A 57,440-nucleotide genomic window follows, 5' to 3' on the forward strand; every position below is an offset into this window, starting at 1 on the left:
GCGGTACCGGCCATGCCATTGATGCAGCCAACCCACGTCAGTACTCGGACGATGATGATACGACTAATCGCTTGCGCGGTAACATCAACGGCCATATCATCCGCTTCCGTGAAGATCAGGATGATGTCAGCTCGACTGGCTTCACTTGGGATATTTTCCTGTTTGGTGCAGAAGCAGATTCGATTCCTGGGGTTAACCTGTCAGGCTTGACCGATGACAATGACTTCTCTAGTCCAGATGGCATGTGGTTCGATCCACGTGGCGTACTGTGGATTCAAACCGATGATGGTGCTTATACAGATACCACGAACTGTATGATGCTGGCTGCTTTACCAGGTCAAATTGGTGATGGTAGTGTAGCTACAGCTACTGCAGGTGCCGGTACTCAGAAAACACCACTTGGCACTCAACTAGATGACTCCAAGTTACGTCGTTTCTTGGTCGGTCCAGCAGATTGTGAAATTACGGGTGTGACCATGACACCAGACTACAAAGCAATTTTTGTGAATGTTCAGCATCCGGGTGGTACTTGGCCATCAAACCAGCCTGCAAATTTAATCAGTACAGGCAAAGGCTCTCGCCCTCGTTCGGCTACAGTGGTTATTACCCGTAAAGATGGGGGAATCATTGCAGGTGAAGCCTTAGAAACGACTCAAGCTTAATTCTCAAGCAACTTCAAAACAAGGCTGACCTATGTCAGCCTTGTTTTTTGTCCAATGGAATAATTTTTTCAATCACCTGTCCTACATTTTCACCCTGCTGTGATTTTTCTAGCCAGCACCATTTATCATTGGTCATTCTCAAAAAATTAGAACAGCGGGTGCCATAGGCTGGGCTTTGAATAAATGTCGAAGACAGCAGATGTTCCATTTCCACCGAAATCCCTGTTTCAGGTAACAGTTCAGGAATCACTTTACGTTCATCTTCCAGAATATCCCACACGGCATAAGACAGATCAGCTTCCGAAACTGCCTGTTGTTGCAGCATCGGTAAAAATTCCTGAGTAAAGCGCTTGCGCAAATGCCTGGTCTTTTGCCAGTCTTCGCTCATTAGGCCATTTGAGACTACATATACCCCATGTGCCAGTACTTGTGGCGCCTCACCACGATTACTCATATAGACGGCTTGATCACGATCACCGACAAACAGGTTAAAGCCCGCATAATCACATTGACGTTTTTCCAACTCTTGAGCAAACCGGATAGGTTTCAATTCAGATTCCAGAAAATGCTGAATGATATGTCCACGTGAAGTTGGGTAGTTATTCTTGTCATTACCATCCCTGAAATTGGTAATCACTGCCCATCGTCCTGAAGCAGTTATACCCATCCAGGTACCACCAGACTGCAGATCCTGCCCGGCAATAATCGGACTGTTCTCCCATTCATATAATGCCTGTGTTGGACGTTGATAGAACTCATCACGATTTGAAATCAGACATAAAGGCGTTTCATCCAGAACTCGCCAAGCCAGTGCCACAATACACATAATTGATGCTCTCGATCTTTACACATTGAATGTACAACAATTTTCTTCGCTTTCAGCTAAAATCTGTGCAAAACAGAATCACAAGGAACAGGAATGCTCACCTATCCAAACATAGATCCCGTTGCAATTTCGCTCGGGCCTTTGCAAGTCCACTGGTATGGACTGATGTATCTCTTGGCTTTTTTATTTGCCTGGGGACTGGCGACTTATCGCGCTAAACAACGCGGCTGGACACCAGATATGGTCTCGGATCTGATTTTCTTTGGGGCTTTGGGTGTGATCATCGGCGGCCGGGTCGGTTACGTTTTATTCTACGGTTTTTCTCAGTTTTTGGAAAATCCACTCTGGCTGTTCCAGATCTGGACCGGTGGGATGAGTTTCCACGGCGGCTTCCTCGGCGTAATCCTGGCCATGTTGTGGTGGTGCAAGAAATATAAGATGGCCTGGTTCCAGACACTGGACTTTATTGCGCCCTGCGTTCCGACAGGCCTGATGTTTGGCCGAATTGGTAACTTTATTGGTGGTGAACTCTATGGTCGTCAAGTCACTGATCCAAATTTTGCCTTGGGCATGATTTTCCCAACCGATCCGCTGCAGCTGGTACGTCATCCCTCACAACTGTATCAGGCGCTCTGTGAAGGCTTGATTCTGTTTATCGTACTGTGGTGGTTTAGTAGCAAGCCACGTCCACGTATGGCAGTTTCTGCGGTATTCCTGACCGGCTATGGTCTAGCCCGTTTTATCGTCGAGTTCTTCCGTGAACCGGATAATGGTCAGCTATTTATTGGTTGGATGAGTAAAGGACAATTCCTGAGCCTGCCAATGATCCTGATTGGTCTGTGGATGTTGTGGTACGCTTATCAGAAGAAAATTTATGACTGGGGTCCACAGAAAAATAACGGATAATTTTCCTAAATATTGCGAGGCCTCTGCCTCGCTTTTTTATATTTAAAATATGCTAAAGTGCTTTTTATCTTTTCTGTTCATACATCATCATGCTTGAGTTCTGGTTCAATCCGCAGGTGTCGCTCCTGAAAAAACTGCTGTTCTTTGTTGTGATTGCTGCAATTGCCGTAGGTCTGTACTGGATGGAACCTTTGCCTTTAGATGCCATCCTGATGTTTGCTGGTACTGGAATTATTTTCCTGATTTGTCGTTACTGCAAAATTCATTTCGCAGCAAAAAATCCGACTGGTCTGTTCTATCGTGTCCTGACCTGGATTCCGATTGCCTTATTAATCAGCCTGATTTTTATGAACATGAAACAGGGTGAAATCTTGCTGCCAGGCGCTCAGGGAATTGCCTTTATGGCTTTGGCGATCTGCCTGTTTTCGCCCCTGTCTTTGCTTAATCAGAACAAGTCGGATTCAGGTTCCCCACATGCTTGAGTTCTGGTACTCCGAACGCTGCAACCGTCAGCTCAAGCTCATCATTATTATTGCGGTATGTATCGTAATTTACATAGCATCGACTGTAACGAAACTGGGTTCGATATTTGTTGGAATCAGTCTGGCGATTGGAATGCTGATGCACGTCTTGCGTGAATTCAGATTAAAGCTTGCTCCTAAAAATCCTTATGCCGAAGGTTTTCGTGCTTTAACAACAGCGATTCCGATTGTGGTAGTAATTAGCCTGATCGGTTATTTACCTAAAACGGGTGAGATCTGGGAAACTATAGCGCTAGGTCTACAATGCTTGGGTTTTGTGGCGATTGGACTGTTTATCTTGTCGATTTATAATAAACGTGCGAAACGCTTCGAAGATTGAACCATTTCGCGACTTTCATTTTTAAGTTCTGAAATTTTCAGCGTCTGATTTAAAGATATGAATCTAGACGGTAATACGTATATTTCACATCGGAATTACGATAGACCGCATAGCCATTCTGTTTAAAATCAGAAACCCAGGCCGAACCAGAATATGCTGCAATATGACCATACTGATGCTGTGAAGTCCGGTCGATAATGTAGATATCACCTTTTTTCGGACGGTCAAAAGACAGGTTGATTTTTCGATAGCCTAATTGCTGGAGGGTATTGCCCCAGTCAGCTGCGGCAACAGGATGATTCACAATTTTTGCGCCTGAAGACTGCAAACCGACGCGAATACTGCGTGCACATTTCTGTGTACTAGTACTGCGGGTAATGCCTTGCAGGTAGCTGGTGAATTTTTCAATATCGAAACGCTGGCCGTTCATTGCACCGAAAGTCTTGCGAGATTCAGAGCTTTTGTTACGAGCTGACACAGAGGTATAGCGCTGAGGCTGACGTTTGGAATTTTGTCCCGATTGGGAACGAATTATGACGTTCGCTTGAACAGGAGCATGCACTTCGCTCATATTCACTTGATGATCATAAATCATATTGGACCAAGTACTCCTCGCCTGTAAGTTTGGCTTTCAAATCTTCAACACGCGGTGAATACTAGACGGTTAAATGTTACTTTTCACGTTAAAAATGTAAATATATTTTTCCGCATTTGTTTAATTTTACTTAACTTGTTATTTCTTTTAGATTTATAAAATTTACAATTTTCACAAAAAAGTTATAAATTCACTACTTTTCAAATTAATTGGCAGTTCTGCTCAGACTATTTCTAAATCAATATTTGAGCGCCTTTCTGACTAAATCTGTAATTTTACTCACGATAATAAAGTCAACATTTCACTACAGGATTACATCATTCCGGCTAACAACTCTCGTATTAGACTGATTTAGTAAATTTAAATTGAGATGATGAGGAAGAAAAATATGAGTCATGATGTAAAGACTATTTCAAATTTCAATTTAGAACAATATTTAGGGATCTGGTACGAAATTGCCCGTCTGCCTATGAAACACCAACCTGAAGACAGTACTGATATTTCCGCAGCCTACAGCCTGAATGAAAATGGCACAGTCCGCGTCCAGAACCGTTGTCTGGATGGTGCGGGCAAACTGGATGAATCTATTGGGGAAGCCACCATTGTGGATGCTGAGCATGGGAAACTGGAGGTCAGTTTCTTGCCTGAAGGTTTGCGCTGGGTACCTTTTACCAAAGGGGATTACTGGATTCTCAAACTGGATGACAATTATGAAACTGCATTGGTTGGTGAGCCAAACATGAAATATCTATGGCTCCTGCATCGTAAGCCGACACTGGATGAAGCAACCAAACAGGAATATCTGGCCTATGCTAAATCTCTGGGTTATGACCTGTCTGATCTGATCCATACGGTACATACCGGTAAGCCAACAGCTTAAAAAAGATGATAAAAAAGCATCCATCATGGATGCTTTTTTATGCCCTTTTCTCTTATGTTTAATCATTTTCACTGCTATGCGGAAGTGCTCAAAAAAATGTTATGATGAGCGCAATTTTAAATTGCCCAATTCAAAGAAAAGCAATTTGCAACAGATTTTAAGAGAGACCTATGCGCCAATATCTTGACCTTTTACAACATATCCTCGACAACGGCGGCGATAAAGGCGACCGTACCGGCACAGGTACACGCTCGGTATTTGGTCATCAGATGCGCTTTGATCTTTCCAAGGGCTTCCCTTTACTCACCACTAAAAAAGTTCATTTCCGTTCGATCGTGATTGAACTGCTGTGGTTCCTGAAAGGCGATACCCATGTAAAGTATCTTCAGGATAATAAAGTGACCATCTGGGATGAATGGGCAACTGCGGAACAGACCGCGCGTTTTGGTCGTCCAGAAGGTGAACTCGGTCCAGTCTACGGCCATCAGTGGCGTAATTTTGGTGCTACTCAAAATACGGATGGCAGCTACAATCAGGATGGTTTTGACCAGATCAAATGGCTGATCAATGAGATCAAGACCAATCCTAATTCACGCCGTCTGATTGTGTCTGGCTGGAATCCAAATGAAGCGAGTCAGGTGGCTTTACCGCCTTGCCATACCCTGTTCCAGTTCTTTGTACATAATGGCAAATTGTCTTGCCAGCTTTATCAACGCAGTGCTGACGTTTTCCTTGGCGTTCCATTTAATATAGCCAGCTATGCCCTATTGACTCATATGATTGCACAGGTGTGTGATCTGGATGTCGGTGATTTTGTCTGGACGGGCGGTGATACGCATTTATATGCCAATCATTTTGAACAGGCCAAACTTCAACTCAGTCGTGAGCCTTTAGGCCTGTGCCAGTTGAAACTGAATCCTGAAGTTAAAGACCTGTTTGATTTCAAATTCGAAGATATTGAAATTGTCGGTTATGAATCACATCCAGGAATTAAAGCACCAGTTGCAGTTTAATTCTGGTTAAGCCCCGGAAAATATTCAAATCCCACTTTGCTTAAAGTGGGATTTTGCATTTTAATAGCAATAATTTTTATCTGTTTTTGAGTATGGGTATGGCATTTCAGGATTTAGAAGTCGTTCATGTCGTGGCAATGGATCAGCAGCGCTGTATTGGTAAAGACAATGATCTGCCTTGGCATATCTCAGCAGATCTCAAGCACTTTAAGGAAATTACCCAGGGTGGCGTGATTGTCATGGGCCGTAAAACGCTTGAGTCGATGGGCCGTGCGCTGCCTAAACGTGTGAACTGGGTGATTACCCGCGATCCTGACTGGTCTTTTGAAGGCGTCAAAGTCGCGCATACGATTGAAGATGCCCTGACTCAAGCCGTGGCCGATGTGCAGACTTCAGAAAAACCGAATGCTATTTTTATTATTGGCGGTGGTGAAATCTTTAAACAGACTCTGGAGATCGCTGATCGTCTGGAACTGACCCATGTTGAACTGGATGTGCAAGGTCACGCCTACTATCCGGAAATTCCGGCCCAGTTCAAAAAAGTTGCATCAGAACAACATATCGATGACAAAACCGGTATTGCATTTGAGTTCGCAACATACAGAAAATAAAGCCTATTTTCTATAAAAGATTGAACATGCAAGGACAAGACCATTCAGAAAAGCATTGGAGCCTGTGGTTATTAGGGAGTCTGTTTAGTGTATTTGTCCTGTGTTCAAGTCTTTGGCTGAGCCTGATGCTCTGGGTGCAACAACCCTTGGGTAAAATTGGCAGCATCATTCTGATCGGTCTCTGGCTTCTATTTGCCTGTGTGGTCTTGGGCATTTATTTCACCAAGCATCTGATTTCCCGCCAGGTGGATACAGTGCTTTATTTGCTGGCCTTTCTGGTCAGCTTACTGGCTTATTTAAGCATAGAACCTCGTCAGGATCGTGACTGGAATCCTGAAGTTTCCCGACTGCTCTCCTATGAGCAGCAAGGCAATCAAGTCACCTTGCACAATATCCGTAATTTTGACTGGCAAGCAGAGGGGCAATATACCGAACGGTGGGAAAGCCGGAGTTTTGATCTGAATGAAATTACCGGAGTAAACATTATTACCTCTTACTGGATGGGACCTAAAATTGCCCATACGCTGGTCAGTTTTGATTTTGCCAATCAGAAACCGCTCGCCTTCTCGATCGAAATTCGCAAAGAAAAGGATGAGAAATTTTCTGCTATTGGTGGCTTCTTCCGAAAATATGAACTGAGTTTGGTCGCCTCAGATGAGAAAGATATTGTATATACGCGTAGCAATATTCGTGGTGAGCAGGTTTACTTTTTTCCGGTCAAAATGCCGCAAGCAGAAGCTCAGGCCCTATTTAAAGAATATCTGCGTAAGGCTGATGAACTGGCCAAAGAACCTAAATGGTATAACACCTTGAGCAGTAACTGCACGACGCTGGTCTTTGATATGGCTCAGGCAGTATCTCAACAACAGCTTCCTTCAGATTACCGCTTGCTGGCTTCTGGGTATTTACCTGATTATTTATATGATTTAAAAGCGCTAGATCAACGCTGGGATATACAAACCTGGTATCAGCGTGCACACGTTAATCCACGAGTTAGAGATACCGGTCAGATTTCCAGTCAGGAGTATTCACAACGCCTGCGTCAGGGCCTACCTGAGCCGAGTTCCAGATAATTTTCTAAGCTATCCAACTTAAAGAAAGATACAAAATCAACTGGCATATATTGCATTTTTTTGTTTATATACAAATAGCTAACTCAGAATTAGAGTCTCTCTCATGCTAAAAAAATTAACAGCAATCATGATTTTAGGTTCAGTCTTTGCTATATCAGGTTGTGAAACCGTACCGAGTACTTCATCAGTCAAAACTGAAAATAATTTACAGCTCCTGCAAAATCGCACCTGGATTGTGAACCAGATTGGTAATACCGAAATTACTACAACACCGACAACACGCAATATTCCAAGTCTGCAATTCGATGCAGCGACTCAACGCGTGTCTGGCGCAGATGGCTGTAACCGTATAATGGGCAGCTACACTGCCGGCAAAGACACCCTTAACTTAAGCCAGATGGCGAGTACCGAAATGGCTTGTCTGGATAATGCAGGTCTGGATCAGAAATTTAAGGAGGCACTGAGCAAAGTGACTCATTATCAGGTCTATGGTAAAACCCTGAAATTAATGGACCGTCATGGCAATTTACTCATTCAGTTAGAAAGTGCAGTACAGCCTCGCTAAGTTTTGACTACAAAAAACCTGTGTCGTGCAGGCTTTATATCTTTCATACTCATATGAACATTCAATAATCAGCACTCTACAATGATGAGGACTTAACCATGCAACAAGCACTATTTGGTGGTGGATGCTTTTGGTGTACCGAAGCAGTATTTTTACAGCTTCAGGGCGTACAGAAGGTCGTCAGCGGCTATGCGGGTGGACAAAATCCTAATCCGACCTATGAGCAAGTCTGCGGCGGTGATACCAATCATGCCGAAGTGATCCTGATCGATTTCGATGAAAATCAGATTACGTATAGTCAGTTGCTCGAAGTCTTTTTCGCAACCCATGATCCAACGACATTAAACCGTCAGGGCAATGATGTCGGCACGCAGTATCGTTCTGTGATTTATTATTTTAATGATGAGCAGAAAGAAACTGCACAGCTCACAATAGACTCATTGAAAGCTGAAGGATTGAATATTGTGACTGAACTTAGCCCTGCACCGACTTTCTACCCTGCTGAAGAATATCACCAGAATTTCTTTGCCAAGAATCCGAATCAGGGCTACTGTAATTTCGCGATTCCGCCCAAGCTGAACAAATTACAACATAAGTTTATGACGCTGCTTAAAACCCATTAAACTGGTTCTGCTGAATTGAATGCCCTCTTAAATTAAGGCAATAAAAAAGCGACTGATCTCAGTCGCTTTTTTATTGAGAGCAAAAAATTAATTATCGGTTGCAAAGGCAATATCGCTGAGTCCGGCTCCACTCGCGCGTGACATCACTTGAGCAACGGTGTCATAACGTGATTCTTTATCTGCTTTCAATACGATGGTCGGTTGACGCTGTGCCTGGCTCGCCTCATTGAAACGGGTTTCAAGTTGTTCCAAGGTCAGCACATCGCCGTTCCATGCTACATCACCTTTCGCATTGATGCTGATGGTGACATTTTCCGGTGGCAGGTCAATAATTTCTGCAGTGGTTTGCGGCAAGGTTAATGGAATTGATGGGTTCGCAACGGTCGCTGTCACCAGAAAGATGATCATCAATACCAACATAATGTCGATCAGGGGAATGAGATTCATCTCATTCATGCCTGTATCGTTGTCTTCACCCAATTGAAAAGCCATTAAGCTTGACCTCCAACTAAACTGTCTTGTGCTACTTTTGCATCAGCCTTCTTTGCAGAAGAATCCTGTTGCAACATGGTGTCAATCAATAAGCTATGCGCATGGTCTTGCAGTTCATTGCTTAAAGTACGGTTAACACGTACACAGATGTTATATGCAAGTACCGCAGGAATCGCCACAGCCAAACCCAGACCGGTCATGATCAGCGCTTCACCCACTGGAGTGGCTACTTGTGCCAGACCTGCCTGACCACTCTTACCCACGGCAACCAGTGCGTGGAAGATCCCCCATACTGTACCGAACAGACCTACAAAGGGTGAAATTGAAGCGATGGTACCCAAGACAGATACACCTTTTTCTGCATTACCTTTTTCTAATGCGATCTGACGCAATAAAGCCTGCTCAGCTACAGCTTTACGTTGTTCAAATGCCAAAGGAGTCATTTTATTTTTCAATTGCCCTAATGCTTTAGATAATTGAGCATAGGCAATCTGTTTAAGTTGGCGAGTGCCCATCAAACGCAGCACAAAAATGGTCCATGTCGCAATCGACATTGCCAATAACACGAAATACAGTGTTTTACTGACTGCATCAGCGTGTTGCCAATAAACTGAAAAGTTCATATTCGAACTCCTAATGGGTTAGCCGTTATTTGGTAATCTGAAAATCGAAAGGCTGTTCCACACGGGTTGGATAAGCCACACCATTTTCAACATATTTGGTCAGTTGTGCACGACGTACTGCTGATTCGACTTTGCGCGTAACGGCCGGACTACAACTTGAATTTCGTGCGGTCGCAGAGACCACTTTCCCCTGCTCATTTGCAGATACATCTACCACTAGCGAACAGGCTGATTTTAACTCTCCTGCCGAGAGCGACACTTTTGGTGCACGCTGCCACGATACGCCGCCGCCAATTGCAACACTTTTCGGTGCTGGCGGTGCTGGTGGCGCAACCGGTGCAGGCGCAGGTGCCACTTTTTTAGTTTCAGTCACGACCGCAGGAACCACTGGACTTGGTGCCGGTTTGGCCTCAACTGGCGGTGCAGTAACAGGTTTAGGCGTTTCTGCTTTTTTCACCTGCTCAATTTTTTCTACTTTTTTGGGTGGCGGTGGCAGCGGTTTTTCTACAATTTTAACTTCTTTCGGCTTTGGTGGCTCTTGTTTAGGCTCTGGCGGCTTTGGCTTGGGTGGTAAAGGTTTTGGGGCTTCCTGAAGTTTGACAAAACGAACCTTTAAAGGTTCTTTATCGACCTGTTTCAGTTCAGGTGCTTCCATCTGGCTGACTGCCCATAAAAGACCCACGTGTCCAACCAGAACCGCCGCCAGAATAGAAACGACTTTCTTTTTCATCTGATTTGACGGTGGTGGTGTCATGGGAGCAGCAACTTGACTCATTAAATCTATTTACCTCGAAGAGATGATGCGAAACAAACTATCAAGCTCATCGGTTAGCACAATTAAAGTACGCCAATAATAAATGAGAAGTGTTTTCATTTGCAACTACTAATCCCACTTTTCTCCATTATTTTTGTTTCAAACAAAAAAGGCATACTTAAAGTATGCCTTTTTTAAACCGAGATGCAAGCGCTTATTGGAACACGACAGTTTTATTGCCGTCGACAATCACACGGTCTTCCAGATGCCATCTCACTGCACGTGCCAGCACATTACGTTCAACATCCTGACCCAATTCACGCAGCTGTTCAACAGTAAAGTCATGGTTCACACGCTCTACATCCTGCTCGATGATTGGACCCTGATCCAGATCAGCTGTCACATAGTGTGCAGTTGCACCGATCAATTTTACACCTTTGTCATAAGCTTGTTTGTATGGATTGGCGCCCACGAATGCTGGCAGGAATGAATGATGAATATTGATCACTTTCATTTCCCATTTACTTACGAATTCTTCATCCAGAATCTGCATATAACGGGCTAATACCAGCAGATCGTTACCCTGCATCAGTTCATCAATCTGTGCATAGGCCTCACGTTTGTTCTCTTTGGTCACCGGAACCACTTCAAACGGAATACCAAAGTTTTCTACTGATTCACGTAGAGTCTCATGGTTAGATACCACTTTAGTAATTTCACATGGCAGACCGCCGCGTGCATGACGCCATAGCAGTTCAAGCAACGCATGGTCGACTTTAGAAACCAGAATACCGACCTTTTTCACATCACTGACCAGTGCCAGACGCCAGTGCATGCCATAGCGCTCTGCAACATTGCCAGCAAAAGTCTGCAACAGGCTTTCTTTACGGCTTTGCAGATTGTCCAGTTCAAACTCAACACGCATGAAGTAACGTCCGCCCTGCGCTGCTGTCGCGTATTGATCAAGCGCCGTAATGTTGGCACCCTGATGATACAAGAAGCTTGAAACAGCCTGCACGATGCCCGGCTTGTCTTCACAAGTAATCAATAAACGTGCGGTATTAGCAGTCGTCATATTCATGTTGGTTAAGGTCACTAATTAGTTAAATTAAAAAAATAAGCCGAGTATTCTAACGCGTTTCTTAGATATTCTGAATAGTTTGTTCAGATTCAGGCGGTTTAGGCGACGACAGACTGGCAAACAGCTCTGAAGAACCGAACGAGTTAAGTAAGCTTTCATACGTCTGACGGCTTTCACCACGCAGATAAGCACCTTCCAGGAACACCATCTGACGCAGTGCCTGCCAAACCCATTTTTCTTCCAGAGTATTGGAATCGGTAATATGACCCGACATATACAGGAAGTTGGTCCAGTTAGTCAGCACGATCCAGAGGTTAATGATCAGCGCTTCAATTTCTGAATCAGTCATTTCCATCAGGCCGGCATTTACGAAGGCTTTATAAATTTTTTGTCCCTGCTGCATGACCTGTCCGGCAAAACGCGGATAAAGCTTGCGGAAATCTTCGTTATTTTCCACCAGATGGTATACATCACGGTGCAGAAAACGATAAGCCCAAAGCTGACTGCTCAGTACCTGAAAATAATGAATCTTGTCATTGGCATCCAGAGCACGGTCTTCCGGAAGTGCCAGCATTTCCAGCGTCTGATGCTGATACTGCTCCATCAGTTCCTTGATAATTTCATTTTTATTACGGAAGTGATAATACAGATTACCCGGACTCATGCCGAGTTCAGCAGCAATATGGTTGGTGGTTACAGATCGTTCGCCACGTTCATTAAACAACTGCAAGCTGAGCTGTAAGATACGCTCTTTGGTTTTTAACGTTTTGGTTTGGGACATCCTAAAATAACCATTCAGTTCATGCATTAGTAAGGCTAACACACAAAGTAACTTGACTAATTAGAGTATTTGCTCTAAAAATTAATTAATCGATTTTGAATAATGGTAGTGCGGCATGAACAGTCACACAAAAACAACTTCAATGACACCACATTTTCTTGATAGCCAGCACCTCAATGAAATTCTGGCTCAACAAAAATACGCCTACTTACGCTACCCACTGCCGACTGCAAAGGAACGTATCGATCGTTTAGCTCGGCTTAAGCGTATCTTAGTTAAGTATCAAGATCAATTTGCCGATGCAATTAATCAGGACTATGGTAACCGCTCTGTCGGGGAAACCAAAATTGGCGAGTTACTGACTTGTCTTGAACATATTAAATATTACAGCAAAAACCTGACCGGCTGGATGAAACCGTCCAAGCGTCATGTCGGTATTATTCACCAGCCAGCCAAAGCCTGGGTACAGTATCAACCTCTAGGCGTGATCGGCATCATCGCACCGTGGAACTACCCTTTATTATTATCCATCGGCCCTCTGATCTGTGCGTTAGCTGCGGGCAACCATGCCATGATCAAAATTTCCAGTTCATCGGCTGCTTTTGGCAAGGTACTGGAAAAAGCCTTAGCTGAAGCCTTTCCTAAAGAACTGGTTGCCGTGGTGAATGGTGGCGGTACGGTATCTGATGCCTTCTGCCGACTGACTTTTGACAAGATGATTTTTACCGGCTCAACGGCTGTGGGTAAAACCGTGATGGCAGCAGCTGCGGAAAATCTGGTACCTGTGATTCTGGAACTGGGTGGCAAATCCCCTGTACTAGTGCATCCATCCATTGACCTGCGTGATGTAGCTCAGCGTATTGCCGTGGGCAAGCTCTGGAATGCGGGCCAAACCTGCGTGGCACCGGATTATATGTTCCTGCCGCGTGGCAAAACTGCCGAGTTTATCGATCATTTTAAAGCCTGTGTCGAAAGCATGTATCCGGACATCAGCCATAATCAGGATTACACCTCGATTATCAATGACAAGCAGTACAATCGTTTGCAAGGTTATCTGGATGATGCCCGTGAGCAAGGCGCGCAGATTATTGAAATCAATCCGCGTAATGAGTCGCTAGCAGACCTGCGTAAAATTGCACCGACCATCGTGACCAATGTCATGCCAAGCATGCAGATCATGCAGCATGAAATCTTTGGGCCGCTCCTGCCGATCATGGAATATGATCAAATTGACGACGTTATCGACTTTATTAATAGCCGTCCGCGTCCACTTGCATTATACTATTTCGACTTTGATCAGGCGCGTGCTGATTATGTCGCACAGCGTACCCATTCAGGGCATTTCGGGCAAAATACTGTATTAACCCATGTCGCACAGGATGACCTGCCATTTGGTGGTGTCGGTGCTTCCGGTATGGGTAAATATCATGGGCCAGAAGGCTTCTTCAGTTTGTCGCATGAACGGTCAGTAATGTCGAATCCTAAGCTGTATAGCTTGAAATACATTCTGCCTCCGTTTAATAAGCCGATCCATAAGCTGATTTCGAAGACACTTCTTCGATAAATGGTCAAGGCATGAGCTATCACACGGGCTCATGCTTCGTTTTAGACAAAATCGCTTGTCTTTTAAGCGCATTTTTGATATAAAACGCCCCTTGAATGAATTCAATCCGTTTATTTTTGACTGGCCATACAGATTTGCTGTTGGCTAAATCAATGGAGTTACACCATGTCTAAGGTTTGCCAAGTTACCGGCAAGCGTCCAGTCGTTGGTAACAACGTCTCACACGCCAACAACAAAACTAAGCGCCGGTTCGAGCCGAACCTGCACCACCACCGTTTCTGGTTAGAAAGCGAAAAACGTTTTGTACGTCTTCGTTTAACCACTAAAGGTATGCGTATTATCGACAAATTGGGCATTGAAAAGGTTGTTGCTGACCTTCGTGCTCAAGGTCAAAAGATCTAAGTAAGGAGTCAGGACAATGCGTGATAAGATTCGCTTAGTTTCTTCAGCTGGTACAGGTTATTTCTATACCACTACTAAGAACAAACGTACTATGCCGGAAAAAATGGAAATCAAAAAATTTGATCCAAAAATCCGTCAACACGTAATCTTCAAAGAAGCTAAAATCAAATAATTTTAGTTTTTTGAAAAAAGCGACCTTCCCGGTCGTTTTTTTTTGCATTTTTTTTATGCGGCTTGATAAACTTTCTGTTTCTTCTGGCATTTTCTGTGCTTATTTCCCATAAAAAACTGAAATTTCATAAAATTTATTTTAAAGGAGTGTTTAGTGCCACATGACGTAGAGCTCATTATCCTGTTAGCTGTCGGTTTTGGCTTGGCCCTGGTTTTTGGCTATATCGCTGCACGTCTACGCCTTCCCCCACTGATTGGTTATCTGGTTGCCGGGATTCTGATTAGCCCGAACACCCCAGGCGTGGTTGGAGATGTGCATCTGGCGAACCAGCTGGCCGAACTTGGCGTCATGTTCCTGATGTTTGGTGTCGGGATGCACTTTTCTCTGAATGACCTGATGCAGGTCAGGCGTATTGCCTTGCCGGGTGCAGTCTTGCAGATTGCAGTCGCGACACTGCTCGGGGTCGGGGTCTCCATGCTCTGGGGCTGGAATTTTGGCTCTGCCCTGATCTTTGGCTTAAGCCTGTCCTGTGCCAGTACTGTTGTACTTCTCAAAGCCCTGGGTGATCGTGGCCTGCTCGAATCCATTAACGGGAAAATTGCAGTCGGCTGGCTTCTAGTTGAAGATCTGGTTATGGTGCTGGCACTGGTATTATTACCCGCAACTGCAGTACTGCTCGGTGGTCAGGCTCTGGAAGGCAGTAGTAGCGATCAGAATGTCTGGATCACCTTAGGCATTACCTTGCTCAAAGTAGCCGGCTTTATTGCTTTCATGCTGATTATTGGTAAACGTTTAGTGCCAATGATCATGCAGGTGGTGGCACGTTTAGGCTCACGTGAGCTATTTACCTTAACCGTCGTAGCTGCAGCCGTATCGATTGCCTTTGGGGCTTATAAGGTCTTTGGCGTATCCATGGCACTCGGTGCGTTCTTTGCCGGGATGGTAGTGAAAGAGTCTGACTTCAGCCACCGTGCCGAAGAAGAAACCTTACCGCTGCGTGAAATCTTCTCGATTCTGTTCTTTGTGTCCGTCGGTATGCTGTTTGATCCGCGTATCCTGATGGATCAGCCACTTCATGTGTTGGCGGTGCTCGGTATTATCATGATTGGTAAAACCATCGCAGCGATGGCACTGGTGCTGTTCTTCCGCTACCCAATCAATACGGCACTCACCGTCGGTGCATCTCTGGCACAAATCGGTGAATTCTCTTTTATTCTGGCCGCACTTGGTGTATCGCTAAATCTATTGTCACTCGATGGACAAAACCTGATTCTAGCGGGTGCCCTGATTTCGATTACCCTAAACTCGTTTATTTTCTCAGCAGTAGAACCGGTACAAAAATGGATCCGCGAACGTTCGTCTCTGGCGCGCTTATTGGAGCGTAGTGGTGATCCGCTTGCCATGCTACCGGATGAGGTCTCGCAGGACTATCTGCGTGATCAGGTGGTGATTGTGGGGCATGGTGAAGTCGGTCGTCGAATTACCTTATCTCTAATGGAGCAAGATATTAAGGTAGTCATTGCCGAAGAAAACCGTGAGATCGTAGAGAACTTGCGTAAAAAAGGCATTGCGGCAGTTTCTGGTGTCGCAACTGAACCCGGTGTGTTGATTCAGGCTCACATTCAGCATGCACGTCTATTGGTGATCTCACCGATGGATATTATTGATATCCATAAAATCGTGGATATTGCCAAGACCCTAAACCCTGCTATTCAGATCCTGCTATGTGCGGAAAGCAAGGAAGAAGCCGAAGTGATTCGCCGTGACAATATTGGCGAGGTGTACTATGCCAAAGAGGAAATGGCGAGAAATATGAGCAATCATATTTTGAACCAGATCGAGATTGCGCATAACCATCCACCTACGCATTATTCAGGCTGATTTCTTAAAGAAGTTGTCAAAATTGGTAACTTCTTTTTTTATTGATTTAGCTGAAATTTATCAGATCTTAAGTTAATAAAATTTAAAATTACTTCTCTAATCTAACCGACTTAATTTTTCTCTTATTCTCTATTTTTCTCATTTTATAAACACAAAAAAAGCACACTTCAAGTGTGCTTTCCTGCTCGCCAGGGTAGGCAATTTAACTCATATATTTGGGCTCTTCATCCACAACTTCAGCTTGCCATTCATTGACCTGCTGTTCCAGCAAACCATATAAAGCGGCCTGAATCATGTGTTGTGCAATCACAGGCGTTTGATCACCCAACAGGGCTTTGACCTCGTCATTAAACTGAATCATGACTAATGGCTGTTTTTTTGAGCCCGCATTTCGTAATGCCAACGCGCCACCTTCAAGTTGAACGAGTTCCAGAATCGCGTCTTGATTACCAAATAAATCTTTCAACTGTTCTATAGACATATATCCTCCATGTTCAACATGGTGGCAAAGAGCGATTGCACTTTGCATCATTAGAGTAATTGATATAGGGTTAATAATCGCAATTTCAAGTACAGCTGATCAGATTAAAATTCAACCATCTCATTACGAAAACCATCAATAAGCTGCGTCAGGTCACGATGCCATTCTCGTAATATAGCAGTATCAGGTAACCAGGCTTGTGGTGTCTGTGTGACTTTAATGATGAGATTTGAAGAAGTTTCGTCTTCGGGTTGTGGCGAACTTGGCTCTGGCGCATATTGGCAGAGACGGTAAGCACGTTTCAGTTCAGCAAGAAAACCATCTTTGGATAAATGCTGTAATACGGTCACTTCAGGTGATACCTGCCCCTTAGCCGCCATAAGCTCTTCAATCGATTTCAGCGTCGGGCTCAGGTCATTCAGACGATAATAGCGTACCAGTTCCTGCAAAAAGGCCAGCAGCGCCCCATGCAGATGGAATACGGCAGCTTCACGATGAGCTTGTGCCTGCTGCACATGATCAGTCTGTTCAGCCTGCTGACAGGCCATACGGGCGAAATAAAGTTTTTGATTGGTACGGTCCGCATGATAGCGAGCAACTCGTGTCATCGAGATTTCCTAAGCATTAAAACAAATTTTGGCTCTTATAAAGTAAAACGTCCGCTCGCATTACGCAATGCAAGATTGTCTACGCTGTCGATCTATTCTGCATGATCTTGATACTTCAGACTGCTGATATTAACCCTTCAGTAAAAATCTAGGCCTTTTTAAAGGCAAAAAAAAGAGCATCATACATGCTCTTTTTTATCAGCTGTTATTTAAGCCTGTGGCTTTTCTTCAGCTTGCTTCACACGAATCCCCTGACCATGCAGGCGCAGTGTATTTAAACCTTTAATCGCTTTAACAGCTTCACGGCCATGTGGCATTTCTACAAAGGCAAAACCTTTAGACTTGGCTGTTTCTGCATCCATGACCAGCGTACAAGACTCAACAGTACCATATTGCTGAAACAGGGTCAGCAATTCAGCTTCTGTTACAGTGCGCGCCAAGTTACGAACTAAAATTTTCATCGGATAACCTTAAGAAGATAGGCAAAAATAATCAAAAAGCACGTGCCTACTCTACTTTTTGCGTCAAACCCAGAAGGGATAGTTTAATCGAGATCAATCCCAAAATCTAAATTAATCGACTGGCGCTCAATTAAAGCACTTTTCACAGTCTGTTGACGGGTTTTGTAATGGGTTTCTGTGACACATAAATTGCGGGTCAAATCATTGAGAAAATAGCTTTCAATTTTACGCCCCTGCTCATCTACCGTTTCACGCGCCCAGTGATTCAGGTTTTGCTTGGTCAGAATCAGTTCATTCTGTGCACGAGTCAGCGCCACATACAATACACGCCGCTCTTCCTCGACATCATCAAAATCCCCTTGCGCCCGTGCATGCGGATATTGTCCCGGCGTAACATTAGCCACATAACAGACTTTCTGTTCCGTACCCTTGGCCGAGTGAATGGTAATGAGGGTCACCACATCCGTATCCGACTGGCGTTCAATTTCGGAAATAGAGACCGGATCAAGCACATACTCTTCCAGAAACTCACTCACTTGAGCATGCTTGGAAGCCAGCTGTTTTACCAATTCAAAATCTCCCTGACGGCGATTCCAGTCTTTTTTATAGTTCTCGGCCAGTTGTGCTTCAATGGCTTGGACTGCCAGACCAACACAGGCCTGTACTTCGGTTTTGAGTACCGCCATTTGCTTCATAATCAGAATGGTTTCCAGTGGAATCTTGCCAAATTTTTCTAGCTTGTCGGCAATGATATCCATCTCTGGCTCAGCTAAAAGCTGCTGAGACAGCTTACTCGCTCCGACATCACCCACACCATTCCACAACGTTAAAAAACGCATCCAGGCGATATCATCCAGAGGATTCGCCACCACACGCAACAGGCTGAGCAGATCTTTCACATGTGCAGTTTCTAACAGTTTCATCCCGCCGATGAATCGATACGGAACATTGGCCGCGATACAAGCTGCTTCAATATGTCGCGCTGCATAACTGGAACGTACCAGCACCATGTGATCGGACCATTTGCTGCCTTGCAAGTAATGCCGCTCTTTTATATCAATCGCGATCCATTTAGCTTCATCAAACTCATTCGGGAAAATATGCATCTTTGGCTTGATGCCTTCACCGCGATGCGCATCCAGCCGCTTGTCATATTTAATTTCGGACTGATCCAGCAGCCAGTTAGACAGATCAAGGATTTCCTGAGTTGAACGATAATTTTTTTCTAGTTTAAAAATCTGGGCATCCGGTACACGTTCTTTGAAATGATGAATATTTTCAAAATCGGCACCACGGAAACCATAAATTGACTGGGCATCATCTCCAACACAGAATAGGCTAATATGTTCTTTAAGAGGTTCGAGTAATGCCCATTGCAATGGATTAGTATCCTGCATTTCATCCACCAGCATATGCCGACAAATTGAGGACACATATTCCACTAGCCCTTCAGACTGTGCCAAAGCAGTCGCCACCACAGCGAGGATATCATCATAATCCAGAAAGCTACGCGCACACTTACGCGCTTCATATTCCTTCATAATGTCGGCAATCTGGTCTTTGAGTGCCAGATATTCTGGCATCTGCTTTTCCAAAGCCAGACTCAGTTTCTGCCGGGTGTTCCGAGCAAAGGAATACAAATCACATAATTCCTGAGGCTTAGGCAAATGATTGGGGTTCTTCTTGTCATCACGACCGCGAATCAGGCGGAACATCATCAGCTGATCATCACGATCAATAATCGAAAACTGTTCCAGACCAAAAGCTTTCGGAATACGGCGCAGCAGATACATACAGAAGGTATGAAACGTTGATGCACGTAAGCCTTTGGCCTGTTCACCGAGTGCCAGTTCCACCCGTGCCACGATTTCACTCGCCGCACGACGTGTAAAGGTCAGAATCTGAATTTGATTCGCTGGTACGCCTTGATCAATCAGATAAGCTGCACGTGCCACGATAGTTTTGGTCTTGCCACAGCCTGCCCCAGCCAAAACCAAACTGTGCTTTGCTTCTGTTGTCGCAGCTTGCTTTTGTTGCGGATTTAATTCATCTATCAGGGAGGCTAAACTCATAGTGTCTCAATGTACTAGGGAGAAAGATAGTTTAACAGAGCAGGCTAGATTCTGGGTGTTCTGCTGTTATTTTCCTTTTGATTTATTGTAGAACTCTTTTTTTGTTTCATGCATTTAAATACAACTAAGTTGATGTTTTACATTTGATTTTATAAGTTAAATATTGGTATAAAAATTGCTCAATAAATCTCGTATTTTTTAATAAAAACAAGGATGCTGCAACTTGCATACAACCTATAAAACACTCAGCGCTTTGATCATGAGCTTTGGCATGTATTCAAATTTACATGCAGAAACAGTTTCTATAGAAATGACACCCGAAGTCTGCTTAAAAGACCTTGAATATACCGCCCACCTCATCCTTGAAAATGATGCAGGGATTATTGCCAAAAGATGGACCACCTACCCTGAACAGATTCAACAGATTTTCAATCAACAAAAAGAAAAACTTCAGGGTGTAAAAACCGTTGTGGAGTGTCAAAAAATTATTCGACCTTTCATGAAATCCATTCGAAATGGTCATTTAGGTATTAGTATTCATCCAGATGCACAAGCAGCACAACAGCAATCTTCAGACACGCAAGTACCAATTGAAGTGATAACAGAAAATAAAGCTGAGAGAGTTACCACAAAAAAACTATCTGATTCCACCACCTTACTAACCATTTTATCTTTTGACTATGCTCTGTATGAAAAAATTCAGCAGGTGGTATCCAGTAATCAAGATAATCTTTTAAAAGCACCGTATTTGATTATTGACTTGCGTAACAATGATGGCGGCAGTGACCAAATAGCTGAAGTATTATATAAGATTTTAGGGGAAGCGAAGTACTGGAATACCTCTCCACAAATTTATGCCTCCTCTACCAATATTGACGGATGGGAAGCATACAAAAGCTTTTTAACAGATGAAGATTCACTGACTCATCTCAATAAAACAATTAAAAAAATGCGTGAACAGCAAAATCAATGGGTCAGTATGAGTTCATACAAAGAATCGCAAGAGGTGGTTACAAGCAAAGATATTTTAGCAACACCGCAAAAGGTGGTAATCTTGATCGATAAAAATTGCGGTAGCTCATGCGAACAATTTGTATTAACTGCGCAGCAAAATCCTCGTGTGGTCACGATGGGGCGGCCAACCTATGGCGCTCTTGATGCCTCAAATGTGATGGAAAAGACCTCGCCTTCCAAGCAACTTCAAATTTACTATGCATCAACCTATATTCACCGCCCTGCAGGTAAAGAAATTGACGGCGTTGGCATCCCGCCAGCCATCAAACTACCAAAACCACAAAACCAAGCTGAATATAGTGCCGAAATTCAACTTGCACAGCGTTATTTAGAACAAGGTCTATAATGACTATGATGTCTAGCTTTTAAACCTATTGTACTAAATCCAAATCAGCACAAACTTTCGAAACTGCTAATTGCAGATTTACTTCTGCATTTTTTAAGGCTTCTTCTAAAGGACAATCTGGTGGATTAATACCAATAATCTGGCTAAATCCTGATTCAAACAGATCCTCAATTCCTTCACCGACTAGACCCGCAAAAGCAATCACAGGTTTATTCAATTGTTTGGCCACTTGTGCCACCCCAAATGGTGTTTTACCGAATTTGGTTTGAAAATCAATTTTACCTTCACCAGTCAGGACATAATCTGCCTGAGCTATTTTCTCGCTCAATTGAACCTGTTCAATCATCAGTTCCACCCCGGAACGAATAGAGGCAGCGGTGAATGCCATTAAACCAAAACCCAGTCCACCGGCTGCACCCGCACCTGCAACATGACGATGATCATGGCCAATCTGCCTAGCGGCTACATCGGCAAAATGACCAAGGTTTTGATCCAGCTGCTTGACCATTTCCGGCATTGCCCCTTTCTGTGGGCCAAAGATTATCGATGCACCATGTGGTCCACACAGCGGATTATTGACATCTGATGCAATGATTATTTCAGTATCTGCTAAACGTGGATCCAGTCCAGATAAATCCATTGATTTGACCAGATCTAAGTTTCCACCACAGACCTGAATTGGCTCACCTACATGATTTAAAAACCGCACGCCCAGTGCCTGAGCCATCCCTGCACCAGCATCATTGGTAATACTGCCACCCAGCCCAATGATGATTTTTTTCACTCCCAGATCCAATGCCTGTTTAATCATCTCTCCTGTGCCATAGGTTGACGTGAACATCGGATTACGCTGTGAAGGTGGTAATAAATGAATGCCATTGGCCTTGGCCATTTCAATCACGGCGGTTTGACCTGCGTCCATTAAACCCCAATAGGTATGAATACGTTGCTCAAACAGTGGCCCGGTCACTTCACATGGAATTTGCTGTCCCCTTAGGCTTGAAATTAGCGCATCGACAGTTCCTTCACCACCATCAGCCATCGGTACCTGTATGATACAGGCATCCGGAATGACTTTCTGGATACCCCGCTGCATTGCTCCACATGCCTGTTGAGCACTCATACTTTCTTTAAAGGCATCTGGTGCAAGAACAAAGATTTTTGACATATAGCGACGATCACTCTTTTTGGTATCTCTACAGTATCAAAAAGAGTGTATATAATGCTCTTAAAACAAAGGATTAAACCTTAGATGAACTTTTCGGAACCTCACGGCGAATATAGGAAGCAAGCATCAGGTAGTTAATACCCTGAAATAAAATATCAACGGCTAGAAACAAGCCCAACACCCAGAACGGAGCATCTGGTGTCCGCAAGATCATGATTCCGGCCAGGAGAGTCAGTATGCCGGAAAACAGGATCCAGCCCCATCCCGCCATTGGCCGGAATACAAAGGCATTTATTAAGCGGATGACTCCTGCAATAATCAGGATAATGGCCAGAACATTGGTTAGAACGATCGCGGTTTGCACGGGTGTGGTAAAAGCAAAATATCCGGCGACTAAATACAGCAGGCCAAATAAGGCCCAGAACCAGCGCATACCGCCCTCAAAAATCTTGAAGGATGCGATAATATGTAAGACCCCACCGACCATCATCAGCACGCCAAATATAAATACTGCAGATAAGGTTGCCACAGGTAAGGTCGCCAATAAGATCAAACCAAAAATAACCAGCAAGATACCAAAGAGCAGATACCATTTCCGGTTTCGATGTAAGGAATCGAATACAAGGTCATTACCTACTGTTTTCATTTTTATTCTTCTTGATGCTGTTCGTTTAATTTATCTTAAGCGATTTAATTGACCATACTGTATAAAAAATGCAACTTTCATGTCATGACTTCAAGCTGGCAACAGCTATGGGGTCAGTGACAAGGAGGTTGTTATTCTTTCCACCCAAGTTCAATGGCTGTGATCGCATTAATTAATGTCTGCTCTAAAGCATCTGGCATTTTGCTGGTCGTTTGAGAAGTGGGAATATGACCTGCCATCAGCTCTGCTTTGGCTTGCGGAAACAAAGGTTGCTGATCTGGAAATGCATAACCCACCGGATAAAGCGGCTGTCCTGTCGCTAAATCATATTTGTCCGAGGCCCCAAAAGCATGCAGCAACTCATGTACCAAGACAATTTTATTCTGTTCAGCCTGTTTTTTGGAGGCAAATAAATTGACTGATCCAATCCGGCCTTTTTGCAAGGCAGTTGAATGCCTTAATTGCTTGGTTTGTGCAGGATCATAATAATTTAAATATAAAGTCACACTAGGTGAACCATCAGTACTTTGATGCTGTTTCCAGGCATAAAAACGGAATTTCAAACTCCATAAAACGGTATCGATGAGTGAGGCCTGCTCAGGGACTTTCGGCGGTAAAGCGTTAAGTTCACGACCTAAATTAAAATAAAAATAAGTTGGCTGACCACGATATTGCTGTGCTGCTTTTTCCAGATATTCCCTGGCTCCATTCAGATCCTGACCCGACAGTTGCTGGATATATTGCTGTGTGGTCGGCAATCCATCAGCATTAATCGGATGTAGCAATACCATAACCGGTTTGGACCAGTTCTGATTTTGGTCCCGATAGGCATTGACTGCAACAATCAACAAGATGATTAATAAAATCAGAATCCGAATCTTTTTCCACATGTCATTTACACGCTCTGTTTTTTTATTTTTCTTAAATACATCTGGCTCATTTCAATCTTGGTTTCAAAAAGATTTAGAGTTTTAATTAAACCTGACAATTTGGCTCTACCATAGTTACGAGAATCAAAATCAGGTTTTACTGCACTGATATACTGTCCCACCATACTTAAATTCGCCCAACCATTTTCATCCGCATTATCTTTTACAGCTTTATAAATCAGATTCAGCGTAGCTCGATCCATCCCTTCAGGAAGATTTGAATTTTCCTTAGTTGGAGTCACCATCTTATGGTCTAAAGATTTGTCAGAGCTTACTCCTTTCTTCGGGGAAGTATTAGCGAGTTCATCCTCTTCCTGCTGCTTGATATCAATGTCTGCAATTAAGTTTTCCACATAAATAAACTTATCACATGCTTTTTTAAAGGCTTCTGGAGTCGTTTTCTTTCCAAAACCATATACACTCAAGCCATTTTCACGGATTCTTGATGCTAAAGGAGTGAAATCACTATCACTGGAGACGATACAGAAACCATCCAAAGCACCTGCATATAACAAGTCCATGGCATCAATAATCAGGATCATATCCGTGGCATCTTTACCCTTGGTATAGGCGAATTGTTGTACCGGAGTAATAGCAAGTGGAAGTAGCACATCTCGCCATTTCTTTAAAGTTTCGCTACTCCAGTCCCCATACACACGTTTGACACTGGCAATGCCATATTTCGCGACTTCTTCTAAGACTGATGAAATGGCATTGATGGAAGAATTATCGGCATCAATTAATACAGCAAACTTTTTGGTCTGAATATCCACATTTACCCCAAAATATTATTTTTAATTTTTTCTATAAATGATTCTGACATAAAAAATGCCGACTTTCGTCAGCATTTTTTCAATCTTGAAGTTTAGGCCTCAACCCATTTGCCATCCTGATAGACCAGCGACCATTTGGTTTGCTTGCCTTCAGGGGTTTCCGAACCAATATATTGAGACTGGTTCTTACGGCTGAATTTCACCAAGGTTGGATTTCCTTCAGGATCCACATCTGGTGCCTGCAAAATAAACTGATATTTTGGATCTAGCTGATCCGCTACAGTACGCAGTTCTGCAACCTTCGGTGCGCGAGTTTCACGGACTTTCGGGAACTTGCTCGCGGCCAGGAACAGACCGGCGGCACCATCACGCAGAACAAAGAAATCATCATGCTTGGTTGAACGTAAGTGTTCCATCTTGATCGGATCAACACGCGGAGGCGCAGGTTGACCATTCTTCAAGACTTTACGGGTATTCTCACAGCTGGTACAGGCAAAATATGGACCAAAACGGCCAGTTTTCAGCTGCATTTCACCATCACATTTATCACATAGAATGGTTGGGCCATCATAACCCTTAATCTTGAATTCGCCTTCTTCCAGCTCATAACCTGTACAGTCCGGGTTATTACCACAGATATGCAGTTTACGGCCGCCATCAATCACATAGCTGTCCATTGCAGTGCCACAGACTGGACAACGTTTTTTCGACATCAGGTCAGCAGTTTCTGCTGCATCATCATCAGACAGTGCAGCCAGAGATTCAACCGGAGTCAGGTTCAATGTACCTTTACAACGTTCTTTCGGTGGCAAGTTATAACCCGAACAGCCCAGGAATACGCCTGTTGTACCGGTACGGATCTGCATCGGACGGTCACATTCTTTACAATGGACTGCTTCAACTTCGACAGGCTGATTGCGGCGCATGCCGTTTTCACCCTGAGCATTGGTCAGACGTTTTTTGAAGTCACCATAGAAGCTGTCTAACAGATCTTTCCAGTTACGCTCACCATCTGCCACTTTATCCAGCTGACCTTCAAGGTCTGCAGTAAAGTCATAGTTCATCAGGTTATTGAAGCTTTCATCCAGACGATCGGTGACGATCTCACCCATCTTCTCGGCAAAGAGACGACGGTTCTCCAGTTTTACGTAACCACGATCCTGAATGGTCGAGATAATGGCAGCATAAGTCGAAGGACGACCAATACCTTTTTTCTCAAGCTCTTTTACCAATGATGCTTCAGTAAAACGTGCCGGTGGTTTGGTAAAATGTTGAGATGGATCTAGTTTTTCCAGCTTCAGCACTTCACCAACTTTCACAGCAGGCAACAGTACATCATCATCAGATTTGTTCTGGCCACGAACTTTGGTGAAACCATCAAATACTAAGGTACGACCTTTGGCTTTCAGTTCAACACCATTCGCATCCACTAAAATAGTCGATGATAAATATTCTGCTGGTGTCATCTGACAAGCTACAAATTGACGCCAGATCAGGTCATACAGACGCTGTGCATCACGTTCCACTCCAGCCAGACTATCGCCTTTCAATGCCACATTGGATGGGCGAATGGCCTCATGGGCTTCCTGCGCACCAGCTTTATTACCATAACGGTTCGGCTTGGCTGGCAGATATTTCTCGCCATATTCAGACTCGATATGACCACGCACCATATTGACTGCATCATCACTCAGGAAGGTGGAGTCAGTACGCATATAGGTAATGAAACCAGCTTCATACAGGCGCTGTGCCAGCATCATGGTTTTCTTTACCGAGAAACCTAGACGGGTACTTGCGGCCTGTTGCAAGGTAGACGTGATATACGGCGCACTTGGATTCACCTTGGTCGGCTTATCTTCACGGCTAATAACTTTATATTCAGCGTCTTTAATCAGATTCAGTAAAGCATCTGTTTCAGCTTTATTATGCAGCTTTAAAGTCTTGCCATTTTGCTTGACCGCTTCCAGACGAATATCATCTTTCTTGGATTTGGTATCTGCAAAAACCTGCCAGTATTCTTCAGGAATGAACTTACGAATTTCACGTTCGCGTTCCACGACCAGCTTTACAGCGACAGACTGTACACGCCCCGCAGACAGACCACGGGCAATTTTTTCCCATAGCAGTGGCGAAATCATGAAGCCGACGACACGATCCAGGAAACGGCGTGCCTGCTGGGCATTGACCTTATTGGTATCTAGACGTGAGGGCTGTTTAAACGCTTCCTGAATGGCATTTTTGGTAATTTCGTTAAAGACCACACGTTGATAGCGTGAATCATCGCCGCCGATCACTTCTTTTAAATGCCAGGCAATCGCTTCCCCTTCACGGTCCAAATCCGTTGCGAGATAGACTTCATCGACTTGCGATGCCAGTTTTTTCAGTTCAGCGACTACGCCTTCCTTGCCCGGAAGGACTTCATATTTGGCTTTCCAGTCATGTTCTGGATCGACACCCATCCGGTTAATCAACGCCTGCTGTGATTTTTCCGCTTTTTCTGCTTCAGTCAGCTTGGTTCGGGTCACCGGTTTTTTCTCTGCAGTTTTCGCAGAGCCGCCCGTTGGCAAGTCACGCACATGACCCACCGAGGATTTCACGATGTAGTTTGAACCGAGATACTTGTTGATTGTTTTCGCTTTTGCAGGCGACTCCACAATCACCAAGGCACGTTTACTTCCAGCGTCGGAAGACTTCGCCGTGCTGCTTTTTGATGTGGACCGAGGAGCGTTCGCCATATTAACCGTTTAATCCTGTTTATTTCTAAAATTAAAGTTCAGCCAAAGAATGTAATAGTGCCTTGATGTCATCAAGTTGTGTGGCTCTAAGATCAGATTCTTCATCCCAATAGAGTCCTACACAGTTTGCCTGCATATCAATAGCATAAATGCCCTTTAATGCAATGGGAAAATCTTTAAATTTGTCATCCCCATACACCAGTTCAAGTTTGTTATCAACCACGCGGGCACGCATCAGCGGTAAACGGGCATCTGGAAGCAGCACACTATAATAGGCCACCATACTGGCACGACTTTCAGTCGCCTTGGGAATGTTGGTCCAGTCCGGTGCAACCACCAGACGTGGATGTAAGCCCATCTTGCGGGCTTTATCACGCATAAGTCCTAATGCCTTTTCTCTAGGACTCACACGCAGACCAAAAATAGACCCCAGTACGAAAACGATGATGACAACTGCCACCCAGATTCCGGTATTTTCCATAGTTCAACCTTTATGTTCTTATATTAGATTTGCATAAGCCCGCTATAAAAGGCAAGCACCGCTGGATAAATTTAATTTCCCAGCAGCTGCGGACTATAAATAATTTCCCGTTTATTTAACTGTATTAGCTGATGTTTGATGAGTAAATCGAGTGATTCTCGTACCTCTTCCTTAGGCACGCATCGCTCTAGTAACGCCTCGAAACTGGCAATAAATTTAGGCCGACGTTCTGCAAAAACATTGAGATAAGGCATCAGGCGCAGACGTAAATGACTTAATTTTCTTTCAGTCACTTCATCTTGAGTTTCGACGGTTTCGACGGTTTCGACGGTTTCGACGGTTTCGACGGTTTCGACGGTTTCGACGGTTTCGACGGTTTCGACGGTTTCGACGGTTTCGACGGTTTCGACGGTTTCGACGGTAGCTAAATGCTGTTTATAAAATTTTTCAATTGCTGCAGTCTGATATTGAAGCTTACCAGACTGATTTTTAATAATTTTTATTCTAATTAATTCATCTACTAAAAGCTGAGCATATTTTTCTTCCACTTTTAAATTGGCTTTAAGCGAGTTGATTAAAGTTTCTACTTTTGCAGGCTTAGAAAAGTTACTTCTCACTAAATTGGAGCAGTATTGAAAAATCAGTTTTTGAATGTCTATTTCTGCTTTTATTTGCTGAGCAATATTTGGATTGACTAATGGTTTAGCTGAAATAACTTTAGCCTGAAATTTCGCAATTTTAAGTAAGTCCGCCACATATTCCATAGAAAAGTCATTCGACATAATCTCGAAGCAAACTTCAGAGCTTTTATATTGGGTAGAAAGCTGTCCAGCAATAAAACATAGGCCAAAATCAGCAGCGTCTTTACCTATTTTAGGCATCTTCAGGACTTTTAGTTTTCCTGCACTGATTGCAGGTGCAAGCCTGACGACACCATCCAGACTAAACCCCATGGGCGTTTTGGCATAGACCAGATAAACATATTGATATTGGGCAAGATATTGAAGGAGCTCTGTTTCAGTTTTAGGTAAGTTTTCAATATCCAATAAAAGTATTTTTTTCATATGCCCTCATGAGATTATTCTAATTTAGAAACATCTCATGACTATATAACACTTCGTGACCATTCCAATAAATATATCCTTTTTCAATCAACTCTTTAAGTAAAAGACGGACATCGGATTTTGGAAATAACTGCTCGAGCAAATCACGTAATTCATAAATATCTTTAGGCTTATTTCCCTGTAATTCGCGCAGCTTGCGTGCAACTTCGAGCTGTACCGGATCAATTTTATTAAAGTTTTTGAACAGGCCTTGCTGGGCAGACTGGATTAGAGATTGAGCAGGTTCAACAACAGGCTCTTCAGGATTAAGCTTCGAGACCACCTGATTCAAAGCTGGTTTTTCAATGGGTACATGTTCATTGAGATCCAGCTGCACCCACTGTTTCAGCACTTTTTTACGGAAACTGATTTGCTCGTCATAACGTTTGACTATTTTCAGATTAATCAGCATGCCAACTACATGCTGGGCTTTGCCTGGTAAAACTTGCAGAATATTGGTGACAGAATTTTTTAAGGTTTCGAGCGTGGTCGGTTTACCACTCATCTTGCCGAGCGCATCACAATATTTTTTCACCAGCTGCAAAGCCGGTTTAGCTTTAATGGCTTCAATACTTGGCAACTGGATTTTGGGTTTATCTTGAGTCTCTGTTGATGCATCCTCTGGCAACACCTGAATCAGGCTGCAATCAATATCTGAAGCCTGTAGCATCTGCATTAGCATTTCACTGCTATCCATCGCAGAGATCAGCTCGACCTGAGTATCTGCTTCCAGCAAAGCCATCAACTGGCCCACAATCACGGCATATTCATATTCCTTATGCTCTGCTTCCGGGACATCCAGAATGATAATTTGTCCACTGCTGATCCAGCTCGCCAACTCAGTCAGTTCTTCTAGAGCAAACTCGAATTTTCCGGCACAGTTAAACAAATACAAGGTCGGATAATGTTCAACAATGTCACGTAACAGTTTGGCTGTAGGAAAGTTATTTTCGAGATCAAGAAGGACAACTTTTTGGCGCATAAGGCAAGATTAAAAACTGAGCTAGAAAAATACTATTAGAGTAGGAAGTGTGTGAAAGGTCAAATAGTTTCCTCCTTCCATGACGATATTTAGATTTTAAAGATCATCTTGGACGAAGTAAAAGTGGCGACTTGGTTTAGGTTTATCGAGCTTCACCTACTTAAAAGAAAACCCTCACGACTGGAGGGCTTTCTTTTTGTTTTCTTTTTAAAAATTATTTGTAAATTAATAATGCGGTGGACGGTTGGTGACCGGATCAAAAGCATCAATCCCTTCGGACAAATCTGCAGACTCAACACGTTGATATAACAACTGCATTTGTTTTTTTAAATCGGCAATTTCCAGATTCTGGCGAGTGACCTGCTGATTCAGCTGTTCAACTAAATCATCTAAAAATGCAATTCGCACTTGCAAATCTTCAATGGGTGCGGAAAATGACGCCTGATCATTTAGATTTTGTTGTTTAGTCATTTTAAGTCCTCATTTGGGATTTCAGGAAACATTAACATTATGGCCTATATTACTTTAAGGGATGTCCAACTGGCATTTGGCGGACCTGCCTTGCTCGACGGCGCCAACTTTAATTTGGAACGCGGTGAACGAGTATGTTTGATTGGCCGTAATGGTGAGGGTAAGTCTACCTTACTTAAACTGATTGAAGGAAGTTTACTCCCGGATAGTGGTGAAGTTTCGTTACAAAATGGCATCACCATTTCCATGCTGGCCCAAGACGTGCCAATGGATTCCGGCAAGGTTGCAGATATTGTTGCCGACGGCGCTGGTGAAGCTTCAGAAGTGTTGCGTGCTTACCATGAAGCCAGTGAAGCTTGCGTGCTCGGTGATATGGAAGCCTGTGACCGCATGGGACATTTGCAGCATCAGATGGATCAGCTGGATGGCTGGGCTTTAGAAACTAAGGTTAATTCAATCCTAAGTAAAATGGGACTGGATCCTGAAGCGGATCTGGCCGATTTATCTGGCGGTCGTAAACGCCGTGTCCTGTTGGCACGTGCCCTGCTCACCCAACCTGATGTGCTGTTACTCGACGAACCGACCAACCATCTGGATGTCGAAAGTATCGAGTGGCTGGAAAAATTCCTGCTCGAGCAGAACAACCTGACCTTACTGTTTATTTCGCATGACCGTGCCTTTGTGGACAGTATTGCGACCCGTATTGTCGAGCTGGACCGTGGTATTTTGCGTAGCTATGAAGGCAACTATTCACGTTACCTCGACCTGAAAGCTCAGCAGCTGGAAGCAGAAGAAAAACAGAATGCCCTGTTCGAGAAAAAACTGGCTGAAGAAGAAGCCTGGATTCGTCAAGGTATTAAAGCGCGCCGTACCCGTAACGAAGGTCGTGTCCGTGCTCTGAAAGAATTGCGTGAAGAGTCTAAAGCACGCCGCTTCCAGCAAGGCAAAGTCAACATGTCGACTCAGGAAGCACAGCGTTCAGGTAAAGTGGTGTTCGAGATTGAACATCTGAGCGTGAAGTTTAGTGACAATGCACCGATCATCAATGACTTCTCGGCGCTGGTAATGCGTGGTGACCGTATTGGTCTGGTGGGTGATAATGGTGTCGGTAAAACTACACTAATCAAAGCCATTCTGGGAGAAATCGAGCATGGCGGTACAGTCAAAACCGGTACCCAGTTGGAAATTGCGTATTTTGACCAGCTACGTAATGTGCTGGATCTGGAAAAATCAGTTAAAGATAACGTTTCGGAAGGTTCAGATCATGTCGATGTGAATGGCCAACGTCGTCATATCTATAGCTATTTACAAGACTTCCTGTTCTCCCCAGAACGTGCCCGTACGCCAGTTAAAGCCCTTTCAGGTGGTGAACGCAACCGTATTCTGCTCGCCAAACTATTACTGAAACCATCCAACCTGATCGTGATGGACGAACCGACCAACGATCTGGATATGGTGACGCTAGAACTGCTGGAAGAAATGCTGGCGGAATACAAAGGCACCCTGCTACTGATCTCGCATGACCGTGCTTTTATGGACAATGTCGTCACATCAACCTGGGTCTTTGATGGCAAAGGCAATATTGATGAATATGTCGGTGGCTATCAGGATTATCTGGAACAACGTCCAGATCAAACTGTGGTTGACCAGAAAATGGCAGTCAAAAAAGCTCAGGCCAAAGCCGAAGCAGCGGTTACACCTGCAGCATCGGCTCCGAAGAAAAAACTCAGCTATAAAGATCAGCGTGAACTGGAAATGTTACCGGCTGAAATTGAAGCACTGGAAAAAGAACAAGCTGAACTTTCCGATAAACTGGCGGATGGCTCGTGGTTTGTCACAGATGCAGCAGCAGCGACCAAGGCTTCTGAACGTTTAGGCGAAATTGATGAGATTTTGCTAGAAAAAATGGAACGTTGGGACGAACTGGAAAATATGACCAAAGGCTAATCTTTAAATCGCCTAGTCACTAAGCATCTGTATTCGTACAGGTGCTTTTTTATTTTACAGTTTTTTATTTCAAAAAGCTCTTCTGCTACACTGCTGACATCTTTGATTTTAAATATTGAATTTATGAGTCGAACGCCAGAATACCAACCCGGTGAATTTCAATGGTCATTCCTGTTACCGCAATACTGGGGTATCTGGGTGGGTATTGTATTTCTGATGATTCTGGCCATCTTACCTTGGGCGATTCAGCATCGTCTGGCAGATCTACTCGGCCAGATGGCATTTAAATATTTGAAATCTCGCCGTGAAACCACGCTTCGCAATCTGGAAGTCTGTTTCCCGGAATGGTCAGCTCAAGAAGTTCAGGACAATGCCCGTATGGTCTTTATTGACCAGATGCTCGGTGTATTTGAAACCTTGAATGCCTGGTACTGTCCAAAATGGTTTAAAGGCCGGGTACAAATTGAAGGGTTGGAACATATCCAGCAGGCTCAGGCAGAAGGTAAAGGGGCTTTATTGCTCGGTACCCACTCGACTTTGCTGGATGCTGGTGGTTATTTATGTGCACAGTATTTTGAGCCGGATGTGGTGTATCGACCACAAAATAATCCCTTGCTCGATATGCTGATTTACCGCTGCCGTGCCACCATTTATGCCAACCAGATTGACCATGATGATATGCGCGGTCTGGTGCGTAACCTGAAAAATGGCCATGCTATCTGGTACAGTCCGGATCAGGATTTTGGTTTAAAACAAGGCGTAATGGCGCCCTTTTTTGGGGTACCTGCGGCCACAGTAACTGCACATCGTCGCTTATTGAAAATGACCAAAGCCGCTGCAATTCCACTCTATTTTTATCGAACTGGTGATATTAAAGATCCATGCTACTGTGTGTTGATCGAGCCTGCGGTAGAGAACCTGCCAAGTGCGGATGAAGTCGATGATGCAACCCGGGTAAATCTGATTATTGAACGCCAGTTGCGCATTGCACCGACGCAATATATGTGGTTCCACCGTCGCTTTAAGACCCGTCCTGAAGGCTATGATAAAATCTATTAAAAACTAGAAAAAATATGGACGGTATTATTGGCAAGACAACTCAATGATCGGTTCCCTGATAAATCCACATTGCTTGTGTATGCCCTGCACGCTCAAAACCTAGAGCTTTATAAAATTCAGTGGCATGCTGATCAGCTACCAGAATTTTCTGATGAAATCCTGAATAACGTTGCAGCATTTCTTGCATGATCAGACGACCAATGCCCTGTCGCTGCACCTCTGGGTGAACCAATAAATGCGGGAAATACACCACCAGATAACCGTCTGAAATCGCATTTCCCAAGCCGAACAGCCGACCGTTGATACGTGCCGTCACCAGACTATGAGAATGCTGCAAAGCCTGTAAAAGTAATTGAGGTTTTTCTGCAGCTGACCATTGATTGACAAGATAGAGCTGTAGCACTTCGGATTCATTGACTGAATCATGATCAGAAATCATAACTTCCATTCAGGTAATATCCATTTTTTAATTTAAATTTTATTTTAATAATCAAATAATTATAATAAAAAAATAAGCTGAAAATAATTTAACCCGGGTTCTACATCCTGTAAAACCCGGGTTAATGAGGTTGTGCTTTCATATGTTATAATTGCTTCTTCGTTGTTGTGATTTCCCTTTCAGCATCATTTCCATGATGTTTTCATTCAGCTTCGTCTTCCTTATGAGAATATCCTTTCTCGACTCCCTGTGCTGATGAGCTTAGAATACGTGGATTCCTCTGTACTGCCCATTCGCAAGAAGCGGAAACTGCTGTAAGCAATATCGTACACTTTTCAGCTAAAACTATAAGAATTTCCCCTCATTCTTATAAGCCATCGCAATCTTATCAGTGACTTTTTTTCTCTTCTTTCTCTGCCTTTTCAATTCCTTCCTGAATCGCTTCTTTGGCTTCCTGATCATCCTGATCCGTTTCTTCCAGCGCTTCCTGATGATGCTCAAATACCCGCCCAGTTTGTAAAACCAGATAAACCGGAAAATGATCTGACCCGACGTGTTTTAAACGCTCCATATGCACCAGAGCGAAATCGGTGCTGTGAAACACATGGTCAAGCGACCAGCGTAATAAAGGATAATCGGCATGGAAGGTATTTACATAGCGTCGACCGACACGTGGATCCAGCAAACCGCTGATACGCTGGAATAAACGTGTCGTGCGTGACCAGGCCACATCATTCAAATCTCCCATCACAATGCAGCTTTCATCCAGATCCTTAATCTGATCCCCTACAATCAGCAGTTCTGCATCACGTAAGGTTGAATCTTTGGCTTCAGTTGGACTTGGCGGTTTCGGATGCAGACAATAAAGCTGTACCGGCTGTCCGGAACGTAACATGACCTTGGTATGAATCGAGGGAATTTCATCACTCAGAATAAATTTAACCTCGGTTTCACTCAGCTCAAGTTTGCTGTACAGATGCATGCCATACAGATTATCCAAAGGTACGGGCACCCGATAGGGATAATCTGGCTCAATGACAGCCAATGCATCCTGCCATGCCTGATCGGTTTCCAACGTTAAGACCAAGTCTGGCTGATGGGTCTGGATCTGTTCAATCAGTAAATGATATTTAGTATTGGTGGTCAGAACATTTGAAACAATCAGGGAAATCTGACGATCCGGATCCAGCTGATCCTGCTTGACCTGCTTGACCTGTTTTTTCCAAACAAAGGTATAAGGCAAGACCATTTTCAGCTGATACGCCAAAGCAGCGATCAGGCCGACAAAAAGCAGCTGATTGAAGGCCGTCCATGGGTGATCGACCAGGAGAAAAAGAACAAAGGCAATGAAGCCCAAAACCAGAATCTGTAAACGTGGAAAATCTGCACCACGAATCCACCATTCATCTCGGGGAATCAGCGACCAGAAACTTAACCAGATGACCACGATTGCCATGATCTGGATAAACCCTACCATAAGATACACTCTTTACTAAGTTATTATTTTTTCTAAAAGAAAAATTGCTTTATCAATTTTGTATGTATCATAAAGCAGATATTTCGCTCAAGAATATTGATGTTTTGATTGTGTAGCTCTTGCAGTCACGTCCCTTTTTGATACACTCGAATCCCTTTTGATTTTTTAACGCACCGAGGCAAAGTGACATGAAAGTAGGTCTGGTCGGTTGGCGCGGGATGGTGGGTTCCGTCCTTATGCAACGTATGGTTGAAGAGAATGATTTTGCTCATTTTGAGCCATTCTATTTTTCTACCAGTAATGCGGGTGGTGAAGCTCCGGCATTTGGTGGTAAGACTGCCCCAGCACTTATGGATGCAACAGACATTAACAGTCTGAAGCAAATGGATGTCATTATTACCTGTCAAGGTGGCGATTACACCACTGAAGTTTTCCCAAAAATCAAAGCTGAAGGCTGGAATGGCTACTGGATTGATGCAGCATCTACCCTGCGTATGGATGATGAAGCAATCATCGTACTTGATCCGGTGAACATGCATGTGATCAAAGACGGTCTGGTCAAAGGCACCAAAACTTTCGTGGGCGGTAACTGTACTGTTTCCCTGATGTTGATGGGCTTAGGTGGTCTATTCCAGAACAATCTGGTGGAATGGGCAACTTCAATGACTTATCAGGCAGCTTCTGGTGCTGGCGCGCAAAACATGCGTGAGCTGATTACTGGTATGGGTTATTTATATAACAATACCAAAGACTTGCTGGATGATCCACGTTCTCCAATTCTGGACATTGATTCTAAAATTGCTGAATTGCAACGTGGTGAAGGCTTCCCGTCTGCAAACTTCGGTGTACCTTTAGCAGGTTCTCTGATTCCATACATCGACAAGCAGCTGGAAAGCGGCCAGTCTAAAGAAGAATGGAAAGGTCAGGCTGAAACCAACAAGATTCTAGGTAACCAGCAGATCGTACCGATTGATGGCCATTGTGTACGTATCGGCGCAATGCGTTGTCACTCTCAGGCATTAACCCTGAAACTTCGCAAAGACGTTCCACTGGATGAGATCGAAGATATCATTGCAAATGCAAATGACTGGTCTAAAGTTGTGCCAAACACTCGTGAAGCCTCAATGACTGATCTGACTCCTGTTGCAGTGACTGGCACATTAACTGTACCTGTTGGTCGTCTGCGTAAACTGAACATGGGTAAAGAATACCTAGGTGCATTCACAGTAGGTGACCAGTTACTTTGGGGTGCTGCAGAACCTTTACGTCGTATGCTGCGCATCTTGATTGACTATAAAAACTCTTAAGTTTCCGTCAGGAAATAAAGCATGAAGCCGATCTTTATTGATCGGCTTTTTTGTGTAACTATTGCGTAAGTATTTTACAAAAAACAAACATCCCGTTAATCTATAATTTTCGCTATGCGATAATGACTGAGCTCACAGATGACTGTATATAACAAATTAAAGCTTGCCATTTTAGCCATTGTTGCTTCACAAAATATCTATGCGATTAATGTAGATTCGGTACAAATCCAGTCTGCACCTGGGGAATTGCTTTATGCGGAAATGAATTTCCGTCAATCAGATATTAACTTGCCCATTGAGGTAAGTTTAGCCTCGCCAGAAGACCTGATTTCTATGGGCGCATCGCATCAGCCACCGGGTCATTTGAATTTTTTCACCCGTCGCAACAGTAATGGAACTGGGGTTATTACTATTACCTCCTCGCGCCCGGTTACTGATCGTGAATTAAATATCATTGTTAAAATCAAGGAAGGCAATGCAGCACGCCTACAGCATATCCGTACTGCATTAAGACCTAAAACTGATTTGTTACAGGCCAGCCTGAAACAGACTGAACAGCCCCTCGCGCCTGTCGTAGTCGTGAGTGAAAAAGATATTGCCCTGAACTTACCGGTGAGTACGCGTTATACCAATGCACAATCCAAACCAACCACCCCGTTTGTGGCAGAAAAACCGTTAGCCTTACAAAACACAGCACCTCCTGCATTATCAGCCAGCTCTATCCCTAAAACAGCGTTAGCTGCTGTGACCCATGAGCCGACATCGAGTATTGCAGCTCAAGTCACAAGCCCAACAAAACTTAATACTGAAACTGCGGTAGCAGCGACAAGTCATAGTTCACAGCAAGCTGGCAATGTAAACACTGCGCCAGTGAATACTTCATCCAAAGCAGCTCACGCGACTGCGGCTCAAGCAGATGCAACGTCAAACTTACAGGCTGCAGCTACAAAAATTCAGGCTGAAACAAAACCAGCTGAAATTACAATAGATCCAACAAATAAAAATGCAGCCTCAGCGCAAGTTTCTGCACCGACAAGCACTGAAAACCAGATGGTGTCCAGTGATCCACTTGTCAAAAAATATGCAGAACAACAGGCTCGCAAGCAGGCGGCATCCAGCACTGCACAGGACAAACCAAATTTAGCGACTAAAACTCAGGCACAGCCGGCAGCCATCAAACAAAGCACCTCAACCCAGATCAAGCCGACGTATGTGGTACAGTCAAATGAGTCGCTTTGGGGCATTGCTTCCAGGATTGCCAATGAACAGCAGCGTCCAGTAAGTGAGGTCATGCAGCAGATCAAGCGTGAGAATGAACATGCTTTTATTGGGGGTGATGCTAACCGCTTGCGTAAAGGCGCAGCACTTAATTTAGCGACCGTTCATACTGCGAAAACTCCGATACAGGCCTCAGCAATTAAGTCTGCTCAAGCACCCTCTAAACCTGCTGCAAAAACCAAATATCGCCTGAATGAGGCTGAAATGAGCCTGGTTGCCGAGAATCAGCGTGATTCCGGCCAGGTTTCTGCCAACTCAAACACAAAAGAAAATCGAACTTCGAAAGAGTTGTCATTAAAAGTTATGACAGCCCGTGAAAAAACCGTTAAATTACAGAGAAACGTAACTGAACTAGAATTGGCACTCAATCAGAAGGATCACAGAATTCAATTATTAAATGCTCGTCTTGCCCAGCTGCAACAACAGCTTAAAGCACAACAGGCAGATAAAAAGCCAATTAATTAAAAAGTTACACATGACGATTTATTGGGATAGGCGAACTTAAGGACTCTATCCCCAAGGGGTAAAACATGCTGATTTATGTGATTCCATTAGTGATATTGATCATCGTATTAATTGTCATAAAAAAACGACAAGATGCTCAAGAATCAGATAAAGCAAAAACTAAAACTGTAAAAGTGAAAAAACCTGGCGCTGCGTCAAAATCCACTTCACAAAGAACCAAAGTGGTCGAGCCAGCCGGAGTCGTTAAAAAATCAGCAACGCCTCTATCAGCAGAGACACGCAAGAAAATTGAAGGTCTGATTCAGGAACGTAATTTCTTTGCAGCTGAAGCGCAAATCAATCAGGCACTGAATCGCGATAATTCTCAACATGAGTTGTATTTACTGCTACTCGACATTCATATCCTGCAAAAAGATGAATTTGCGATTTCACAGCTGATTAACCATGTCCGTTCTCTAGGACTGGAAGATATTCTGACTCAGGCTGAGGTCAAAAAGCGTGAGTTCGAAAACTCTTCGGTAGCTGTTCAGGATACTATTGATTTCCCAAGTGCTCAGCCACAAACCCCTCCTGTACAGGAAAGCAAACCTTCTACAGATGCCTTTGCAGACCTGGTTGCCGCTCCCGCTTCAAACGAACAGGCATTTGATGCCTTACAACAGGAACTGCAACCGAGCAAACCAGCTGCTGTAGCGGAACCAGTACCTGATATCCAACCCTTAGAGTTCAACTTTGAACCGAAGATTCCAGCGGCTGAGCCAGTAAAAACGGAAGAAGTTCCGCCTGTATCAGATAATTCAGTTGAATTTGATCTTCAGATGAATACTGCTGAAACCCAGACTGCTCCAACAGCAGCAACTGAGTCAGCACCGGTTCTGGATTTTAAGCTTGAGCTTGAACCATCTATATCCTTAAAAACAGAATCAGCGCCTGCAACAACAGAAGAAATCCAGCCTTTAGATTTCTCTTTCTCTTTAGACACTCCAATACCTGCAGCAGAAAAAACAGCCGAACCTGCGACTGAGTTTGACCTGTCTAGCCTCGATATTGCAACGCCTGCAACTGAAACGCCTGCTGCGACTGAAACATCTGGACTAGATTTTAAACTTGATAATGTCGAAGCTGTAAAAGAGGCTCCTGTTTCTACAGGGGTGAATTTTGAGATTCCGACAGCGCCTGTGACTTCAACAACCGATCAACATGATCCATTGGTGCAGTCCTTCCCGGAACTGATGGAAGTTAATGAAGCGGACCTTAACCTGGAGCTGGCACAGCAATATATCCAGTTAGGCGCTTATGCAGCTGCCCGTGAAGTCATAGCTGAACGTGAAGCTGAATATACAGCAGCACAACGTCAGCAAGCCGATCAGTTGCTGAATCAAATCGCATCTTAATCAATTTCCCTTTACACTAAAGCAGTCACATTTGGCTGCTTTTTTTATGATGAAAGATATTGCACTGATTTATATGGGCGGCACCTTTGGCTGTGTCGGTGATCCGCTCGCCCCTATGTCTGCCGATTTATTTATTCCAAAACTGGAACAGCTACTTACAGATCAACCGTTCATTCAGTATTACTGCGCTCCTGTGATTAAGGACAGTAGTGCCTGTACTGCTACAGACTGGTTAGAACTGGTGCAATTTATCCAAAATCTGCAATCTGAACAGCAGATACAACATTTTGTGATTATTCACGGGACAGATACCCTGAGCTATGCCAGCGCAGTATTGGCACATTTTATGGGGAATTCGGCTCATATTGTGCTGACTGGCAGCCAGTATCCCCTCCTGAATGCTGAAGGCGATGCGCAACGCGAATTTAGCGATGCCATGGACAATCTGAGCTTTGCGCTCGCTTCAGTAACTCAGTGTAATGCAGGTGTTTATCTGGCTTTTCATCAGCAACTGATTCATGCTCAAACTGCCTTAAAGCAACATACCACTGAGCTGAATGCCTTTACTGGTCTGGATGCGCATATCGCTATTCAGGCCAACCAGCAAAGTCATCAGGTTACAGCAGACGATATTGCCAAAGCTCTGGATTTTAACTGTATGAGCTTGATGATGCAGCCGATCGATTTAGTTCAACAGTTCAATAATCTGAAAAATATTTTGGCCTATCCTCCGCATTTTCTATTCCTGCAAGGCTTTGGAACCGGCAATCTGGCCGTCAATCCAGAGATCGTAGATTTTATCAATCAGCTCTATGCCAAAGGCTGTATCTCGGTCTTAACTACTCAAGTGCCTTTCGGTGCCACCGATCAGCGTTATGCCATTGCTGAATGGGTGCATGATTGCAAAATTCTACTCAATGAAAGTTATGGCCATGCTGATCTTTATGCAAAAGCCCTAAAAATGTATTTACAATATGACACGGTAGAACAATGGCATGCCCATTGGTACGATTAGTCAGGTTTCGAGGTCATTATGCAGCGTTTTGCGGTGGGAATTGAGTTTTGTGGAACGAATTATCGAGGTTGGCAGACTCAACAACCGGGCGTAATCAGTGTTCAGGAAACCATCGAGAAGGTTCTCAGTAAAATTGCCGATGAACCGATTATTCTGCATGGTGCAGGCCGAACCGATGCCGGCGTGCATGCGACCAATATGGTCGCACATTTTGATACCCATGCCTTGCGTTCTGAACGAGGCTGGTTAATGGGCTCAAATAGCCAGTTACCTAAGGATATCTCAATCCAATGGATCAAGGAGATGGATGATGGCTTCCATGCACGCTTTAAAGCACAGGCACGCCGTTATCGTTATATTGTCTATAACTATCCGGTACGCCCTGCCTTGCTGCATAAACAGGTCACTCATATTTACTATCCACTTGATGTCAAAAAGATGATTGAAGCGGCTGCAAAGTTTGAAGGCACACATAACTTTGAGAGTTTCCGTGCAGCAGCCTGCCAGTCCAATCAGCCGGTACGTCACGTCCGTCACTGCCGCCTGATCCAGCATGGGCCTTATCTGATTCTAGATATTCAGGCGGATGGCTTCCTGCATCATATGGTACGCAATATCATGGGCTGTTTGCTGGAAATCGGCCAAGGCATGTATGGGGTTGACCATATTGACCATATTTTTGCAGCAGAAGATCGTAAAGCAGCCGGTGTTACCGCACCACCGGACGGTCTGTATTTTATCCAGGCTGAATATCCAGAGTATTTTGACCTACCCAAAGTACCTTTGGGTCCATACTGGTTAAATATGCCGGAATAAGCTAATTATTTTTAATTTTTAAATCCCTCCTAACCTCCCTTTGAAAAAGGGAGGAACTCCTCTCCTTTATTAAAGGAGGGGTTGGGGGAGGATTTTAGATTTTAAAGATTAACGTTGTTTCCGCTTTCGATATTCAACCGGTGTTTCATTGGTCCAGCGTTTAAACGCACGGTAAAAAGTACTTGGCTCCGAGAATCCAGTCAGATAAACAATCCGCTCCACACTTTCATTGGTACTCGCCAATAGACGTTTAGCCAGACGACAGCGATAATCAGACAGAATCTGCTGGAAACTGGTATTAGCCTCACTGAGCTGGGTACGTAAACGGCGTGGAGTAATATTCAGTTGAGCGGCTACAGTTTCTAGCGTTGTTTCACCACTTTCTAAAGTAGAGCCAATAGCCCGACGCACTTCCCCGACTAAATCGTAACGAGCCAGTTCCTGTAATTTTTCAATTGCCAGCTGTTCATGTAGCTGCAACAGTTCCGGCTCTGCCTGCCAAAGCGGGAAATCCAGAATACTGGGATCAAAATACAAACGGGTTTCTTTCTGGCCCAGACTTACCGGACATTCATAAACCCGGAAATATTCTTCATCTGCCGCGCCTTTGGAAAAATTGAAATCGATATAGATCGGTTCAAAACGGCCTTCAGTAATAAATTTAAAGAAACGCAACACACCTGACATCGCACATTCGGTAAAGTGACGATTGACCAGACTTTCAGCAAAAGGCTGTTCACCATTGGTCAGATAGCAGCGATCATCTTCGACCACCAGCTTGGCATGAAAGGCATCACTGATCAGACGCTGATAAGCCAGTGCACGTTTCAAGCCTTCACCAAAATTCTCTGATGAAATAAACAGATGCTCGATCACCTGTCCGCGATAGAGCGGCAAATGTTCACCCAGATGCAATCCGATATCCGGGTCCTTACTGACCTCTTCTGCGGCAACCCAGAAGGCATACTGAGCACTAAGCGGAGTACGGTCATTGGTCTCCACCTGATTTAAAGCGACTCCTGCTTTTGTCAGAAGTTCTTCTGTTGGCAAACCTGCACGACGAATCGCCTGATAGCCTAAACGCAATACGACTGATGCATCCGTTAGCTGACTCACTCAAAAACCTTCCTTGTATGTACTTCATTTATACTTAAAAAGATTGAAATTAGATTAACTGTGATTGACCAAACTGACAACAGATACCACACGCTTTTTAGTTAAAAAGTTTAAACTCACACTTCGCTTATTTTACTGACAGATGATCAGTCTAACGCCCGTTACACCTTGTGTTTTGCGAAAAAATTGACTATAATTTGCGCCTTTCCAATTTATTCATTCAGGTAGGCTATGGCCAATAAAGAGGAACTCATCGAGTTCGAAGGCGTTGTCACCGAGACGCTTCCTAATACTATGTTCCGTGTACGTTTAGAAAACGGTCACGAAGTAATTGCCCATATTTCTGGTAAAATGCGTAAACACTATATTCGTATTTTGACTGGCGATAGCGTGAAGGTCGAAATGACTCCTTATGATTTGACTAAGGGTCGTATCACATACCGTGCGCGCTAAGTTTTAGCGGAAGCAAAAGCCACTTATCCAGTGGCTTTTTTATTGCCTTTTCTTTTATATCAACTCCCCTGCACATTCCCTATACTGCATTCGAAGATAATAATTTCTATTTTTCCTCTAATAAAAACAGTGAATCATTCATGCAAAAAATCTTGCTTTCTCTGATCCTAGGAATCAGCCTGACTGCCTGCGCCACTACCAATTCGACAAAATTACGACAAATAGATCAGCAGTTATAGCAATATATCGGCCAATCTGCAGAGTCGATTCGCAAGGATCTGGATTTAACTGCACTCGGTTTTAAGACCTCAAAAGCACCTGTACAAACGGAAAAATGTCTGAGTTATACCGTACTTCGCACCATTGAACTTCCGCTGGGAACACCGGCCATTCAGCAAAGTGTCAGTATAGATGCCCCTGTACGACTCGCAACTGCACCCGGCCCGGGTTATCAGGTTGAAATGCCCTGTCAGATTCATTTTCAGCTAGAACAAGGGATTGCTCAATCCGTGCAATATAGCGGACGTGCCTGTTAAGACTTATTTTTGCGTTTTATTCATTTTAAAGTGGATATAAGAGCGTTCTAAGTTGTCTTGAATTTGACAGCTACAGCTAACTGCCTGATTGATCCTGTCTTGCCTAATAATAAATTACAACAGTTCCTCTCACACTTTGCTACTACACTGTTTTTAAGCGTTCCTTGAGTAGGAGTGATGTGATGTTGTTAAGCAAAGGTACTTCTCTGGTATTGGGCTTGAGCATCCTGTTGCTCGGTCTGTCAGGGTGTGCACAAACACCTACGATCAGCCAGACTGACCGTGAAACTTATTTACAGCAATTTATTGGGCAGAGTAGCCAGTATATTGATCGCAATTTAGATCTGAAACGTTTGGGTTATCAGCAAATCAGTGAACCTGAGCTCAGCTCCCAACAGCTCAGCTATGTCGTGGAACGTCCTGTGACCGTTCCCTTACCGATTGCCCAGTTTCCGGCAGCAGGTACTGGCACAGTTCCGGTTCCAGTCACTGTGAGTCCTGCATCAGGTTATGATGTGAATTTGCAATGCAAGATTACCTTTTTGCTCAAAGACAATATTGCAACTTCTGTCAGCCTTTCGGGTCGAACCTGTTAATCAAAATCAGTCGTAAAAAACGCAGCTCAAGGCTGCGTTTTTTACGTGGAACTAATGTGTAACTTAGTTCAATGCAGTTACCACTGCCTGACCCATTTCCACAGTACCCACTTTAGTCATGCCTTCAGACATGATGTCAGCAGTACGCAGACCTTGGTCTAAAACATTACCTACCGCATCTTCAATCGCTTTAGCTGCAGCTTCTTCACGGAAGGTATAACGCAGCATCATGGCTACCGACAGAATGGTTGCCAATGGGTTTGCCAGGTTTTGACCTGCGATATCTGGTGCAGAACCATGGCAAGGTTCATACATACCCTTACCATTTTCATCCAATGATGCTGATGGCAACATACCGATTGAACCAGTCAGCATTGCAGCTTCATCAGACAGGATGTCACCGAACAGGTTAGACGTTACGATCACGTCAAACTGTTTAGGCGCACGTACTAATTGCATCGCAGCATTGTCTACATACATATGAGACAGGTTAATATTTGGATATTGCTCTTCTTTCATTGCAGTCACGGTCTGTTTCCAAAGCTCAGTCACTTCAAGCACATTGGCTTTATCAACTGAACATACTTTACCGCCACGCAGACCAGCAAGTTCGAACGCAACTTTGGCAATACGCTTGATTTCAGACTCTGCATAAACGTCAGTGTTGAAACCTTGTTTTTCGCCATTTTCCAGTTCACGGATCCCGCGTGGTTGACCGAAGTAAATACCACCAGTCAATTCACGTACGATCAGGATATCCAGACCAGAGACAATTTCCGGTTTCAGGCTAGAAGCATCAGCCAATTGCGGATAAAGAATCGCTGGACGCAAGTTTGCGAACAGATTCAATTCACTACGTAATTTTAACAGGCCACGTTCTGGACGGATTGAACGCTCAATCGTATCCCATTTTGGACCGCCTACAGCACCGAGCAGAATCGCGTCTGCTTTTTTCGCCTGTTCAGACGTTACGTCTGGGTAAGGTGAACCATGTGCATCAATCGCAGCACCGCCTAAAAGACCTTGTTCCCATGTTAAACCCAGATTGAATTTTTCATTAACTCGTGTAAGCACCTGTTCTGCGGCTTTTACAATCTCAGGGCCAATACCGTCACCAGCTAAAATCAAAATTTGTTTAGACATGAGCTTTTCCATTTATAAGGTCAGGCATCCACCTGACTAAGTTAAATTTTTTTTTCTACAAACTCTGCAATGCCATTGATGACATTATAAGGTTTGCAAAAACGACGAATCACTTTCTGCTCTTGCAACAGGTCCACACACAATGGATCAGGTGCAGAGGCATTTAATAAACTGGTGCTACGTGCATTTCGGTCACGGAACATTTTCAGGGTATAGCGTTTATTCGCATTAAACTGCTGGAACAGATGTAAGGTTTCGGCCTTATCCTTGCTAATCGGATAGAAACGCACCACCAGTTCATGCTGCCCTTCCGGCACAGATAAATAAATTGGATTATCCTGTTTCAGGTTTTTGGCCTGCAAACGAACCAGACGCTGATCCAGCGCTTCTGGGCTGATTCGCTTGGTGGCCTCATCCACAATCATGGTCCGATTTAAACGTTCAAACTGACAATCCGGTGTGCCTGCACAATAAATCAAGGCATTGGATTTGCTTTCTGCATCTTCTTTGGCGTGTTTAAGTTTGAAGGTATCAATGCTCTGACACGCGGTCATCAGCACTGATACTGCACTTAGAGCAAGCCACTGTTTCCAATACGTTGCCATGATGTCTGTATTAACCTATCAAAAAAAATTAATAATCTTCTGATATTAGCAAGGCCTTCGCAGTCATGCCATGACAATTTTTGCTGTTTTATGAATGAATTTCAGCAAATACCCATGGGCGTGATTGTTTGGTTTTTTCTTCATAGGCCCGAATATCATCTGCCGCCTGCAAAGTTAAGCCAATATCATCCAAACCATTTAACAAACAATGCTTACGGAATGGGTCCACTTCAAACTTGAAACTTTCGCCATTTGGTGTACGAACTTCCTGCGCTTCCAGATCAATCGTTAGCTGATAACCTTCAGCTGCTGCACATTCTTTAAATAACTGATCAACCGTTTCTTCCGGCAAGATCACCGGCAACATGCCATTTTTAAAACAGTTATTAAAGAAAATATCAGCAAAGCTTGGTGCAATCACAGTACGGAAACCGTATTCATTCAATGCCCACGGCGCATGCTCACGGCTTGAACCGCAACCAAAGTTAGCACGAGAAATTAAGATGGATGCACCTTGATAACGTGGCTGGTTTAACACGAAGTCCGGGTTAATCGGACGAACCGAGTTATCCTGACCCGGATAACCTTCATCCAAATAACGCAATTCATCAAACAGGTTTTCACCGAAACCAGTACGTTTGATCGATTTCAAAAACTGTTTTGGAATAATTAAATCTGTATCGACATTGGCACGGTCTAAGGGTGCAACAATACCTTGTTCAACGGTATAAGCTTTCATATTTCTGCTCCTGCGTACCAATTAAAATGAACGGACATCAACAAAGTGACCGGCAATCGCCGCCGCCGCCGCCATGGCTGGGCTCACCAAGTGGGTACGACCACCATTACCTTGACGACCTTCAAAGTTACGGTTTGAAGTTGAGGCGCAATGTTCGCCTGGCTGCAATTTGTCAGCATTCATTGCCAAGCACATTGAACAACCTGGTTCACGCCATTCAAAACCAGCTTCGATAAAGACTTTGTCCAAACCTTCAGATTCTGCCTGCTGTTTCACTAAACCCGAACCCGGAACGACCATGGCCTGCTTAATGCTAGAAGCCACTTTACGGCCTTTGATTACTTCAGCCGCAGCACGAATATCTTCGATACGTGAGTTGGTGCAAGAACCGATGAATACACGGTCTAACTGAATATCTGCTAAAGGCTGACCTGCAGTTAAGCCCATATATTGATAAGCACGGTTCCAGTCATTGCGCTGTACATCATCTTTGGCCTGTTCCAAAGTTGGAACCGCTTGAGACACCGGAATCACCATCTCAGGAGAAGTCCCCCAAGACACTTGCGGTTCAATTTCTTCACCTTGTAACACTACAACTGTATCGAAGTGAGCACCTTCGTCGGAGTGCAAGGTCTTCCAGTACGCAACCGCCTGATCCCATTGCTCGCCTTTCGGTGCATATGGACGGTCTTTAACATACTCAATGGTTTTTTCATCGACTGCGACCATACCGACACGTGCACCCGCTTCGATTGCCATGTTACACACGGTCATACGGCCTTCAATCGACATGTCACGGAACACCTGACCACCAAATTCAATCGCGTGACCTGTACCGCCTGCAGTTCCGATTTTACCGATAATGGCTAAAACCACATCTTTCGGTGTTACGCCTTGACCCAATTTACCGTCAACGCGTACCAACATATTTTTCATTTTCTTCTGAACCAGGCATTGGGTTGCCAATACATGTTCAACTTCTGATGTTCCAATCCCGTGTGCCAAGCAGCCAAATGCACCATGTGTTGCAGTATGTGAGTCACCACATACAACGGTCATACCTGGCAAGGTTAAGCCTTGCTCAGGACCAACAACGTGCGCGATGCCTTGACGAATATCGTTAATATCAAATTCAACAATATCGAACGTCTTACAGTTATCATCCAGGGTTTGTACCTGGATACGTGAAGTATCATCTTCAATCCCAGCCACGCCCTGCTCACGCTCTTTTTTAGAGGTCGGTACGTTATGGTCAGGTGTCGCAATATTGGCACTTAAACGCCATGGCTTACGGCCAGCAAGTTGTAAGCCTTCAAAGGCTTGTGGCGAAGTCACTTCATGCAATAAATGACGGTCGATATAAAGTAGAGCTGAACCATCATCTCGTTGTTTTACTAAATGGTCATCCCATAACTTATCGTATAATGTTTTTGCTGTTTGGGTCTCGCCTGCCATGTCGATGTGCTCCACTGGACTGGGTAAATTCTTTCGCTAATTTTGATTATATCGCTGCATTCACATAAATCTAATTTATCATTTTTATTAGTTAAAAAACTTTTTGGAATCTTTTAAAACTTAAATTAAATCATGGTTTAGCTCTCTTTTTATAAATCTAATTTTCCGATCGTTTTATTAAAAATATTCGTTTTTACAAATTAAATGAGAATTATTATTATTTCCTCATCGGCACAGATCATTTGTTTTGAGGAAGATCCACATGGCACATATTCAACGTTTCGTAGACAACAATCAGCGCATGTTCAAAAAGACATTTAGCTATTACATCATGCACATCACTGTCGCGATGTTAGTGGGCTATTTTGTCACAGGCAGTTTAACCATGGCGATTGCCTTGAGTTTATTAGAACCGACTGTACAGGCAGTTGCTTTCTTCTTCCACGAGAAAATCTGGGAAGCAAAAAGCCAGCAACAGGATGAGGAAATCACCGCATAATTTTTTGTCGATCTTCCTCTTTGAGCCACCTACCCTCGGTGGCTTTTTTTATGACATAAAATAAAACATTTAAAAATGTGTATTAATTCAACATTAAACCAATAGTTCTATATTTTTACTTTGATTTATTCTTAAATTATTACAATAATAAACTTAAGCATAAAAAAACTTTATAGGTGATCAAGATGAATCTCGCAGCTTTTGAAGCCTTTGTAAAAGTCATGGAAACAGGTTCGATTTCTTTGGCTGCAGATCAGCTTTTTATTACCCAACCGGCTGTGACCAAACGTATTCACAGTCTGGAAGAATATTTTGGGGTGAAATTATTTGAATCTGCGGGCCGTGGTGTTCAGGCCACTCATGCGGCACATTCCCTGCTGCCTAAGGTAAAAAACTGGCTGAACGAATTGGGTGATATTCACTACACCCTGAGTCATGAACAAGGTCAGGTCCAAGGCAAACTGAAAATTGGCACCAGCCATCATATTGGCCTGCATCATTTACCGAGCCATCTGCGTGAATATGTACAGCAATATCCAAATGTGACGCTAGATGTACATTTTGTAGATTCTGAACAGGCGCATGAACAGGTCATTGCTGGTGATCTGGAACTGGCTTTCCTGACCTTGCCACCGCATGGTGATGAACGCCTAAAATATGTCACTATCTGGAATGATCCTCTGGTTTTTGTGGTCGCACCATTCCATCCACTGGCTCAGCAAAAAAACCTGTCTCTTGAAGATCTGGTGAATTACCCAAGCCTGCTGCCTTCTGCGCAGACCTATACTACGCAGATTACGATGGCCGAGTTTGAAAAGCAGGGCATCAAGCCGAAAACGACCATGAGCAATAACCCGCTTGAATCCATCCGGATGCTGGTTTCGATTGGTTTAGGCTGGTCAGTCTTGCCCAAAACCCTGGTCAACCATGACCTGCAAGAACTGGATCTGAATCTGGAAATGAACCGTCAGCTCGGTATGGTCTGGCATCCGGGTCGTACTCAATCGAAGGCGGCTGAAGCATTGGTTCAACTGATGCAAGGCCCGTCAATTTAAAATTAATTTTCACATTTCTCTGCTGCATCGATATCGATGCAGCATTTTGTTACCTAAATACATCGCATCAGTTGCTTCCTTTCAAGTACTTTTAAAAGTATCAAATTCATTTTCCTGAAGATGAAAAATTAAAACGTATTCAAGGAAGCACAGAATGCAGATCAAATCTTCTGATTCCAAAACTTTATTATCTTCTTCTCATGACCTGCTCGAAGAAATGGGTTTATGGAAACCGCTTAAACCAACGCTACACCCGACTCCCAACCTTGATTTTGAAGATGAACCGACAGCGCGTGCCGTATTACGTGATTATTTTCTAAATACCTTTGACACCTATGAGCAACTGTTTGACTGTCTGAAAAATGAAGAAGCCTTTTATGACAAACCGATTGCCTTACGTCATCCACTGATCTTTTATTTTGGTCATACTGCCACTTTTTTTATCAATAAGCTGTTGCTGGCTCAACTGATCCCGGAACGTTTAAATCCGCATCTGGAAAGTATCTTCGCGATTGGTGTAGATGAAATGAGCTGGGATGATCTGGATGAACAGAACTATCACTGGCCTAGCATTCAGGCGGTACGTGATTACCGGCATCAGGTGCGTGCCCTGGTCTTGAAAGTGATAGAACATGCGCCGCTACAACTTCCATTGAACTGGCACAATCCCTGGTGGACCATCATCATGGGCATTGAGCATGAACGGATTCATCTGGAAACCTCTTCAGTTTTAATTCGCCAGCATCAGTTACGTTATGTACAGAATCATCCGCAGTGGCGTGCCAATGTCATTACCGGTATTGCGCCTGAAAATAGTCTGGTAAAGGTACCGGCAGGTCAGGTCAATTTACATAAAAATTTCGAACATGCTTTTTATGGCTGGGACAATGAATACGGCCACCATCATGCCGAAATTGCAGAATTCGAAGCCTCTAAATATCTGGTGTCCAATCAGGAGTTTTTAGCCTTTGTTGAAGCAGAAGGTTATCAGACAGCTGACTACTGGACTGAAGAGGGCCAGCAATGGTTAGCATTTTCTCAAGCCACACATCCTACCTTCTGGGTCAAAACGGAACTGGGTTGGTCCTTAAGACTGATGCTGGAAGAAGTTCCAATGCCTTGGGACTGGCCAGTCGAAGTGAATTATCATGAAGCCAAAGCTTTCTGTAACTGGAAATCAACACAGACCGGAGAATCCATTCGTCTGCCCACTGAGGATGAATGGTATCGATTGTATGCAGTTTCAGGACTGGATCCAAAATTACCAAGTCCTGAGCAAGCCAATATTGAATTAAAATATGGCCCTAACTCTTTTCCGGTGGATCATTTTCAGCATGGCGATTTTTATGATGTTCAGGGCAATGTCTGGCAATGGACCGAGACCCCGATTTATCCTTTCGAAGGCTTTCAAGTCCATCCTTTCTATGATGATTTTAGTACCCCGACCTTCGATGGCCAACATCATCTGATTAAAGGCGGTTCCTGGATTTCAGCTGGCAATGAAGCCCTGCACAGTTCACGCTATGCGTTCCGGCGACATTTTTTCCAGCATGCCGGTTTTCGCTATGTTGCCGCGGAAGAGACATCACCGCAGTTTCACTCTCAATATGAAAGCGATCAGCTGATTTCCCAATATCTGGAATTCCAGTATGGGGCGGAATATTTTGCTGTTCCAAACTTTGCCCAAAGCCTCATTCAACTGGCCCGTCCTTATTTTCAAAACATTCCATGCTATAAAGCGCTGGATATCGGGTGTGCAACCGGGCGCGCCAGCTTTGAACTGGCTCAGGATTTTGATCAGGTCACAGGTCTGGATTTTTCAGCCCGTTTTATTCAGCAAGGTGTGGTGCTGGCCCAAGGCGAAACCCTGCGCTATAGCATTCCTGTTGAGGGCGAACTGGTGGAATATAAATCCTGCTCACTGGCAGAACTTGAACTTGAACAGGTTGCCAATAAGGTCGAGTTTTATCAGGCCGATGCCTGCAATATGAAACCGCAATTCAAAGATTATGATTTCATTCTGGCAGCCAACCTGATTGATCGTCTGCATCATCCTAAAGCTTTTCTAAGTGAAATTCATAATCGCCTGAATATGGGCGGCATCCTGATGCTGGCCTCGCCTTATACCTGGCTGGAAGAACATACAGCACGCAGTGAATGGATCGGCGGATTTAAGCAGGCGGGAGAAAACCTGAGTACCTTAGAGGGCATCAAAGCTTTACTCAGCCCACATTTTGAAATGCTGGACGAACCTGTGGATGTGCCTTTTGTGATCCGAGAAACAGCGCGTAAATATCAACATACCCTGTCCCAAATAACTTTATGGAAAAGGGTACGATAATTCCAAAATAAAAAAGCCAATCAGTTGATTGGCTTTTTGTTCACTACTCAATTCCGCTAGTGGCATCCTCATGCAGAGATTCATTGAGCTGATCCACCACAATGGCCCATTCTCCATCTGAAGCAATTTTTTCAGCCAGGAACTGGCGCTGTGCATCTGACCAATACGGCGCCTCCATCAGGTTTACATCTTTGGGTAATTGATGCTCATGAATAAATTGGGCAATCCCTTCTGCACTCGAATCCAGACCTAACTGTGCAAATAGATGAGTCATACGTGGTCTAACTTGGGTCATTTTCATTACCTCAGCGCTTGCTATCGTTATTGTCGACTTGCTTTATTTATTCTGAGCATAGCATGTTTATTCAGCAACGGGCATGTCAAAAAGTACCCTATTCTGCTTATAAAAAAGCACAACCGAAGTTGTGCCTGATTAAATCAAAAGAATTGCTTAAATCGACCAGTCCTGAATTTCCCAGCCCTGTTCTTTGGCCAATGCTTCCAGACGATCATCCGGATTTACGGCAATGGCATGATCGGCATATTCCAGCAGAAAACGGTCATTGATTGAATCTGAATAGGCCCAAGACTCGGTCACGTCACGACCTGCCAGCCATTGTTCCAGACGGGTCAGTTTACCTTGTTGATAGCAGGCAATATTGGTCACCTTACCGGTATATTTACCATCAACGACTTCAGCATTGGTGGCAATAATTTCAGTAATCCCAAACTCACGGAAAATCGGTGCAGTAATAAAGTCCGAAGTTGCAGTAATGCCTACAATTTCATGCCCTGCATCTTTATGGCGCTGAATCGCTTTAAAACCTTCCAGACGCATCTGGGGGCGAATGACTTTTTGCATGAACAGTTGATGTAATTCGGTCAGATAATCATGGTCATGTTGGGTCAAAAACTGGAACACAAATTCATTATAGGCATAGGGATCCAGTTGACCCTTTTTATAGTCCTCATAGAACTTGTCATTCATGGCGCGGTGATGAACGGGATCCACCAGGCCTTCATTGACCAGGAATTCCCCCCAGGAATGATCCGAATCGGTGTTTAACAGGGTGTGATCGAGATCAAATAGCGCCAATTTCATGAAAATACTCGTAAAAACTGAAATTTAAGAAAAAAATTGTAAATCTATCTCCGCTAGTCGATAGAAATTCGTTAAGATCATAGCAATTTTAACATTTTTAAACTTTGCTTTTTTTCGAGTTGGATAAAGAAATAATATTCCCCGAAAGCAAAGGCATAAATTAAACAATTTTAGGTAGCCAAATGATCGACTCAGAAGGTTTCCGACCGAATGTCGGGATCATTTTGGCAAACGATGCTGGACAGGTTTTATGGGCAAAACGCATTGGTCATAATGCATGGCAATTTCCACAAGGAGGTATCCAATATGGAGAAACCCCTGAGCAGGCACTTTATCGTGAGCTGAGAGAAGAAGTTGGCTTACTGCCTGAACACGTCCAGATTATCGCGCAGACCAAAGGATGGTTGCGTTATCGTTTGCCGTATCGATACATTCGCACGGATTCAGATCCGGTATGTATCGGTCAAAAACAGAAGTGGTTTTTACTCAAACTGACGGCGCCCGTACAGAACATTCAACTTGATCTGTCCGATCCGCCCGAATTTGATCAATGGCAATGGGTCAGTTACTGGTATCCATTAGGCCAAGTGGTGAATTTTAAACGCGATGTTTATCGCAAGGCCATGATTGAACTCTGTCAGCAATTACCACAACAAAAACCTTAAAAAAATCGCGTGCATGTGCAGATTTTTTGCTCGGCTATTGTTATAAATAAACTAAATTACCGGACTTCTAAAAAAATACGGAGCAGCTCCCATGTCGAATATGCAACTGGATACCCTGAGACGCATTGTCCAAGAGATTAATGCGTCTGCCAGTTTGCATGAATCACTCGATATTATGGTCAATCAGGTGGCCGAGGCCATGCATGTGGATGTCTGCTCCATTTATCTGCTCGATGAACGCAACCAGCGCTATCTGTTGATGGCATCTAAAGGCCTGAAGCCTGAAGCTGTCGGTCATGTGTCTCTACATACCGGTGAAGGTCTGGTTGGTCTGGTGGGTCAGCGTGAGGAAATCGTTAACCTCGACAATGCCCCTAAGCATGATCGTTTCCTGTATTTACCGGAAACGGGCGAAGAAATTTATAATTCCTTTCTGGGCGTTCCGGTCATGTACCGCCGTAAGGTCATGGGCGTACTGGTGGTCCAAAATAAAGAATCCCAGGATTTTAGTGAAGCGGCTGAATCGTTCCTGGTTACGCTATGTGCCCAGCTTTCGGGCGTAATCGCTCACGCCCATGCAGTCGGCAATATTGATGTATTCCGCAAGCCAAATAATTTACCGGCATATAAAACCTTCCAGGGCGTATCGGGTTCTGGCGGTATTGCACTCGGCCGTGCCATTGTGCTTTATCCACCTGCAGATCTGGGCGCTGTTCCGGATCGTGAAGCGGATGATATTAGCGAAGAACTGGCTTTGCTGGATAATGCCTTAAATTCGGTACGTGAAGAAATTCAGTTCCTGGATGACAAGATGCAGGATGCGCTGATGGCCGAAGAACGTGCTTTGTTCAGTGTGTTCCTGCGTATGCTGGATGAAAATGCGCTACCATCGGAGATTAAAGCACTGATTCGTGATGGCCACTGGGCGCAAGGTGCGGTTCGGATCGTAATTGATAACCATGTGGCGCAGTTTGCCCAGATGGAAGATGATTACCTGCGTGAACGTGTCGCTGATCTGAAAGATCTGGGTCGCCGTATTCTGGCCAAGTTGCAGGAAGCCGATGAAAGCCATCGCGAACTGACCGATGAAAGCATCCTGATTGGTGAAGAAATTTCAACGGCTGCACTGGTAGAATTGCCTGTCGATAAGATTGCAGCGATTGTCACCACTGAAGGTGCCATGAATTCACATATGGTGATTGTGGCACGCGCACTCGGTATTCCGACTGTCGTGGGTGTGACTGAACTGCCAATCAATACCCTGGATGACGTCGAGATGATTGTCGATGCGCATCAGGGCCGTATCTTTATCAATCCACCACGTCGTCTGCGTACCCGCTATAAAGAAATTCAGAAAGAAGAAGAACAGATTGCCAAAGATCTACGTCAATACGAGACCAAAGATGCAATTACGCCAGATGGTACCGCTGTACGTCTGTTTGTAAATACCGGCCTGATGATTGATGTGGTTCGTGGTGTACAGCGTGGTGCCAAAGGTGTTGGCCTATACCGTTCGGAAATCCCGTTCATGCTACGTGACCGCTTCCCGGGCGAAGAGGAACAGCGAGCCATTTACCGGCAGCAACTGAGTCACTTTGCCAATAAACCGGTAGTCATGCGAACGCTGGATATTGGTGCAGATAAAGACCTGCCATATTTCTCGATTGAGGAAGAAAATTCAGCATTGGGCTGGCGCGGAATTCGTTTCACGCTGGATCATCCTGAAATCTTTTCTTCACAGATTCGCGCCATGCTAAAAGCCAGTATTGGCCTGAACAATCTGCATATCCTGTTGCCGATGGTGACCAGTGTCAGTGAAGTTGAAGAAGCACTGTATCTGTTAGAGCGTGATCATTATGCCGTTCAGGAAGAAGAGCAGGTCAAAATTACCAAACCGCAAATCGGAATTATGGTCGAAGTACCAAGCGTACTGCATCAGATTGATGAATTTTCTGAACTGGTCGATTTCTTCTCGGTCGGTTCTAACGATTTGACCCAATATTTACTTGCTGTAGACCGGAATAATCCACGTGTGGCCAATGTCTATTCACACTTACATCCAGCGATCCTGCGTGCCCTGACCCGTCTGGTAGAGGATTGTCACCGTAATAACAAACCGATCAGTATCTGTGGTGAAATGGCCGGTGATCCTCTATCGGCCGTACTATTAATGGCCATGGGATTCAATACCCTGTCCATGAGTTCTAGCAATATTTTGAGAGTCCGAAAAACGATTTGTCATGTACCGATGCCTGATGCACAGGAATTACTCAAACATGTACTAAAACTGGACAATCCACTCATGGTAAAAAGCTGGATGGAGCATTATTTTAGAACACATGGTTTAGGAGATATGGTGAAATCCACCACCCGTATGGTCAGCGCTTAAGGAGGAACTTTTCCAGGTTCCTCTGCATCTGTCGAGGTACTTATGGAATTTGTGCTTATCCTGCTTATGCTGGCTGCAGCGTTTTATTTTATTATTGTTGCACCGGCCTTACGTTCGCAAAAATCCAGATATACATCTTCTCGTGGTCGTAATAACACAAGTACCAGTCATCAGTATATCCGTGAAACTGAACGTCCTAAAGCCTGTCCCTTATGGGGAATTGAAATTTCTCGTACCCAGCAACGGCGTTTAGGCAAGAATGATCCATCGGTCATTGCGGCAAAACTGTATCGGCAACAGCTAGGAAAATTTGCCAGTTTTCAGCAAACCCGGCCTATGGCTGATGCTGATCCAAATAGATCTTCGAGTTCTGCGACCCTGCCCCGTTTTTTTCAAAATATGTTTCCCGAAGAAGCTTCTTCAACCACCCGGCGGACTTCACCGCATTCTTCGAAAAGAAATTCATCTTTTCACTATACCCTCCAGAATCCCTTAAAGTCAGCTCCTGTCCAAAGCAGATCCACTTCTTCCTGGCCGCCCTAAGCCGCCCATAAAAAAGGGCGATCATCTTGTTGATATCGCCCTTGTTTGTGCTTGGTATAACCACGTTTTGCATTTTTCTTCCGGTCTACAAAAACCTGGCTTTTATTGACTTCATGCATATGTTTGGCCACGAAGTTTGGCATGACTGCCTCTACAGCTTTTTTCTTTGCCATCTTGCTCTCTGTTTAATTTGGACTAAGGAAATGATCCGCTCGGGATGTGAAATGATTATAAGGGCGACTGGCCAATTTTCAAGCAGATCAGGACTTAAATATTTTCCAGAAAATAGATAATTTGGTAGATATTCTTGCTGTAAAAATCAGAAAATTGTGAGCAAGAGAATGCTGATTTAACTACCTGTTTAATCCTTG

General features: G+C 44.0%; 59 protein-coding genes and 1 pseudogene (1 of these 60 only partly in view). 30 read left to right on the forward strand and 30 right to left on the reverse strand.

Features of this window, described 5'->3' with window-relative positions; all coding sequences use genetic code 11:
• A protein-coding gene (locus tag FTU19_RS01710) for a PhoX family phosphatase (protein WP_159123607.1) crosses the window boundary here: on the forward strand, positions 1-662 show its 3' portion. 1,567 nt of this gene lie to the left of the window's left edge; only the last 662 of its 2,229 coding nucleotides appear in the window; the start codon falls outside the window, past its left edge; its stop codon occupies positions 660-662.
• Positions 663-696: 34 nt separating this feature from the next.
• Here the strand turns inward: FTU19_RS01710 and FTU19_RS01715 are convergent, their stop codons facing one another.
• Positions 697-1,488, reverse strand: coding sequence for an NRDE family protein (locus FTU19_RS01715; RefSeq protein WP_180010902.1), 792 nt, complete (start codon positions 1,486-1,488; stop codon positions 697-699).
• Positions 1,489-1,581: 93 nt separating this feature from the next.
• Between FTU19_RS01715 and lgt the strand changes: the two genes are divergently transcribed.
• The 3 genes from lgt to FTU19_RS01730 all read left to right on the forward strand — a co-directional run bounded on the left by lgt (position 1,582) and on the right by FTU19_RS01730 (position 3,255).
• Positions 1,582-2,394, forward strand: coding sequence for a prolipoprotein diacylglyceryl transferase (lgt, locus tag FTU19_RS01720; RefSeq protein ID WP_159123609.1), 813 nt, complete (start codon positions 1,582-1,584; stop codon positions 2,392-2,394).
• Positions 2,395-2,483: 89 nt separating this feature from the next.
• Positions 2,484-2,876 carry a hypothetical protein gene (locus FTU19_RS01725; protein WP_159123610.1) on the forward strand — a complete coding sequence of 131 codons (393 nt, stop codon included), beginning with the start codon at positions 2,484-2,486 and terminating at the stop codon, positions 2,874-2,876.
• Positions 2,869-3,255 (forward strand): hypothetical protein, encoded by a 387-nt coding sequence (locus FTU19_RS01730; RefSeq protein WP_179992411.1) that lies wholly within the window; start codon positions 2,869-2,871, stop codon positions 3,253-3,255. The genes FTU19_RS01725 and FTU19_RS01730 overlap by 8 nt, the downstream gene beginning before the upstream one ends.
• 49 nt (positions 3,256-3,304) lie before the next feature.
• On the opposite strand, the gene FTU19_RS01735 is transcribed toward FTU19_RS01730, so the two are convergent.
• Positions 3,305-3,850: a CHAP domain-containing protein gene (locus tag FTU19_RS01735; protein ID WP_179992412.1), complete on the reverse strand. Its 546-nt coding sequence runs from the start codon at positions 3,848-3,850 to the stop codon at positions 3,305-3,307.
• 388 nt (positions 3,851-4,238) lie between these two features.
• On the opposite strand from FTU19_RS01735, the gene FTU19_RS01740 reads away from it, so the two are divergent.
• The 6 genes from FTU19_RS01740 (at position 4,239) to msrA (ending at position 8,615) form a co-directional block, all read left to right on the forward strand.
• The gene (locus FTU19_RS01740; RefSeq protein WP_179992413.1) at positions 4,239-4,730 is read left to right on the forward strand and encodes a lipocalin family protein; all 492 of its coding nucleotides are present in this window, start codon (positions 4,239-4,241) and stop codon (positions 4,728-4,730) included.
• 170 nt (positions 4,731-4,900) lie between these two features.
• Positions 4,901-5,743: a thymidylate synthase gene (gene thyA, locus FTU19_RS01745; RefSeq protein ID WP_180010908.1), complete on the forward strand. Its 843-nt coding sequence runs from the start codon at positions 4,901-4,903 to the stop codon at positions 5,741-5,743.
• Positions 5,744-5,841: 98 nt separating this feature from the next.
• Positions 5,842-6,354 (forward strand): trimethoprim-resistant dihydrofolate reductase DfrA40, encoded by a 513-nt coding sequence (gene dfrA40, locus FTU19_RS01750; protein ID WP_179993111.1) that lies wholly within the window; start codon positions 5,842-5,844, stop codon positions 6,352-6,354.
• 26 nt (positions 6,355-6,380) lie between these two features.
• Positions 6,381-7,427 (forward strand): DUF4105 domain-containing protein, encoded by a 1,047-nt coding sequence (locus FTU19_RS01755; RefSeq protein WP_180010910.1) that lies wholly within the window; start codon positions 6,381-6,383, stop codon positions 7,425-7,427.
• A gap of 103 nt (positions 7,428-7,530) precedes the next feature.
• Positions 7,531-7,992: an META domain-containing protein gene (locus FTU19_RS01760; RefSeq protein WP_004781908.1), complete on the forward strand. Its 462-nt coding sequence runs from the start codon at positions 7,531-7,533 to the stop codon at positions 7,990-7,992.
• Between the two features lie 98 nt (positions 7,993-8,090).
• On the forward strand, positions 8,091-8,615 hold the full coding sequence (gene msrA / locus FTU19_RS01765) for a peptide-methionine (S)-S-oxide reductase MsrA (protein ID WP_004781907.1): 525 nt from the start codon (positions 8,091-8,093) through the stop codon (positions 8,613-8,615).
• A gap of 87 nt (positions 8,616-8,702) precedes the next feature.
• Here the strand turns inward: msrA and FTU19_RS01770 are convergent, their stop codons facing one another.
• The 5 genes from FTU19_RS01770 to FTU19_RS01790 all read right to left on the reverse strand — a co-directional run bounded on the left by FTU19_RS01770 (position 8,703) and on the right by FTU19_RS01790 (position 12,346).
• Positions 8,703-9,107 carry a biopolymer transporter ExbD gene (locus FTU19_RS01770; protein WP_159123616.1) on the reverse strand — a complete coding sequence of 135 codons (405 nt, stop codon included), beginning with the start codon at positions 9,105-9,107 and terminating at the stop codon, positions 8,703-8,705.
• Positions 9,107-9,730, reverse strand: coding sequence for a MotA/TolQ/ExbB proton channel family protein (locus tag FTU19_RS01775; protein WP_004781903.1), 624 nt, complete (start codon positions 9,728-9,730; stop codon positions 9,107-9,109). Before FTU19_RS01775 ends, FTU19_RS01770 begins: the two co-directional genes overlap by 1 nt.
• A gap of 25 nt (positions 9,731-9,755) precedes the next feature.
• On the reverse strand, positions 9,756-10,505 hold the full coding sequence (locus FTU19_RS01780) for a TonB-dependent receptor (protein ID WP_180010912.1): 750 nt from the start codon (positions 10,503-10,505) through the stop codon (positions 9,756-9,758).
• A gap of 193 nt (positions 10,506-10,698) precedes the next feature.
• Complete coding sequence (gene purU / locus FTU19_RS01785) at positions 10,699-11,565, reverse strand: formyltetrahydrofolate deformylase (RefSeq protein WP_004781900.1); 867 nt, start codon at positions 11,563-11,565, stop codon at positions 10,699-10,701.
• 61 nt (positions 11,566-11,626) lie between these two features.
• On the reverse strand, positions 11,627-12,346 hold the full coding sequence (locus tag FTU19_RS01790) for a TetR/AcrR family transcriptional regulator (RefSeq protein WP_034580311.1): 720 nt from the start codon (positions 12,344-12,346) through the stop codon (positions 11,627-11,629).
• A 115-nt stretch (positions 12,347-12,461) separates the two neighbouring features.
• Between FTU19_RS01790 and FTU19_RS01795 the strand changes: the two genes are divergently transcribed.
• From FTU19_RS01795 to FTU19_RS01810, 4 genes are all read left to right on the forward strand, one after another.
• Complete coding sequence (locus FTU19_RS01795) at positions 12,462-13,910, forward strand: coniferyl aldehyde dehydrogenase (RefSeq protein WP_180010913.1); 1,449 nt, start codon at positions 12,462-12,464, stop codon at positions 13,908-13,910.
• Positions 13,911-14,075: 165 nt separating this feature from the next.
• Entirely contained in the window at positions 14,076-14,312 is a 237-nt protein-coding gene (gene rpmB / locus FTU19_RS01800) for a 50S ribosomal protein L28 (RefSeq protein WP_000048256.1), read from the forward strand.
• A gap of 16 nt (positions 14,313-14,328) precedes the next feature.
• Complete coding sequence (gene rpmG / locus FTU19_RS01805) at positions 14,329-14,484, forward strand: 50S ribosomal protein L33 (protein WP_001205031.1); 156 nt, start codon at positions 14,329-14,331, stop codon at positions 14,482-14,484.
• Between the two features lie 153 nt (positions 14,485-14,637).
• Positions 14,638-16,365 carry a cation:proton antiporter gene (locus tag FTU19_RS01810; protein WP_159123619.1) on the forward strand — a complete coding sequence of 576 codons (1,728 nt, stop codon included), beginning with the start codon at positions 14,638-14,640 and terminating at the stop codon, positions 16,363-16,365.
• Between the two features lie 202 nt (positions 16,366-16,567).
• On the opposite strand, the gene FTU19_RS01815 is transcribed toward FTU19_RS01810, so the two are convergent.
• From FTU19_RS01815 to FTU19_RS01830, 4 genes are all read right to left on the reverse strand, one after another.
• Positions 16,568-16,846, reverse strand: a complete 279-nt coding sequence (locus tag FTU19_RS01815; RefSeq protein ID WP_004781893.1) for a hypothetical protein — start codon at positions 16,844-16,846, stop codon at positions 16,568-16,570.
• Positions 16,847-16,950: 104 nt separating this feature from the next.
• Positions 16,951-17,454 carry a DUF6586 family protein gene (locus FTU19_RS01820; RefSeq protein ID WP_159123620.1) on the reverse strand — a complete coding sequence of 168 codons (504 nt, stop codon included), beginning with the start codon at positions 17,452-17,454 and terminating at the stop codon, positions 16,951-16,953.
• Between the two features lie 209 nt (positions 17,455-17,663).
• Complete coding sequence (locus tag FTU19_RS01825; RefSeq protein ID WP_180010915.1) at positions 17,664-17,915, reverse strand: RNA-binding protein; 252 nt, start codon at positions 17,913-17,915, stop codon at positions 17,664-17,666.
• An 83-nt stretch (positions 17,916-17,998) separates the two neighbouring features.
• Positions 17,999-19,987, reverse strand: coding sequence for an ATP-dependent helicase (locus tag FTU19_RS01830; RefSeq protein WP_180010917.1), 1,989 nt, complete (start codon positions 19,985-19,987; stop codon positions 17,999-18,001).
• A 223-nt stretch (positions 19,988-20,210) separates the two neighbouring features.
• Between FTU19_RS01830 and FTU19_RS01835 the strand changes: the two genes are divergently transcribed.
• Positions 20,211-21,347 (forward strand): S41 family peptidase, encoded by a 1,137-nt coding sequence (locus FTU19_RS01835; protein WP_180010918.1) that lies wholly within the window; start codon positions 20,211-20,213, stop codon positions 21,345-21,347.
• A 25-nt stretch (positions 21,348-21,372) separates the two neighbouring features.
• Here FTU19_RS01835 and FTU19_RS01840 read toward each other — a convergent pair whose 3' ends face one another.
• The 9 genes from FTU19_RS01840 to FTU19_RS01880 all read right to left on the reverse strand — a co-directional run bounded on the left by FTU19_RS01840 (position 21,373) and on the right by FTU19_RS01880 (position 30,635).
• The gene (locus FTU19_RS01840) at positions 21,373-22,515 is read right to left on the reverse strand and encodes a glycerate kinase (RefSeq protein ID WP_179993118.1); all 1,143 of its coding nucleotides are present in this window, start codon (positions 22,513-22,515) and stop codon (positions 21,373-21,375) included.
• 73 nt (positions 22,516-22,588) lie between these two features.
• Positions 22,589-23,161: an HdeD family acid-resistance protein gene (locus FTU19_RS01845; RefSeq protein ID WP_179993119.1), complete on the reverse strand. Its 573-nt coding sequence runs from the start codon at positions 23,159-23,161 to the stop codon at positions 22,589-22,591.
• 131 nt (positions 23,162-23,292) lie between these two features.
• Positions 23,293-24,051 carry a hypothetical protein gene (locus FTU19_RS01850; protein ID WP_180010920.1) on the reverse strand — a complete coding sequence of 253 codons (759 nt, stop codon included), beginning with the start codon at positions 24,049-24,051 and terminating at the stop codon, positions 23,293-23,295.
• Between the two features lie 5 nt (positions 24,052-24,056).
• Positions 24,057-24,863 (reverse strand): NYN domain-containing protein, encoded by an 807-nt coding sequence (locus FTU19_RS01855; RefSeq protein ID WP_180010922.1) that lies wholly within the window; start codon positions 24,861-24,863, stop codon positions 24,057-24,059.
• A gap of 92 nt (positions 24,864-24,955) precedes the next feature.
• Entirely contained in the window at positions 24,956-27,598 is a 2,643-nt protein-coding gene (gene topA, locus FTU19_RS01860; protein ID WP_180010924.1) for a type I DNA topoisomerase, read from the reverse strand.
• Between the two features lie 31 nt (positions 27,599-27,629).
• A complete protein-coding gene (locus FTU19_RS01865) occupies positions 27,630-28,079 on the reverse strand; it encodes an ammonium transporter (protein WP_179993121.1) in 450 nt (149 codons plus the stop codon).
• Positions 28,080-28,150: 71 nt separating this feature from the next.
• Positions 28,151-29,143, reverse strand: coding sequence for a PIN domain-containing protein (locus FTU19_RS01870; protein ID WP_180129984.1), 993 nt, complete (start codon positions 29,141-29,143; stop codon positions 28,151-28,153).
• A gap of 19 nt (positions 29,144-29,162) precedes the next feature.
• Positions 29,163-30,164, reverse strand: a complete 1,002-nt coding sequence (locus tag FTU19_RS01875) for a hypothetical protein (RefSeq protein WP_179993123.1) — start codon at positions 30,162-30,164, stop codon at positions 29,163-29,165.
• Positions 30,165-30,389: 225 nt separating this feature from the next.
• Positions 30,390-30,635 (reverse strand): SlyX family protein, encoded by a 246-nt coding sequence (locus FTU19_RS01880; RefSeq protein WP_004781873.1) that lies wholly within the window; start codon positions 30,633-30,635, stop codon positions 30,390-30,392.
• Between the two features lie 39 nt (positions 30,636-30,674).
• Here FTU19_RS01880 and FTU19_RS01885 point away from each other — a divergent pair, with 39 nt between their 5' ends.
• Together FTU19_RS01885 and FTU19_RS01890 are read left to right on the forward strand one after the other, a co-directional pair.
• Positions 30,675-32,582 carry an ATP-binding cassette domain-containing protein gene (locus tag FTU19_RS01885; protein ID WP_180010928.1) on the forward strand — a complete coding sequence of 636 codons (1,908 nt, stop codon included), beginning with the start codon at positions 30,675-30,677 and terminating at the stop codon, positions 32,580-32,582.
• 123 nt (positions 32,583-32,705) lie between these two features.
• The gene (locus FTU19_RS01890; RefSeq protein WP_180010930.1) at positions 32,706-33,641 is read left to right on the forward strand and encodes a lauroyl acyltransferase; all 936 of its coding nucleotides are present in this window, start codon (positions 32,706-32,708) and stop codon (positions 33,639-33,641) included.
• Positions 33,642-33,681: 40 nt separating this feature from the next.
• On the opposite strand, the gene FTU19_RS01895 is transcribed toward FTU19_RS01890, so the two are convergent.
• Entirely contained in the window at positions 33,682-34,089 is a 408-nt protein-coding gene (locus FTU19_RS01895; protein ID WP_180010932.1) for a GNAT family N-acetyltransferase, read from the reverse strand.
• A gap of 336 nt (positions 34,090-34,425) precedes the next feature.
• Positions 34,426-35,557, reverse strand: a pseudogene (locus tag FTU19_RS01900) (endonuclease/exonuclease/phosphatase family protein).
• 188 nt (positions 35,558-35,745) lie between these two features.
• On the opposite strand from FTU19_RS01900, the gene asd reads away from it, so the two are divergent.
• The 5 genes from asd (at position 35,746) to truA (ending at position 41,832) form a co-directional block, all read left to right on the forward strand.
• A complete protein-coding gene (gene asd, locus FTU19_RS01905; protein ID WP_180010936.1) occupies positions 35,746-36,864 on the forward strand; it encodes an aspartate-semialdehyde dehydrogenase in 1,119 nt (372 codons plus the stop codon).
• 138 nt (positions 36,865-37,002) lie between these two features.
• Positions 37,003-38,607, forward strand: coding sequence for a FimV family protein (locus tag FTU19_RS01910; protein ID WP_180010938.1), 1,605 nt, complete (start codon positions 37,003-37,005; stop codon positions 38,605-38,607).
• Positions 38,608-38,672: 65 nt separating this feature from the next.
• Positions 38,673-40,001, forward strand: coding sequence for a fimbrial protein FimV (locus FTU19_RS01915; protein ID WP_180010941.1), 1,329 nt, complete (start codon positions 38,673-38,675; stop codon positions 39,999-40,001).
• Positions 40,002-40,047: 46 nt separating this feature from the next.
• Positions 40,048-41,016: an asparaginase domain-containing protein gene (locus FTU19_RS01920; RefSeq protein WP_004781859.1), complete on the forward strand. Its 969-nt coding sequence runs from the start codon at positions 40,048-40,050 to the stop codon at positions 41,014-41,016.
• An 18-nt stretch (positions 41,017-41,034) separates the two neighbouring features.
• Positions 41,035-41,832: a tRNA pseudouridine(38-40) synthase TruA gene (gene truA, locus FTU19_RS01925; protein WP_159123637.1), complete on the forward strand. Its 798-nt coding sequence runs from the start codon at positions 41,035-41,037 to the stop codon at positions 41,830-41,832.
• A gap of 108 nt (positions 41,833-41,940) precedes the next feature.
• Here truA and FTU19_RS01930 read toward each other — a convergent pair whose 3' ends face one another.
• The gene (locus FTU19_RS01930) at positions 41,941-42,948 is read right to left on the reverse strand and encodes an AraC family transcriptional regulator (protein ID WP_004781856.1); all 1,008 of its coding nucleotides are present in this window, start codon (positions 42,946-42,948) and stop codon (positions 41,941-41,943) included.
• A 231-nt stretch (positions 42,949-43,179) separates the two neighbouring features.
• Here FTU19_RS01930 and infA point away from each other — a divergent pair, with 231 nt between their 5' ends.
• Both infA and FTU19_RS01940 read left to right on the forward strand, forming a co-directional pair.
• On the forward strand, positions 43,180-43,401 hold the full coding sequence (gene infA, locus FTU19_RS01935) for a translation initiation factor IF-1 (RefSeq protein WP_001284370.1): 222 nt from the start codon (positions 43,180-43,182) through the stop codon (positions 43,399-43,401).
• A gap of 718 nt (positions 43,402-44,119) precedes the next feature.
• On the forward strand, positions 44,120-44,533 hold the full coding sequence (locus FTU19_RS01940) for a hypothetical protein (protein WP_159123639.1): 414 nt from the start codon (positions 44,120-44,122) through the stop codon (positions 44,531-44,533).
• Positions 44,534-44,596: 63 nt separating this feature from the next.
• Here the strand turns inward: FTU19_RS01940 and leuB are convergent, their stop codons facing one another.
• The 4 genes from leuB to leuC form a co-directional block, all read right to left on the reverse strand.
• The gene (leuB, locus tag FTU19_RS01945; protein WP_180010943.1) at positions 44,597-45,676 is read right to left on the reverse strand and encodes a 3-isopropylmalate dehydrogenase; all 1,080 of its coding nucleotides are present in this window, start codon (positions 45,674-45,676) and stop codon (positions 44,597-44,599) included.
• Between the two features lie 41 nt (positions 45,677-45,717).
• The gene (locus FTU19_RS01950) at positions 45,718-46,281 is read right to left on the reverse strand and encodes a hypothetical protein (RefSeq protein ID WP_179992832.1); all 564 of its coding nucleotides are present in this window, start codon (positions 46,279-46,281) and stop codon (positions 45,718-45,720) included.
• Between the two features lie 88 nt (positions 46,282-46,369).
• The gene (leuD, locus tag FTU19_RS01955; RefSeq protein WP_005232352.1) at positions 46,370-47,020 is read right to left on the reverse strand and encodes a 3-isopropylmalate dehydratase small subunit; all 651 of its coding nucleotides are present in this window, start codon (positions 47,018-47,020) and stop codon (positions 46,370-46,372) included.
• A gap of 21 nt (positions 47,021-47,041) precedes the next feature.
• On the reverse strand, positions 47,042-48,475 hold the full coding sequence (gene leuC / locus FTU19_RS01960) for a 3-isopropylmalate dehydratase large subunit (protein ID WP_180010945.1): 1,434 nt from the start codon (positions 48,473-48,475) through the stop codon (positions 47,042-47,044).
• 262 nt (positions 48,476-48,737) lie between these two features.
• Here leuC and FTU19_RS01965 point away from each other — a divergent pair, with 262 nt between their 5' ends.
• The 3 genes from FTU19_RS01965 (at position 48,738) to ovoA (ending at position 52,370) form a co-directional block, all read left to right on the forward strand.
• Positions 48,738-48,974 (forward strand): DUF2061 domain-containing protein, encoded by a 237-nt coding sequence (locus FTU19_RS01965; protein ID WP_159123642.1) that lies wholly within the window; start codon positions 48,738-48,740, stop codon positions 48,972-48,974.
• Between the two features lie 185 nt (positions 48,975-49,159).
• A complete protein-coding gene (locus FTU19_RS01970) occupies positions 49,160-50,029 on the forward strand; it encodes a LysR family transcriptional regulator (RefSeq protein ID WP_004781845.1) in 870 nt (289 codons plus the stop codon).
• Between the two features lie 217 nt (positions 50,030-50,246).
• Entirely contained in the window at positions 50,247-52,370 is a 2,124-nt protein-coding gene (ovoA, locus tag FTU19_RS01975) for a 5-histidylcysteine sulfoxide synthase (RefSeq protein WP_257218446.1), read from the forward strand.
• A 43-nt stretch (positions 52,371-52,413) separates the two neighbouring features.
• Here the strand turns inward: ovoA and FTU19_RS01980 are convergent, their stop codons facing one another.
• Together FTU19_RS01980 and FTU19_RS01985 are read right to left on the reverse strand one after the other, a co-directional pair.
• Positions 52,414-52,665 carry a DUF2789 domain-containing protein gene (locus FTU19_RS01980; RefSeq protein WP_005232362.1) on the reverse strand — a complete coding sequence of 84 codons (252 nt, stop codon included), beginning with the start codon at positions 52,663-52,665 and terminating at the stop codon, positions 52,414-52,416.
• A gap of 156 nt (positions 52,666-52,821) precedes the next feature.
• Positions 52,822-53,472 (reverse strand): HAD family phosphatase, encoded by a 651-nt coding sequence (locus FTU19_RS01985; RefSeq protein WP_166138120.1) that lies wholly within the window; start codon positions 53,470-53,472, stop codon positions 52,822-52,824.
• Positions 53,473-53,654: 182 nt separating this feature from the next.
• On the opposite strand from FTU19_RS01985, the gene FTU19_RS01990 reads away from it, so the two are divergent.
• The 3 genes from FTU19_RS01990 to FTU19_RS02000 all read left to right on the forward strand — a co-directional run bounded on the left by FTU19_RS01990 (position 53,655) and on the right by FTU19_RS02000 (position 57,069).
• A complete protein-coding gene (locus FTU19_RS01990; protein WP_004781838.1) occupies positions 53,655-54,137 on the forward strand; it encodes an RNA pyrophosphohydrolase in 483 nt (160 codons plus the stop codon).
• Between the two features lie 91 nt (positions 54,138-54,228).
• On the forward strand, positions 54,229-56,526 hold the full coding sequence (gene ptsP, locus FTU19_RS01995) for a phosphoenolpyruvate--protein phosphotransferase (protein WP_034702391.1): 2,298 nt from the start codon (positions 54,229-54,231) through the stop codon (positions 56,524-56,526).
• 42 nt (positions 56,527-56,568) lie between these two features.
• Positions 56,569-57,069, forward strand: a complete 501-nt coding sequence (locus tag FTU19_RS02000; RefSeq protein ID WP_166138117.1) for a hypothetical protein — start codon at positions 56,569-56,571, stop codon at positions 57,067-57,069.
• On the opposite strand, the gene FTU19_RS02005 is transcribed toward FTU19_RS02000, so the two are convergent.
• Positions 57,066-57,242, reverse strand: a complete 177-nt coding sequence (locus tag FTU19_RS02005) for a hypothetical protein (RefSeq protein WP_004781833.1) — start codon at positions 57,240-57,242, stop codon at positions 57,066-57,068. The genes FTU19_RS02000 and FTU19_RS02005 overlap by 4 nt on opposite strands.
• Positions 57,243-57,440 lie beyond the last annotated feature (198 nt).

The organism is Acinetobacter sp. YH12072 (genome assembly GCF_013419565.1).
In the GTDB taxonomy this organism is placed as follows: Bacteria; Pseudomonadota; Gammaproteobacteria; order Pseudomonadales; family Moraxellaceae; genus Acinetobacter.

Excerpts from the sequence above, each read along its gene's own strand:
- FTU19_RS01820 (WP_159123620.1), bottom strand. The coding sequence starts at position 17,454 with ATGACACGAGTTGCTCGCTATCATGCGGACCGTACCAATCAAAAACTT.
- FTU19_RS01815 (WP_004781893.1), bottom strand. The coding sequence starts at position 16,846 with ATGTCTATAGAACAGTTGAAAGATTTATTTGGTAATCAAGACGCGATT.
- FTU19_RS01965 (WP_159123642.1), top strand. The coding sequence starts at position 48,738 with ATGGCACATATTCAACGTTTCGTAGACAACAATCAGCGCATGTTCAAA.
- leuC (WP_180010945.1), bottom strand. The coding sequence starts at position 48,475 with ATGGCAGGCGAGACCCAAACAGCAAAAACATTATACGATAAGTTATGG.
- FTU19_RS01845 (WP_179993119.1), bottom strand. The coding sequence starts at position 23,161 with ATGAAAACAGTAGGTAATGACCTTGTATTCGATTCCTTACATCGAAAC.
- dfrA40 (WP_179993111.1), top strand. The coding sequence starts at position 5,842 with ATGGCATTTCAGGATTTAGAAGTCGTTCATGTCGTGGCAATGGATCAG.
- leuB (WP_180010943.1), bottom strand. The coding sequence starts at position 45,676 with ATGTCTAAACAAATTTTGATTTTAGCTGGTGACGGTATTGGCCCTGAG.
- FTU19_RS01755 (WP_180010910.1), top strand. The coding sequence starts at position 6,381 with ATGCAAGGACAAGACCATTCAGAAAAGCATTGGAGCCTGTGGTTATTA.
- msrA (WP_004781907.1), top strand. The coding sequence starts at position 8,091 with ATGCAACAAGCACTATTTGGTGGTGGATGCTTTTGGTGTACCGAAGCA.
- FTU19_RS01740 (WP_179992413.1), top strand. The coding sequence starts at position 4,239 with ATGAGTCATGATGTAAAGACTATTTCAAATTTCAATTTAGAACAATAT.
- topA (WP_180010924.1), bottom strand. The coding sequence starts at position 27,598 with ATGGCGAACGCTCCTCGGTCCACATCAAAAAGCAGCACGGCGAAGTCT.
- infA (WP_001284370.1), top strand. The coding sequence starts at position 43,180 with ATGGCCAATAAAGAGGAACTCATCGAGTTCGAAGGCGTTGTCACCGAG.
- FTU19_RS02000 (WP_166138117.1), top strand. The coding sequence starts at position 56,569 with ATGGAATTTGTGCTTATCCTGCTTATGCTGGCTGCAGCGTTTTATTTT.
- leuD (WP_005232352.1), bottom strand. The coding sequence starts at position 47,020 with ATGAAAGCTTATACCGTTGAACAAGGTATTGTTGCACCCTTAGACCGT.
- FTU19_RS01970 (WP_004781845.1), top strand. The coding sequence starts at position 49,160 with ATGAATCTCGCAGCTTTTGAAGCCTTTGTAAAAGTCATGGAAACAGGT.
- FTU19_RS01865 (WP_179993121.1), bottom strand. The coding sequence starts at position 28,079 with ATGGAAAATACCGGAATCTGGGTGGCAGTTGTCATCATCGTTTTCGTA.
- FTU19_RS01870 (WP_180129984.1), bottom strand. The coding sequence starts at position 29,143 with ATGAAAAAAATACTTTTATTGGATATTGAAAACTTACCTAAAACTGAA.
- lgt (WP_159123609.1), top strand. The coding sequence starts at position 1,582 with ATGCTCACCTATCCAAACATAGATCCCGTTGCAATTTCGCTCGGGCCT.
- FTU19_RS01830 (WP_180010917.1), bottom strand. The coding sequence starts at position 19,987 with ATGAGTTTAGCCTCCCTGATAGATGAATTAAATCCGCAACAAAAGCAA.
- FTU19_RS01715 (WP_180010902.1), bottom strand. The coding sequence starts at position 1,488 with ATGTGTATTGTGGCACTGGCTTGGCGAGTTCTGGATGAAACGCCTTTA.
- ptsP (WP_034702391.1), top strand. The coding sequence starts at position 54,229 with ATGTCGAATATGCAACTGGATACCCTGAGACGCATTGTCCAAGAGATT.
- FTU19_RS01920 (WP_004781859.1), top strand. The coding sequence starts at position 40,048 with ATGATGAAAGATATTGCACTGATTTATATGGGCGGCACCTTTGGCTGT.
- rpmG (WP_001205031.1), top strand. The coding sequence starts at position 14,329 with ATGCGTGATAAGATTCGCTTAGTTTCTTCAGCTGGTACAGGTTATTTC.
- FTU19_RS01760 (WP_004781908.1), top strand. The coding sequence starts at position 7,531 with ATGCTAAAAAAATTAACAGCAATCATGATTTTAGGTTCAGTCTTTGCT.
- FTU19_RS01770 (WP_159123616.1), bottom strand. The coding sequence starts at position 9,107 with ATGGCTTTTCAATTGGGTGAAGACAACGATACAGGCATGAATGAGATG.
- rpmB (WP_000048256.1), top strand. The coding sequence starts at position 14,076 with ATGTCTAAGGTTTGCCAAGTTACCGGCAAGCGTCCAGTCGTTGGTAAC.
- FTU19_RS01880 (WP_004781873.1), bottom strand. The coding sequence starts at position 30,635 with ATGACTAAACAACAAAATCTAAATGATCAGGCGTCATTTTCCGCACCC.
- purU (WP_004781900.1), bottom strand. The coding sequence starts at position 11,565 with ATGAATATGACGACTGCTAATACCGCACGTTTATTGATTACTTGTGAA.
- thyA (WP_180010908.1), top strand. The coding sequence starts at position 4,901 with ATGCGCCAATATCTTGACCTTTTACAACATATCCTCGACAACGGCGGC.
- ovoA (WP_257218446.1), top strand. The coding sequence starts at position 50,247 with ATGGGTTTATGGAAACCGCTTAAACCAACGCTACACCCGACTCCCAAC.
- FTU19_RS01825 (WP_180010915.1), bottom strand. The coding sequence starts at position 17,915 with ATGAAAATTTTAGTTCGTAACTTGGCGCGCACTGTAACAGAAGCTGAA.
- FTU19_RS01985 (WP_166138120.1), bottom strand. The coding sequence starts at position 53,472 with ATGAAATTGGCGCTATTTGATCTCGATCACACCCTGTTAAACACCGAT.
- FTU19_RS01950 (WP_179992832.1), bottom strand. The coding sequence starts at position 46,281 with ATGGCAACGTATTGGAAACAGTGGCTTGCTCTAAGTGCAGTATCAGTG.
- FTU19_RS01780 (WP_180010912.1), bottom strand. The coding sequence starts at position 10,505 with ATGAGTCAAGTTGCTGCTCCCATGACACCACCACCGTCAAATCAGATG.
- truA (WP_159123637.1), top strand. The coding sequence starts at position 41,035 with ATGCAGCGTTTTGCGGTGGGAATTGAGTTTTGTGGAACGAATTATCGA.
- FTU19_RS01940 (WP_159123639.1), top strand. The coding sequence starts at position 44,120 with ATGTTGTTAAGCAAAGGTACTTCTCTGGTATTGGGCTTGAGCATCCTG.
- asd (WP_180010936.1), top strand. The coding sequence starts at position 35,746 with ATGAAAGTAGGTCTGGTCGGTTGGCGCGGGATGGTGGGTTCCGTCCTT.
- FTU19_RS01850 (WP_180010920.1), bottom strand. The coding sequence starts at position 24,051 with ATGTGGAAAAAGATTCGGATTCTGATTTTATTAATCATCTTGTTGATT.
- FTU19_RS01730 (WP_179992411.1), top strand. The coding sequence starts at position 2,869 with ATGCTTGAGTTCTGGTACTCCGAACGCTGCAACCGTCAGCTCAAGCTC.
- FTU19_RS02005 (WP_004781833.1), bottom strand. The coding sequence starts at position 57,242 with ATGGCAAAGAAAAAAGCTGTAGAGGCAGTCATGCCAAACTTCGTGGCC.
- FTU19_RS01790 (WP_034580311.1), bottom strand. The coding sequence starts at position 12,346 with ATGTCCCAAACCAAAACGTTAAAAACCAAAGAGCGTATCTTACAGCTC.
- FTU19_RS01775 (WP_004781903.1), bottom strand. The coding sequence starts at position 9,730 with ATGAACTTTTCAGTTTATTGGCAACACGCTGATGCAGTCAGTAAAACA.
- FTU19_RS01725 (WP_159123610.1), top strand. The coding sequence starts at position 2,484 with ATGCTTGAGTTCTGGTTCAATCCGCAGGTGTCGCTCCTGAAAAAACTG.
- FTU19_RS01735 (WP_179992412.1), bottom strand. The coding sequence starts at position 3,850 with ATGATTTATGATCATCAAGTGAATATGAGCGAAGTGCATGCTCCTGTT.
- FTU19_RS01910 (WP_180010938.1), top strand. The coding sequence starts at position 37,003 with ATGACTGTATATAACAAATTAAAGCTTGCCATTTTAGCCATTGTTGCT.
- FTU19_RS01840 (WP_179993118.1), bottom strand. The coding sequence starts at position 22,515 with ATGTCAAAAATCTTTGTTCTTGCACCAGATGCCTTTAAAGAAAGTATG.
- FTU19_RS01915 (WP_180010941.1), top strand. The coding sequence starts at position 38,673 with ATGCTGATTTATGTGATTCCATTAGTGATATTGATCATCGTATTAATT.
- FTU19_RS01895 (WP_180010932.1), bottom strand. The coding sequence starts at position 34,089 with ATGGAAGTTATGATTTCTGATCATGATTCAGTCAATGAATCCGAAGTG.
- FTU19_RS01990 (WP_004781838.1), top strand. The coding sequence starts at position 53,655 with ATGATCGACTCAGAAGGTTTCCGACCGAATGTCGGGATCATTTTGGCA.
- FTU19_RS01875 (WP_179993123.1), bottom strand. The coding sequence starts at position 30,164 with ATGCGCCAAAAAGTTGTCCTTCTTGATCTCGAAAATAACTTTCCTACA.
- FTU19_RS01890 (WP_180010930.1), top strand. The coding sequence starts at position 32,706 with ATGAGTCGAACGCCAGAATACCAACCCGGTGAATTTCAATGGTCATTC.
- FTU19_RS01885 (WP_180010928.1), top strand. The coding sequence starts at position 30,675 with ATGGCCTATATTACTTTAAGGGATGTCCAACTGGCATTTGGCGGACCT.
- FTU19_RS01795 (WP_180010913.1), top strand. The coding sequence starts at position 12,462 with ATGAACAGTCACACAAAAACAACTTCAATGACACCACATTTTCTTGAT.
- FTU19_RS01980 (WP_005232362.1), bottom strand. The coding sequence starts at position 52,665 with ATGACCCAAGTTAGACCACGTATGACTCATCTATTTGCACAGTTAGGT.